A 48,360-nucleotide genomic window follows, 5' to 3' on the forward strand; every position below is an offset into this window, starting at 1 on the left:
AAGTTAGTTTGTCTAGCATCTAAAAATAAAAATTGACGTTTCACGTTGTTTGTTTCGTTCAGTTTTCAAAGAACTACGTTGTCGCTCACAAGCGACTTTATCAATATAACATTTTGTTATATTTTCGTCAACAACTTTTTTCAATAAGTTGTTTTTCGTTTGTTTTGCTTGTTACCTTTCGTGGCAACGGATATAAATATACCAGTTTAATTATTAAAATGCAATAGTTTTTCTAATAAAATTTTTAACTTAGTAAAAAAGTATAAAAACAGCACATTTCTTCTATATAAATATAATTTCTCGCACCATCAAGATCTATTATACCCACGCAACTCATACTCAAATAAAAAAAGCTTTGGAGAAATCTCCAAAGCTTAGTCTTGTTTATGACGCATAGCAGGGAATAATAATACATCACGAATAGATGGTGCATTTGTTAATAACATAACTAGACGATCAATACCGATTCCTAATCCACCCGTAGGAGGCATACCGTACTCAAGAGCTTCGATATAATCATCATCCATCATGTGAGCTTCGTCATTACCTTGCTCACGCTCTTTTAATTGAGCTTCAAAACGTTCTTTTTGATCAATCGGATCGTTTAACTCAGTGAATGCATTTGCATGTTCACGTGCAACGATAAATAACTCGAAACGATCTGTGAATCGTGGATCTTCGTCATTCTTTTTCGCAAGTGGCGAAATTTCTACCGGATGACCGTAAATAAATGTTGGTTGAATTAATTTATCTTCTACTTTTTGCTCGAAGAACTCATTAATGATATGACCAACTTCCATTGTATCCTTAATTTCTACATTATGTTCTTTTGCAAGCTCACGCGCTTCTTCTACACTCATCGGAGTCCAGAAATCCGCTCCAGAGTGTTGCTTAATTGCATCTACCATATGAAGACGTGTCCATTCTGGTTCTAGATTAATTTCATAATCACCATATTGGATCGTTGTTGTACCCAATACTTTTTTCGCAATATGAGCAACCATATTTTCTGTTAGTTTCATAATATCATTATAATCAGCGTACGCTTCATATAATTCAATCATCGTAAACTCAGGATTATGACGAGTTGATACACCCTCATTACGGAATACACGGCCGATCTCATAAACTTTTTCTAATCCGCCCACAATAAGACGTTTTAAATGAAGTTCAATTGCGATACGCATATATAATTCCATATCTAACGCATTATGATGCGTAGTGAAAGGACGAGCAGATGCTCCACCCGCAATCGCGTGCATCATAGGCGTTTCTACTTCAAGATAACCGTTGTCATCTAAATATCTTCTCATTTCACGAATGATTTTACTACGAGTAACAAATGTTTCACGACTTTCCATACTTGTAATTAAGTCTAAGTAACGTTGACGGTATCGTTGTTCAACATCTTTTAATCCATGGTATTTATCCGGTAATGGACGAAGAGATTTCGTTAAAAGCGTAAATCCTGTTGCTTTTACTGAAAGTTCTCCAACGTTTGTTTTGAACACTTTACCTTCAATACCTACTAAGTCACCTAAATCTGCTGTCGTAAATAACTCGTACTCTTCATCTCCAACAGTATCTTTACGAACGTAAATTTGAACTTGTCCGTGTAAATCTTGAATGTGTGCGAATCCAGCTTTTCCTTTACCGCGTTTTGTCATAATACGACCAGCGATAGAAACCGTGATTTCCTTCTCTTCTAATTCTTCTTTAGAGAATTCTCCATATAGACTTACTAAGTCGGTTGTTGAATTTGTGCGTTCAAATCGTTTACCGAACGGATCGATTCCTTGCTCACGTAAATTATGTAGCTTTTCACGACGAACAAGCAATTGGTCGTTTAATTCTTCGTGGTTCATGTTATCCATGATATTGATATCACTCCAGCTCTATTAATTTTTACAATATATACAGTATAGCATTTTCTACTCAACTAGAAAAACTGCCAGCAACTAACTGGCAGTTCTTCTTTCTTTCACGTAATTATAGGAAGTGTGTAGAAGAATGTCAATCTTCTCCGTCCTCCTTATTAACCAACGTAAATTGTTTGTTGTTTCGCCTCTACTTCTTCTACAAATGCACCTAATACATTCGCAAGGTCTTCACGCGTGTTGCAAGTATTGATACCATTACGCACACTCGCATTACCACGAACACCTTTTAAATACCAAGCCGCATGCTTTCTCATCTCTCTTACAGCAACATTTTCGTTCTTTAAATCGATAAGACGATCTAGATGCAACATACATACATCAATTTTCTCACGGACTGTTGGTTCCGGCATTAATTCACCTGTCTCTAAATACTTTACCGTACGATAAATCATCCATGGATCCCCAAGAGCTGCACGACCAATCATAACACCATCTACACCAATCTCATCAAGCATACGCTTCGCATCTTGCGGTGTTTCGACATCACCATTTCCGATAACCGGGATATTCACAGCTTGCTTTACTTGTTTAATGATATCCCAATCTGCTTTCCCTTCATACATTTGCACTCGCGTACGTCCGTGAACCGCCACAGCTTGTCCGCCAGCACGCTCAACAGCTCTAGCATTTTCTATTGCGAAAATATGTTCTTCATCCCAACCGATACGCATTTTAACCGTAACCGGCTTTTCAACAGCATCTACAACCGCTGCTACCATTTCGTATATTTTATTTGGATCTAGAAGCCACCTTGCCCCCGCATCACATTTAACGATTTTCGGTACTGGGCAACCCATATTAATATCAATAATGTCTGCTGTCGTATATTTATCTACGTATTTCGCAGCATCTACAAGCGTTTCTTTCTCTCCACCGAAAATTTGTAAACTTAATGGTTTTTCTCTCTCATCAATATATAACATATCTAATGTTCTTTTGTTATTCAGTAATATTGCCTTATCACTTACCATTTCAGCACAAACTAAACCTGCACCAAATTCTTTAACTGTTAAACGGAATGCAGAGTTACACACTCCCGCCATCGGTGCTAATACAACCGGATTTTTCATCTCAATATTTGCAATCTTTAACAATCAACCTACTCCTTCCTGCACAGTCACTTTGGCATTAATTCATCTATCGAAACATTTAACGCCTTAGCAACTTCTACTACAAAATCTTGAGAAGGCGATCGATTCCCTCTCTCAACTTCACCTAAAACAGATACTGATACCCCTAATTCTTTAGCAAAACCTTCTTGCGTGTAGCCTTTTAGCTTTCGAAAAGCACGAATGCGTCTTCCCCATTTTTCTGCTTCCATACCGTTACTCCCTCTCGCCTTTTCATTTCTTCTACTTGTGAACGTGAAATGTTTTGTTTTATATCTTGATTAATCTCTAACAACGGAACGATAACAAAAGCTCTTTCGAACATCCGCGGATGCGGAACAATAAGATTCTCTGCTTCAATATTCTCTTGATTATAAAGTAAAATGTCAAGGTCGATAGTCCTCGGCCCCCACCTAATTTCCCTTTTTCTTCCTAGGTCATTTTCTACTTTTTGTGTTACTTTCAATAATTCTTGCGGTGATAAATTGGTAGAAATTTTTATAACTAAATTTAAAAAACAACTTTGGTCAGTATAGCCAACTGGATCAGTTTCATACACTGACGAAACATCATCAACTTGAATATACGGACTTTTATTTAAAAACTGAATGGCTTCAGTTAAATAGGTATAACGCTCTCCAATATTTGACCCTAATGCAATGTACGCTATATTATTCATGGACGTTCTCTCGTAATTTCTACTGCTACAGCGCGATAATGGCCCGGTATCGGCGGATCTGGTTTAATCACCTTAATTGTACACCGTGAAATCCTTTTATATTGCTTTAATATATCTGCAGCAATATTTTCAGCGATACTCTCCACAAGCTTATACTTTCTATCCTCAACAACTTTTCTACATAATTCGAAAAGCTCTCCATAATTGACAGAATGCTCTAAGTCATCACTTTCCCCTGCACGCTTTAAATCCAACTCCACCGTTAAGTCAACTTTAAATCTCTGACCTAATCTATTCTCCTCTGGAAACACACCATGATAACCATAAAATTCCATATCATGGATATAAATTTTATCCAATTACCTTACCCCCTTACCAATCATCGCATCCATCATTTTAGCCATACGCGCCATTTCTTTCACATCATGGACACGAACAAACTCACAGCCCTTTTCAATACCAAGACAAACAGTAGCTCCCGTTCCCTCAAGGCGTTCCTCTACTGGCAAATCTAATACGTGCCCAATAAAGGACTTTCTCGAAGTACCTAAGAGAACCGGATAACCTAGCACATTTAACTGTTCTAAATTACGCATCGCCTCTAAGTTCTGCTCCGGTGTTTTAGCAAAACCGATACCTGGATCTAAAATAATATTCTCATCTCGCACACCAGCATTTTTAGCAATTTTAATACTGTCATATAAATCAGCAATCATATCCGCCATTAAATTACGATAATTCATATTATCACGGTTATGCATTAAAATGATGGGTACATCATAATGGGCTGCGACTTCAGCAATTTTCGGCTCCGCCTTCGCCCCCCAAATATCATTAATAATATGAGCACCAGCCTCAATTGCTTGTTTTGCAACTTCAGCTTTATATGTATCGATAGATATAGGTAATTTTACTTCTTTTGAAACTGCTTGAATCATCGGGACGACTCGCTTTATTTCTTCTTCTACTGATACTTTAGCAAAACCTGGGCGAGTAGATTCGCCACCAATATCAATAATATGAGCACCTTCACCTTGCATTTCTTTTGCGTGACGTACCGCAGCATCTACCTCGTTGTAACTCCCACCATCAGAAAACGAATCTGGTGTTACATTTAAAATCCCCATAATTAATGTCTTTTCATTTAAATTCAATGTATATTCGCCGCAGCGTAAATCATAATCCCACTTCAAACTACACATCTCCTCTTCGTAATTCATTTCTGCTCCATAATTTCTCTCTTTGCATTCCATAAAGGTACATTAAACTTTTTGTAACCACTCCTACTTTACCCGGGAAATCCTGCGCTTCTATACGATAAAGCGGAACAATTTCTTGAATGGAGTTTGTTACGAAGACTTCATCCGCTGAAAGTAGCTCATCTTTTGTAAAGAAACCTTCCTTTACTTCTATATTTAATTCTTCAGCACTCTTTATAATAAACGCACGAGTGATACCATTTAAAATACCTGTCTCTAACGAAGGTGTATATAAAACATCACCTTTCACAAAAAATAGATTCGAAACAATACCCTCTGCAACATAACCTGCTTCAGTAAGGAAAATACCTTCCTTGCTCACAACATTTCCAATTTCACGCTTACCTAAAATATTATTTAAATAGTGATGAGACTTCAGGCGAAATGTCCCTTCCGGTGTATTTCGCACTTGTTTTAAAATAACACCTTCTTTTTCTACTACATCTCCTGGAGCTGTTAAAGGTTTTATAAAAACAATAACCGAAGGCTCTTCGTATATTTCCGTTTGTAATCCTATTTCATCTATACCTGCCGATACATTAAAACGTACATATGCATGCTTCAATTCATTCTTAGCGAGTAAATCTTTCAAAATAAGCATCACATCATTTTTTGTCATTGTCCATTTAATTTGCAATGTATCCAGCGCCTCTATTAAACGGTCATAATGATCATCCAATAAGAAAGGATGACCATTATAAATACGAAACGTTTCAAAAACTCCAAGACCATATAAATAACCATGATCATAAGGAGAAATTCTCGCTTCACTTGCTTCTACATACTGACCATTTACGTAAATTAACATAATGTCGCACTTGGACTGTATTTACGAATGAAATTCTGCAATAACTCTTTCCCATGAGAAGTCATAATAGATTCCGGATGGAATTGCACACCCTCTATCGGCAATGTCTTATGACGAAGTGCCATAATTTCCCCTTCCTCCGTCCAAGATGTTACCTCTAAGCAATCTGGTAACGTCTCTTTCTTAACAATAAGGGAATGATAGCGCGTCGCAGTAAACGGATTAGGAATATCCGAAAAAATCGTCTTTCCATCATGATGCATAAGCGAAGTTTTCCCATGCATTAATCGTTCTGCACGAACAACCTCTCCACCAAACACTTGTGCAATAGATTGATGCCCTAAACAAACTCCAAAAATCGGAATCTTCCCCGCGAAGTATTTAATAACTTCCATACTAATCCCCGCTTCATTAGGACTACATGGACCTGGAGAAATCATTAGAAAATCTGGTTTCATATTCTCGATATCTGAAATCGTCACTTCATCGTTACGTTTAACAACGAGCTCTTGTCCAAGTTCTCCAAGAAACTGCACTAAATTAAATGTAAAAGAATCATAATTATCAATCATTAATATCATTTCTCTCACCTAACCGTTTCTTCGCTACGTTCTTTTGCACGCCATAAAGCAATCGCCTTTTTTAACGACTCTTTATATTCGTTTTCCGGATTTGAATCAATTACAATTCCCGCCCCCGCTTGTACATGAGCTTTTCCATCTTTAGCAAGAAGTGTTCTAATTACAATATTCAATTCTGTATCTCCAGAATAACCAATCCAACCGATTGAACCTGTATAAATCCCTCGGCGAACAGGTTCTAATTCCTCAATAATTTCCATTGTACGTATTTTCGGGGCACCAGTAATTGTTCCACCAGGGAATACAGCCTTCACTAAATCAAAAGCATCTTTATCTTCTTCCACCTCACCACGCACATTAGAAACAATATGCATAACATGTGAGTATTTCTCAATTACCATAAATTCATCTACTTCTACAGTGCCATATTTACAAACACGCCCTAAATCATTTCTTTCTAAATCCACAAGCATTACATGCTCTGCTCTTTCTTTTTCGTTCTCAATTAATTCTCTTGCTAATTCTTCATCCTCTTGCTCATCCGCGCCTCTAGATCTCGTTCCAGCAATTGGTCTTGTACTTACTTCAGTTCCTTGTTTCTTAATTAACAACTCTGGCGATCCACTAACAATTTGAAAATCCCCAAGCTCCAGGTAACCCATATATGGAGATGGATTAATTTCACGAAGACTTGTATAAATTTCTAGTGGATGCGTTTGTAAAGTTCTTTCTTGTCTAGTCGACAAGTTTACTTGGAACACATCACCCGCTCCAATATATTCTTGAATACATTCAACTGCCTTCATAAAGCCTGTTTCTGTAAAGGCAACCGCTTCATTTTTCTTTTTAGGACGTTCAAACGGCATAGTCACTTCAGGCACTTCTGCCACCCAAAGATCCTTCCATTCATTTAAACGTTCTTCTGCTTCTGCATGCTTATCTACATAATGTGTAATAATCCACAATAGCTTTTCTTTTTGATCATAGACAAACACATCGTCAAATAATAAAAAGTATATATCGGGTATATTCAGATCATCCTCTGCAAGAGAAGGGAGTTTTTCGATATAACGGATACAATCATAACTAAAGTAGCCAATTGCACCACCTTGAAAAGGCGGGTACTCTGGATTGTAGTCTGTTTTCCATTTCTCCATATATTCTTGCATTAAATCTAATGGATTCCCTCTTTTTATTGTTTCCTTACCGCTTTCACTTATATGTAACTTTTCACCCTTCCCTTGGATTACCGCTACCGGGTTTAAACCCACTATGTTATAACGACCGCCACGTCCACTTTCCAGCAAAATATGTTGCGGCTTATCCTGAGAAAGAAATTTATATTGCTTAAAGAAATCTAACTGATATGGAATAGAAAGCGCTAAAGATTTTCTTCGTTGCATATCAACACCCCGTCTTCTTTTATCCCACCCTCTTAGATGAACCAGCTCCAACTACATAAGTTATTTATATAGAGATTGATTATACTCGAAGGCTAGTGAAAATAATTTAATTATACTACCTCTTATTTTACATGAAGTTTTCTAGTCATTCACTCTTTTCCTATTTCCAATCCAAAAAGAAAAAGCATCCTTTTTCAAGGATGCTTTTTCAATCGCATTTAATTATGATTCAAATTGATAAAGTGGTGTACTTAAATAACGTTCACCGTTACTCGGGATAATAACAAGTACCTTTTTCCCTTTACCTAACTTTTTCGCAACTTCTGTTGCTGCATAAATAACTGCGCCTGAAGAGATACCAACTAAAATACCTTCCTCTTTAGCCACTCTTCTCGCATATTCAAATGCTTGCTCTGTTTTCACTTGAATAATTTCATCATATACTTCTACATCCAACGTCTCCGGAACAAATCCCGCCCCAATTCCTTGGATTTTATGTGGACCTGGTTTCCCACCAGATAATACTGGTGAATCTGCAGGTTCTACTGCATAAATTTTAATATCTTTATACGCTTCCTTCAGCACTTCACCAGCACCAGTAATCGTTCCACCTGTACCAATACCTGCAATAAACGCATCTAATTGGTCGCCCATTTGTTCAATAATTTCTGGACCTGTTGTTAAACGGTGAATTTCTGGATTTGATTGGTTTTTGAACTGTTGTGGTATAAAGTAGCCATGCTCTTTCGCTAATTCAGTCGCTTTACGAATTGCTCCACCCATCCCTTCAGGACCTGGAGTCAATACTAATTCAGCACCGTAAGCACGTAATAAATTACGACGCTCAATACTCATTGTTTCTGGCATTACTAAAATTGCATTATATCCTTTAGCAGCCGCTACCATCGCTAAACCAATCCCTGTGTTACCACTTGTTGGCTCAATGATTGTATCGCCCTCTTTTAACAATCCCTTTTTTTCAGCATCTTCAATCATAGCTAGTGCAATACGATCTTTAACGCTACTCCCTGGATTCATAAATTCTAGTTTTAAGTATATATCTGCGCTGTCTGATTCTACGATGCGGTTCAACTTAACGATCGGCGTTTTCCCGATTAATTCTGAAACTGATTGTGCCACTCGCATTCCTGTCACTCCTAACACCGAGTATTTTTATTGGTTTTATCTATATTTAGATTTTGTCAGAAAATTCCCTGTTTGTCAATCTATTCGGAGGGTTAATACCCTTATTACAAATTCTCAATTAAATTTGTAATATCTTCTTTAGAGAACTTGTATCGTTCATTACAGAAATGACAATGAACTTCTGTTTCTTCTTCTTCTTCACGAATTTGCTCTAACTCTGTTTTACCTAAACTAATTAACACACTCTCAATACGTTCACGTGAGCACGTACAATTAAATTGAACATCCATTGTTTCTAATACTTTTACTTTATCTTCTCCAAGGACTGCATATAGTAGCTCTTCTGGAGAAAGACCTTGTTCGATCAATGTTGATACAGGCGGGATTTTTTGCAAACGATCTTCAATGAATGAAATTGTTTCTTCCTGTGCGCCCGGCATAATTTGAAGGATAAATCCACCCGCCGCTAATACGCTGTCATCTCCATTTACAAGTACACCCACACCAACAGAAGAAGGCGTCTGCTCAGAAACTGCGAAATAATACGTGAAATCTTCCCCTAGTTCTCCCGAAACGATTGGAGATTGACCGATAAACGGCTCACGCATACCAATATCTTTAATTACTGTTACAAACCCTTCTGTACCTACCGCTTGATATACACGTAATTTCCCTTGTTCCGTTCCTTCAAAATCAACATGTGGATTCGTTACGTAGCCACGTACATCCCCATTTGCATGAGCATCTACTAAGATAGGGCCAATCGGACCATTACCTTCTACCTTAATCGTTAACTTTTGATCACCTTTTAACATCGCACCCATCATTGTACCTGCAGTTAAAGAACGACCAAGTGCCGCCGAAGCTGTTCTCCATGTATCATGACGTCTTTGTGCCTCACTTACTGTATTCGTTGTACGTACACTATACGCACGTACTTCTCCATCAAACGCTAACGCTTTTACTAAATAATCTTTCATACTTATTTATTCACCTTTCTCATGCTGTAAATTTGCATTACGCTCATATAACATATACAAGCCTTTTAACGTTAAAAATGGATCTACAATATCAATTACATTCGATTCTTCTGAAATTAATTTCGCCAATCCACCTGTTGCAATAACTTTCGGTTCTTGTTTAGCTTCTTCTTTCATACGCTTAACAATACCTTCCACTTGTCCTACATAACCATAAAGAATACCTGATTGCATCGCACTTACTGTATTCTTCCCAACAACACTGCTCGGTTTTGTAATTTCAATACGAGGAAGTTTTGCTGCCCTACTATATAAAGCCTCTGCTGAAATCATAATTCCTGGCGTAATAACTCCACCCATATAATGCTTTTCTTCATTAATATAACAATATGTAGTAGCCGTACCAAAATCAACAATAATAAGTGGACTTCCATACAATTGGATTCCCGCTACTGCATTTACAATTCGATCTGCGCCTACTTCACGTGGATTTTCATATTTAATATTTAGCCCCGTTTTTATTCCAGGCCCTACTACAAGCGGTTTAATTTTAAAATATTTTTCACACATACGTTCTAAAGCGAACATAATTGGTGGTACGACTGAAGACACAATAATACCTTTCACATCTTCAAACGAAAGACCCTCATGATCAAGTAACTGTTTTACAAGCATTCCATATTCATCTTCTGTCTTATGACGATCTGTTTCCATGCGCCAATGCTGACGAAGTTCCCCCTCTTCAAACACGCCTAGTACAGCATTTGTGTTCCCTACATCCAATACAAAAATCATATTCTCACCACTTATCTTATTTAATCTATATTTGTGTAGTATGTATAAAACTTATAAAAACATCATATCACACATACTTATATAATCAGCTTTCCTATCCTCATCATTTTACAAAAAGATTGCTCTCTATTTCAATTTTTAATACTAGTTTTACTTAAATTACTTTATCCACTAAGCCCTTAATAGTAATTAACAAAAATCTTAACAAACAAAAAAGGAGTGACGATTGTCACTCCTTCATTTCTTACTTATCTTCTTTATCTTCATCGTCTTTCTTCATATTGATGTTTACTTTCACATCATCTGAAGATGTTGGACGCTCAGGTAATCTGCCATAATCATATAAATGATTAATTTGCTCTGCGTCTAATGTTTCTACTTCAAGTAACGTTTTCGCGATAATATCAAGCTTATCTCGTTTTTCAGTAAGAATATGTTTCGCACGAGCATAACATTCTTTAATAATTGTTTGCATTTCCACATCAATTTCATGTGCGATTGCATCACTGTAGTTTTGTTCTGAATGGAAGTCTCTTCCTAAGAATACCTGACCACCTTGTGAGCTACCAAATTGCATCGGTCCAAGCTTATCACTCATACCGAATTCCGTAACCATACGTCTTGCAATACCAGTTGCACGTTGGAAATCGTTGTGAGCACCTGTACTTGCTTCACCAAATACAATCTCCTCAGCTACTCGACCACCAAGTAAACCAGTGATTTTATCAAGTAACTCTGGCTTTGTCATGAAGTAACGATCTTCCTTCGGAAGCATTACCGCATATCCACCAGCCTGACCACGAGGGACAATTGTTACTTTATGAACGACATCAGCTTCATCAAGAACAACACCAATTACAGTATGGCCTGCTTCATGGAAAGCAACGATATTACGTTCTTTTTCAGAGATAACACGACTTTTCTTAGCTGGACCTGCAATAACACGATCCGTTGCTTCATCGATATCACTCATATCAATCTTCTTCTTATCTCGACGTGCAGCTACTAAAGCAGCTTCGTTTAATAAGTTTTCAAGATCCGCACCAGAGAATCCTGGTGTACGAGTCGCAATTGCTCTTAAATTAATATGCTCATCAAGCGGTTTATTACGCGCATGTACTTTCAGTACAGCTTCACGGCCATTTACATCTGGACGATCTACTGTAATTTGACGGTCAAAACGACCTGGACGTAATAACGCTGGGTCAAGAATGTCTGGACGGTTTGTCGCAGCAATGATAATAATACCTTCGTTTGCACCGAATCCATCCATTTCAACAAGTAACTGGTTCAATGTTTGCTCACGCTCATCATGACCACCACCAAGACCTGCGCCACGTTGACGACCTACTGCATCAATTTCATCAATGAAAATGATACAAGGAGCATTTTTCTTTGCATTTTCAAATAAATCACGTACACGTGATGCACCGACACCGACAAACATCTCTACAAAGTCAGAACCACTGATAGAGAAGAATGGAACGCCAGCCTCACCTGCAACAGCACGTGCTAATAAAGTTTTACCTGTACCTGGAGGTCCAACTAATAGGACACCCTTTGGAATACGGGCACCAACTTCAGAAAACTTACGAGGGTCTTTTAAGAATTCAACTACCTCGACAAGTTCTTGTTTCTCTTCATCCGCCCCAGCAACATCTCTGAAACGAACTTTTTTCTTTTCATCATTATATAACTTCGCCTTACTTTTCCCGAAGTTCATAACACGGCTACCGCCGCCTTGAGCCTGGTTTAATAAGAAGAAGAATAAAATGAAGATGATGACAAACGGAATGATTGAAGTAAAGAATGTTACCCAAGCACTTGTTTCTTCTGCTGGTTGATACTTAACTTCGGCACCTTTCGCTTTATCATTGATTTTCTTTTGTAATTCCTCAGTATTTGGTGCATAAGTAACAAATTGTTCTCCTTGGCTAGAGTTATTGAATTGTCCTTTTACCTCAAATACACCATTTTTCGGTTGAAGTTGCACATTACGCACTTCACCGCTTTCTAGTTTAGTAATGAATTTGTCGTAGCTAACTGATGTCGTTTTTTGTGTCGAACCATTAAAATAGCTCACGATTCCAATTACTACTAAGAATATCAGTAAATAAAAGATGGTATTACGGAAGATACGATTCATTCCTAACCTCCTCTCACGGCATAAACACTATAGTAAATCGTAACATAGAAAAACTTTCCTATACAATTGTAAAGCCTGTATTTAATTAATTTGAGTAAACGCTTGGTTTTAATACGCCTACATAAGGAAGATTACGGTACTGCTCTTTATAATCTAATCCATATCCTACTACAAATTCATGTGGAACAGTAAATCCAACATAATCCGCTTTCAGATCAACCTTACGGCCTGTTGGCTTATCTAATAATGTAACAATTTTTACAGACTTCGCTTTACGATATTTGAATAAGTCTACTAAGTAGCTTAGTGTAAGACCACTATCAATAATATCTTCGACGATTAAAATATCGCGACCTTCTACAGAAGTATCAAGATCTTTTAAAATTTTCACTTCGCCTGTTGAAACTGTAGAGTGACCATAACTAGATACAGCCATAAAATCCATTTCAAGATATGTATCTGTTCTCTTTAATAAATCTGCCATAAATGGCATTGCACCTTTTAATACACCAATTGCAAGAGGTACTGTGTTTTTATAATCCTCTGCAATAACTGCACCTAGTTCGCGCACCTTTTCTTGTATTTGTTCTTCAGAAATTAATACTTTTTCGATATCTTGATTCATCATTTCATTATCCTCCCGGAAGACTCCTTGCTTTTGTAGTGAATAATCATATATTTACCCTTCTTTGCCATCTCTTTCGAAATTGCAAATGCAGATCGCTTCAACAAGGGTACCCAAATAATGTTCCCACTTGCATCACAAACGACCGGCCATTCTTCTCTTTTTTCTTTTGGTACTTTCGCTTCGATAAAAATAGCTTTTATCTTTTTCGTGCCATCCATACCTTGTATTGACATGCGATCTCCATTTTCCCTAGAACGAATACGAAGTGGATATGATATATCATTATACTTAGCAACAAATACTGTTTCATTCATGTTACTTGGTATATCTTCGCTCACCTCTGTTACAAATTCATCCCCGTTCAATAGTGTAATGGTCCCGGGTACTGATAAATCTTGCAAAAAAGGAGAGACAATTTCTTGTTTAAATCTAAAGCTACACTCCTCGTATGTGCGAACAATTTTCAAATCACCTGGAAAATCAAGTGAACCTGAAGGTTGTGTCCGCTTAAAAAACTCAATCACCTTGTCAATATGTATAGAAGAAAGAGAAGATGGAATCTTATATTCATAAAGATAGTTTAATATTAGTTGAATCCCTCTTCTTTGTAAAGGCATAGACATGGATTCAAAGGCAGGAATTGATAAGCTAATTTGTTTATCACTTTTTTTTGTAATTACTTTATTCATTTTCTCAAAAGCTAATTCCTGCAAATAAGCCTCATCCTCTTGCATCTGCACGCTAAATTTTTGGAATTTCTCATGCATTTGTGGATTTTCTTCTTTTAAGTGAGGAAGGACATATTTACGTAATCGATTCCTTGTATATACTTCCTTTTTATTACTTGGATCTATACGTGGAATTAAATTTAGCTTATTACAGTAATCAACAATTTCTTCCTTCGTTACCCCAAGTAACGGCCTAATTAAATATCCATTATGAAAAGGACGCTTCACTGCAATTCCTGCATATCCTTTCGGAGTACTCCCTCTTACAAGACGCATTAAAATTGTCTCGACTTGATCATCTCCATGATGTCCAAGAGCAACATATCTTGCATCATATTTCTTCATTATTCTTTCCAAAAATGCATATCTGCATTCTCTAGCAGCAACCTGTGCATTCATTCCGTATTGCTGTTGATATTGTGATACATTAATCCTTATCGTTTCACAAATAATTCCCAGTTCTTCACAAAGGTCCTGCACAAACTGTAAATCCTCATGAGATTCATCACCTCTAAACATATGATCTACATGAGCTACTACAATTTCCAACTGTTTTTCCGCTCTTTTTTCTAATAAATAATATAAAAGGGCTAACGAGTCAGGACCACCAGAAACTCCCACAACAATTGTTGAATCATTCTTTAATACATCATGCTGCTTTACAAAGTCATCTACTTTTTCAACAAATGTATCTTTCAACTTCGCAATCACCTTTCATTAAACAAGAACAGCAACGTTAGTTACCTTGTCTATAATGGTACAACTTTTACAAACATTGTGCAAAAAAAAGATATACAAAAATTACATTTTTATCTTACATCCTCCGTGTATATTCATAAAATCAATAACATTACCTTTTCCTACAAAAAAACCTAGGTATTCACCTAGGTTTTTAAAGTCAAATTATAGATAAACATTCCACTTATATTTTACTGCGCCTGCATTCCTACAATCGGAATCGTAGCCCACTTCGGCATATTTTTCTTCACTTTTGCCACCACAATAGTCATATCATCATTTATATAACCATCACAAGAGCGAATCACTTCTTCCATAATGATATCAGCAATTTCTTGCGGGTCTTCGGTTTGCAATTCTTTAATTTTCCGCTTCATCCATAATTCATGATTCTCTACATGCTGCGCGCCCTCAAAAATACCATCGCTCATCATAATAAGGATATCGCCCGTTTTTAATTGTTCACCCACCACATCAACTTCAACATCTTCGATGATTCCCATCGGCAAATTACTTGCTTCAATTTTCAAAATATTATTCGCGCGTTTAACAAAACTCGGCGTTGATCCAATCTTTAAAAACCTAGCACTCGCATCCCGCAAATCTACCATAGCTAAATCTAATGTTGTAAACATCTCTTCTGTCGTTCTCAAAGAAAGAATTGAATTGATAGACTTAATAGCTATTTCTTCATCAATACCCGATTGGAGTATTTTTTGTAATAATTTCACCGTTTCCTTACTTTCCATATGAGCTCTTTGCCCATTACCCATACCATCACTAATCGCAAGTGCGTATTTACCAACACTTAAATCCATCATCGCATAAGAGTCACCTGAAACAAATCCACCGCCTTTTGCGGCTGTAGCCAATCCTGTATCAAGAGAATACGTCTTCGCCGAACCAAATGATATTAAACTGTGGCCATTCGGATAAGAAGACTTTTCTTCATGTTTAACGACAATATTTTCTTTAAGGATATCCGAAAGCATCGGTGCAACTAACTTTTCACATTCACCATGTTCATTAGATGCAACTGGAATCAACATTTCAATATCAATACTTCCTCTATCTAAACAATAAATATCAACATGCTCTACTTCGACACCAAAATCACGGAACGCTTGCATAATCTGCTCTTCCTGCACTTGATGATTTTCACGCTCTCGTTGTATCTCCTTAGCAAAATCTTCCATAACCTTTGATACACCTAATAGTTGCTCCGCTACTATTCTACGATTTTCCTTCATTTGTTTTCGCAATTTTTGTCCCTCATAGAAGTGATCTAATTCACCCGCTACTAAATCCGTCACTTTTTTCCCTCTCACACAATGCTTGTCCCACTCACGAACTAATTTACGATTATGTTGCAGGGTTCCTTCTTCCGTTTCATTCATTATTTGTTTCATATAATCGTACGTTTTATCGAAATTCACTACCCAGCATTGATCCTTTTTAAAGCACGTTTGACATGTTTTCGCAGTAATTGTACTCAAAAACAAATCTGCTTCTGTCTCTTTATCTTCTTCCTCTACATACCCATATACAGAAAAACTATTAGATAAAGCAGCAAATACATTTGCGAATTGGTTGATTTTGTTCGCTGTAACATCACGCATCCTTCTTAAATATTGTTGTTGATCTTGCGAATGCTCTTGTGTACCTGGCATAAATTTAGCAATACGATCCAAAACAAGCTTTGGCGTTAATAAGAAGATAGCAATCGCTACACCTGACTCAATTAAAGTTGTTACAATATTTGTCTGCTTGTCTACATATAATGTAATTAAGCTTGTCCCTATTAATAAACCTAAACTAACACCTAAACGCTTCCCTTCTTTTAACAACCCACCAAGTAATCCAGAAAAAGCGAGAAGGCTAAGCTGAGACAAACTAGACACATTTGCTAAACTTAATATCAATCCTGTTACGACCCCCACTGTAGATCCTGTAGCAGCACCCGCAATAAATGCAAATACTAGTACTAAATACCTTGTAAAAATATGTTGAATAGAAGCATCATATACAAACCAATCTGTTGTACCCGTTAAAACAGATGCTAGTAATATAATCAAACAAACAATTTCTTCCGTCTCTAACGCCTGTTGCTTTCCTTTCCTTTCCACTAAAAGCGGGACACTTTGTAAAAATATCATAGTTAATACGAAACTAAGCCCAGCCTCAATGGTACTAACGAGTAAATCGTACATGGTGACAGTTTGTTGCGCAAAATATACAACAACTAAGTGTGCGGTTAATGCGGAGATAAATACTTGAAATGGAACAAGCCCAACGGTTTTACGTGTAAATCTACTAAAGAAGATATTATAAATGAAGAAAGTAAAGATAGATGCAAAAGTAAAAAACAAATTATCTATCGAGACTGAAAGAGCTCCTCCCATTAGAGCTAAAAATGCTAGCGGCATCTTATCCCGCTTCATAACATAAACAGCAGCAAAAAACGGTAGTGCAAACGGTAAAATATTTGTTAATATATATGCTCTTCCCAAAAGAAAACCAATAACAACAATAATAAATCCCCATCTAAAGAAAACTTGTTCGAATTTCATTCGCAACTTACTCGTCCACTTTATTCCTCCAAGCTGACTCTCATTCATTGCCAATGCACTTGTATTCATAGTATTCCTTCCTGCTTTAGGCATATTTTTAACACCACCTGCATAGTTTAATTACTGTCATTATAAAAGATGATTGTTGGGATTTTTGTCAAAACAACAGTTTTCACTTTTATAATCGTTCGACTTTTTATTCGAAATAACTCTACAGATATACACGGTATGTAAGTTATCCTTGATTTTTTAATTAAATATTCAGAAAATATAGGGTGATTTTGTAGAAGTGTTGTATGTCTTAATCCATTTAACAAAAAAAGATCATGCAAATTTGCATGATCTTTTTAGATGACCCGTACGGGATTCGAACCCGTGTTACCGCCGTGAAAGGGCGGTGTCTTAACCACTTGACCAACGGGCCGTTAAAATAAATATAGCGGCGGAGGGGATCGAACCCCCGACCTCACGGGTATGAACCGTACGCTCTAGCCAGCTGAGCTACACCGCCATGTCGTCGTATTTAACGGACAATTAGTATCTTACATCAGATATTATTTAAAGTCAACACATCTTGAAAACTTTTTTAAAATATATTTTCACATATAAAAAAGCACCCTGAGCCATCACTCTGGGTACCTCTCTATATGTTAAAAACTAAACGGCCTTATTATCCGCGACGTGCGCCACGGCCACCACGTTTAGACTCTGTGTTACGCTTTAAAGAAGTTAAACGATCTTCGCTATCCTTTAAGAAGCGTGCCATCTTTTGCTCAAATGTTTCTTTTGGAGCTCGGTCGTTACCGCCACCACGATTATCTCTGTTGAAAGAGCGATTATTACGTTGTGGACGTCCAGAACGTTGTTGATCACCACCGCGTTGGTATTCACCGCGTGGACGATCTCCTTCTGTTTTTTCACGTTCTTTCGCTTTTTTGATAGATAAACCAATCTTTCCATCTTTTTCAACATTAATAACTTTTACTTCTACTTGGTCGCCCACTTTTAAGTGATCGTTAATATCTTTTACATAGTTATCAGCAACCTCACTAATATGAACAAGACCAGTTAAGCCTTCTGGCAGCTCCACAAAAGCCCCAAAATTTGTAATACCTGTTACTTTACCCTGTAACTTGCTGCCTACCTCGATTGACATAAAAAAAATGCTCCTCCTTAGTGGTTAAAAAGTCAAATTTTACTTTATTATATATAATCCTAAAATATAGTGTCAATAAGACATACTCTACTTCGAAACAGGAAAAATTATCTCCCCTTTACCAGAGAAGAAATAATCCCTTCTAGCAATCTTTAATACGTACTCTTCATCATTTAACTTTTGAACTTCGTCTTTTAGACTTTTTTCTTTATTCGTTAATGAATCAAGTTCTTTTTTCATGTCCTTAACTTTTGCTTCTTTTGCTTTAATGGAACTGTTTTGTTGATAAAACGTTACACTAATACTCGCAATAATTGTAAAAGTAAAGACAAGAAAAACCGCTAAACGGCGATAAAGTCGCTTCCTGTTCTCATCCGTTTGTATTATATGCTCTTTAACAGGATTTGGACTCTGTTTTTCGATTGTTCTTTGTCTCAGTTCCCTCATTTCCGAGGTCCCCCTAACTTCTTTTTTATACGCTCCCATATTTGGAAGATATGTCCCTTCAATTTTGCTATATATTGCAGGAACCCTATATGTTTCACTATAAAAAGTTTAACACGATTAGGGAGAAGTTTCCATATGAGCGAAGCAATAAATCGAACAGGCCAGAAAAAAACTTTCCATATGAAAAGTAATATCCAAATCACAATTTTCCATAACACATGTCCAATTGAAAGCAGTATACGAAATAAGAATAATATAAATGCAATAAATAGCTGCGCTATAATAATAACAGGTTTTATCATGAGTAGCTGTATAATTCGAACAAAAAAATATGTTGTTTGCATAAAAATATAGATGAGAAAATTTAACAGCTTCATGTATAGTGCTTTCAGTAAGCTTTGATATGCCGCAAAACCACATAACAATGCCAAAAACACATATATACGTAGTTCAGCTTCATTTACGAGAAGCAATACATAAAAGACGAATAATGCTTGGACAATCCAAAATAATATATCTTGTATAAATACAAGCCAACGTTTACGTTCTTGGCGCTTTAAAAAACGTTGATATGTATCTAAAGACGCCCCAATCCAAGCACCCATTCCAATCATTGAAAGCATTGTATACAACTGAATTGTTAGACTCATTTAAACAACTTACTAAAGAAACCTTTAGTTTTTTCCCCTTGATTTTCATCAATATACAGCATCTCATTAACTTTCCCTTTAATCGACACAATACCTTTTTCTACATCTAAATTTTTCATTTGTAAATTTTGACCACGAATCGTTAAAAAACCCATTACGGTCTCTAGCAAAAACTCTTCGCTATCAAAACTCTCTACCTGCTTCACACCGGTAATATCAATTATACGCCTACCACGCATAATAATATCATGTTCTACAGAAACATTTTGTTGATTAGAAGACGTAGGTGAGTAACCATTATTCACGTAAATCCCCCCATAGGTTTTTACTAGCTAATAGTAATGTATGAGAGGATACATGATTTTAGAACAAGCCTTCTTCCGCTTTTACTTTTTCTTCACGAACTAAGCTATACATATTTGCTGCATCTTCTTTTTTAGTTGTTTCTTTCAATTCATTTATTTTTACAGTCACTATTTTTTGACCAAAACGAATTGTTAATTCATCAGCTACTTTCACATCAGAACTCGCTTTTGCCACTTGACCATTAATAGATATTCTTCCTTGATCAGCTACTTCTTTCGCTAATGTTCTTCTTTTAATTAAACGTGACACTTTTAAAAACTTATCTAGACGCATATCAAATCCCCCTATTAACGCTCTGTTTGTTTCGCTTCTTCCCATAAAACATCTAACTGTTCTAATGATAAATCTTCCATCTCTTTATTCATTTCAGCTACTTTTGCCTCCATGTATAAAAAACGACCAGTAAATTTCTCATTAGTTGAACGTAACGCCTCTTCTGGATCTATTTTGTAATGACGGGCTATATTAACAAATGCAAATAGTAAATCACCAAACTCACCTAGCATCTTTTCCTCATCCATGTTTGTAACTTCTTGTTGGAACTCTTGCCATTCTTCCAAAGCTTTCTCTATCATCGGCTGCACATCAACCCAATCAAATCCAACCTTACCAGCTTTCTTCTGAATTTCAAAGGCGCGTAGTAACTGCGGCAAACTTTTAGGAACGCCATTTAAAACAGATTCTTTCACGAATCCTTTTTCTTGTTTTTTAATTTCTTCCCAATTGGCAATCACTTCATCCGCATTGTTTACATCCGTATTTCCAAATACATGTGGATGACGACGAACCATTTTTTCAGATAGAGTTCGAATGATATCATCTATAGAGAACCAACCTTCATCTTCTCCGATTTGAGCATGAAGCATAACTTGTAATAATATATCACCTAATTCTTCTACTAAGTGATCATCATCCTCTTCATCAATTGCTTCCAACACCTCATAAGCTTCCTCAATTAAATATTTCTTTAATGATTGATGCGTTTGCTTTTTATCCCACGGACAACCATTTGGACCACGCAGGTCTGCAATAATTTCTCTAAGAACATCAAACTGTTGATACAAGGACGCACGCTCCTGAACAGGTGGCACGTACACACTTGTTAAATTATTCAATTCCGTTTCATGATCTAACATGTACAACGGTACCTTCTTTACTTGTTCAAATGAAGTTCCTGCAGCTGTTACGATATACACTTCATAATCATCTGGCAACATCTCCATTAATGTTAATTTCACATCAGATGCAACGAATGCATCATATACTTGGCAAAAGATTAAATGTTGACGTAATTCTAATTGCCCTCTTTCAAATGATGTAGCATCAAGTAATTGAAATCCTTCAATCGGATCAATTTTTAGGCTTGCAAACATAGGATCAAGGAAACTTTGTCCACCCTCAATTCGCACTTCAACATTTGAAACGTCTCCTTTTTCCAACAATAGCTGAACTGTTCTTTCTGCTACAAGTGGATGCCCCGGAACCGCATAGATAATTTCTGTACCTTCAGCTTGTTCTAGCAATTTATTCGCAATTGTTTCATATACAATTTCAAACGTATCATGTGCTTCATATACAGCATCAAAAGCCGTATATTGTATGCCTTCTTTCTCCAATTCTTCTATAACTGGATGTTCCTTCGTTCTAACAAACAGATGATCTGCTTCTTTTATTTTTCGATATACACCCATCGTTAGCTGATCTAATTCACCAGCACCTAAACCTAAAACAGTAATGATTCCACTCACAACCTGTCACCTCTATCCACTCTTCTTCAATGAACCTTCTTTTTTCTCTTGTTTCATAACAGTTCCTAATTCTTTTTTTGTAAATACACGTAATTTTAAAATAAAAAACATATATGTCAATCCGCCGATGGCTACACCTAACAACGCTTCAAGCGTCGCGCTCGCTCTATGTTCCGTATCAATTACTAATCCAGACATCTGCAACACACGCGTGAACATCATTAATACAAACCCCATACAGATACCACTAATTACTACACCTAACATATTTCGCTTATTGATAAGTGACCCTGATACAGCTCTCATAAGCAACAAACTATTTAGTCCAGAAATTATGATTAACGCACATAAAGTCGCTAAGGCTGCCCCTTTCACACCAAAATAAGGCATGAATATATAATTTAACGCTAACTTTAAGCAACCTCCAAATACAACAAATAATGCTGGCTTAAATGTTTGTCCCAACCCTTGTAAAATAGAAGCCGTCGTAATTGACAATGAACTAAATAAAATAGATAAAGATAAAATAGATAAAACATCTGATCCATCACTATTTTCAAACAACATAATATTCGTAGGTTGAATAATACAAGTTAGTCCAATAGCTGCTGCAAATCCAATAACAAATGTTATTTTCATTGCTAACTTTACCTTTTCTTGAATAAAGGAAAGATCTCCTCTTTCTTTCGCCGCTGTAATAATTGGAATAAGTGATAACGAGAAAGAAGTCGTCACAACAGTACCTAATTGCATTAGCGGAATACTTCTATCATAAACACCCTTTAATACTTTTGCACTTTCAGTCTGTTCTCCCGCACCAATAAGTAAAGTGTACAAGGACATTGAATCAGCCATCTGTATAAAAATAAGCACTAAATTACTAACACAAATCGCTAACCCCTGCCAAAAAAGGATTTTAATTATCTTCCTTTTACCCTTAATTCTCGCTACACGTTTAAAAAATATGGAACGAAAATCTCGACGCATATACAACATAAGTACAATAATCCCAATAAGTCCACCCGCAATTGAGCCTAACATAGCCCCTGCACCAACTGTATATAAATCAAATCCGTGAGCAATTAGGAATAGCGATAAAAATACAATAATAGAAACTCGAATTGTTTGTTCTATTACTTGCGAAACAGCCGTTGGCATCATATTATTGAACCCTTGAAAATACCCTCTTGCTACAGACAAAAACGGCATCAATAAGAACGAAAATGAAATAACACGTAGCAACTTATCTAAGTGCATATCGCCCATAGCTATCGCGATTGTTTCGGCCCCAAAAAACAATGTAAAGAAACCTATAAAACCAATTCCTAATAAAAACCAAAAAGATACACAAATAATTTCTTCTGCTTCTCTCTGTTTTCCCCACTCTAGTCGTTCTGCAACCATTTTTGAAATGATAACAGGAAACCCATAAGTAGCTAAAATTAAACAAAATCCATAAAACGGGTAAATTTGTTGGTAAATATAAAAACCAATATCCCCTGCTATATTTTGATATGGAATACGGTAAAAAGCGCTTAATACTTTTGTAACAAAACTTGCAATCGTTAATATAATAGCCCCATGCCAAAAGGCTTGATACTTCTTCGCTTCCATACAAGAAAACTCCTTTTTCTATTCTCACCTCTCGTATTATATCATAAAGAAAAGTACAAAATCCCTTACCACCACGGGTAATACTAGGTCCCTACACGTTAAAAATATTCAACGAAAAAAGGTAGCAAAGCGCTACCTTCATTCAATATACATATATCTCCAAATAATTGATTTCTCAAAAAGAAAGATCATAATTAGGAAAGATTGCTACTTCTAAAATCAATATACCCTTACTGTTCCATTTGTTTCGCTAAGAAACTGGCAGCAGTATTAACCGCTTTATGCTCGATTTCGCTTATAATAGCTTCTTTTGAAAAAATAATGACGGCTCCAATTGGGTCTCCGTTTGCAACAATCGGTCCAACTGTATAAGAATGAACCTTTTCTGTTACACCATCGATAATGGAAATATCACTTTCGTCCGTCATAATAACAGACTTTCTTTCTTCCATCGTTTTTTCGATTAGATCGCCAACACTTTTATTTAAGTATTCTTTTTTCGATACGCCTGATACTGCGATGATAGAATCTCGGTCACAGACAAGCACATTATGTCCTAAGCTGTCATATAAAGCCTCAGCATATTCCTTTGCAAAATCACCTAGTTCACTAATTGGAGAATACTTCTTTAAAATTACTTCTCCATCGCGATCAACAAATATTTCTAGTGGGTCTCCTTCTCGAATACGTAAAGTTCTACGAATTTCCTTTGGGATTACTACCCTGCCTAAATCATCAATTCGACGTACGATTCCAGTTGCTTTCATTCTAATGCTGCCTCACTTTCTACTGATGATCAAAGTGGTGAATTTACCTGTTCATGTAAAAATCACCAACTGTTAGACATAGTATTTTACACATTAGTTCTTCTATGCACGTCGAATTGTATTTTTTTATCTTATTTTAGGCATTTATTACTTCTTTTTTCACATCTGGTAAGCCTTTTAATAAATTTTCAGCAATTGTTAACCACTTCGATGTCTCTAAGCCATTTGTTTTCATAACAATTTTCAATTGTGATCCTTCCATTCCTAGACCGATCATACGCCCAAAACTATTTCCGAGCATGAATAATTTTCCACCATCAATATTTTGACTTGCTTGTTCAGAAAACAGGAATGTTACTTCAAATTTATTCTGCTTAATTAACTCAATTTGTTCTTTCATTGCCAACACTTTAATATTTGCAATTTGTAATAAATAACCAACTTCTTGTGGGTAATCACCGAATCTATCGATCATTTCTTCCTGCAATTCTTCAATATCCTCAATTGCAGAAACACCTCTAAATTGTTTATACATCATAATTTTTTGCTTACTATCTGAAATATAAGCATCTGGTAAGTATGCATCTACCTCTAAGTCAATTTCAACATTAACTGTATTTTCAGCTCCATCTGTTCCTCTTCGCTGTTCAATTGCATCTTTTAACATTTGAGAATATAGATCAAATCCGACAGAATCAATAAACCCATGCTGTTCTGCTCCTAACAAATTACCTGCTCCACGAATAGATAAATCTCTCATCGCAATTTTGAAACCAGATCCAAGTTCTGTGAACTCTTTAATTGCTTGCAGACGCTTCTCTGCAACTTCTGACAGCACTTTGTCACGTTTATAGGCAAAGTATGCATATGCAACACGATTAGAACGTCCAACACGCCCACGAAGCTGGTACAACTGTGATAACCCCATACGATCTGCATCAAATACAATTAACGTATTTACGTTCGGAATATCTACACCCGTCTCAATAATTGTTGTACTTACAAGAACATCATGCTGTCCTTCTAAAAATGATAGCATAACAGACTCTAATTCACTTTCGTTCATTTTCCCATGTGCGTACGTTACGCGAGCATCTGGAACTAACATCGAAATTTCATCTGCTTTTCTTTCAATATCCTCTACACGGTTATATAGGAAGTAAATTTGACCGCCTCTTGCAAGCTCTCGCTCTATCGCCTCTCGCATTAATGCTGGATTATACTCTACTACATACGTTTGGACTGGGAAACGATTTTCTGGCGGTGTCTCAATAACAGATAAGTCGCGCACACCAAGCATAGACATATGAAGCGTCCGCGGAATCGGAGTTGCCGTTAATGTTAATACGTCAACATTCGCCTTCAATTGTTTAATTTTTTCTTTATGCGTTACACCAAATCTTTGTTCTTCATCAATAATAAGAAGCCCTAAATCTTTATAAGTGACATCTTTAGATAAAATACGATGTGTTCCGATTACAATATCTATTGTGCCATCCTTTAAGCCCTTAATCGTTTCATTTTGTTGTTTTCTCGTACGGAATCTACTTAATAATCCTATATTGATTGGATAATCTTGAAAACGCTCTCGAATTGTTTCATAGTGTTGCTGCGCAAGAATCGTTGTCGGTACTAAAATTGCAACTTGTTTTTCATCCATAATTGCTTTAAATGCCGCACGAATAGCCACTTCCGTCTTTCCATACCCTACATCACCACAAAGGAGCCTATCCATCGGGCGTCCGCGTTCCATATCTTTTTTAATCTCGTCAATAGAACGTAACTGATCCTCTGTCTCTTGATATGGGAAAGATGATTCGAACTCTTGTTGTTCTGCCGTATCTGGCGTATATGCATAGCCTTTTGAAGCTTCGCGCTCAGCATATAGTTTAATTAGGTCATCCGCAATGTCTTGTACAGATTTTTCAACTTTCGTTTTAACCTTTTTCCAATCATTTCCACCTAATTTGTAAACTTTCGGATCCTTACCTTCAGACCCTACATATTTTTGGACTTGATCAATTTGTTCAATTGGAACGTATAACTTATCATTACCTTGATATTTAATATTTAAATAATCTTTATGAACACCATTAATCTCTAATGTCTCAATACCTAAAAATTTACCTATACCATGATTTACGTGAACTACATAATCTCCAACTTTTAATTCCGAATAACTTTTAATACGTTCAGCATTCGATAACTTTTGTTTACGTTGTGATTTTTTAACTTTCTTATGAAAAAGCTCCTTTTCAGTAATGACAACAAGCTTTTGCATCGGCATTTCAAACCCTGCATGTAAATCACCTACAGCAATTTGTAGCCTTCCAGGCAATAAGATATCTGTGCCTTCTACAATATCTGCCTCAATATCATAATCACTTAAAATATGTTGTAATTTCTTCACACGTTCATCATCTGTTCCAAGTACAACAGTCGTAAAATGCCCTTCATTCCATCTATCAATTTCTGTTTTTAACAAATTCATCTGTCCATGGAAATCTTGCATTGTTTTACATGTTACATTTACAATATTTTGCGGATGTGTGTGTGCGATATGACGCAAGAATAACGTTAAATATACAAAACTTCTTTTTTTATGATGAAGAAACCCCTCAAATGCGTGAGAGAAAGATAAATCTTGAATAATTGTTCCTTCACCAAGAAGTGATATATACCATTCCGCCTCTTCTGTTTCAAGATGTGATGCTGTTTCTTGAATACGGGAAATCTCATCTAAAATTACAACACCATCTTCTGGTAAATAATCTATCAGACTAGCAGGTTCTTTATAGAAAATAGATAAGTATTTAAACATCTGTTCTATACTTTGCCCGTTTTTCAACATCTCAATTTCATGACTTACCGTCTCAAGCACTGTAGTCTTTAGTTTATCATCAGAAAGTTTTTGCATCGTCTTAGTCAAACCTTCTTCAAGATGCTGAATTCCTGATTTTAATTCTTCCTGTGAAAATAAAAACTCTGTTGCCGGACCAAACCTAACGCTTTCTTTTTTACCTTGAGAACGCTGTTCATCCACATCAAATAATCGAATAGAATCGACTTCTGTATCAAAAAATTCAATACGAAATGGTAGTTCTTCAGTTAAAGGATAAATATCTAATATTCCCCCGCGCAAACTGAACTCCCCTGGAGCTTCTACCATCGACTTACGTTCATAGCCAATATGATGTAAAGTATGCAAGAGCGCATCTAAATCAATCTCTTGCCCTAGATTGATTTCAACTTGCTTTTGCTTCCACAATTCTTTTATTGGTAAAAATCTACGCAATCCTGCCACTGGCGCTACAATGATTCCATTCTCTCCCGCAGCCAAGCGATTTAACACTTCTATACGTTGCGCCTTCAATTCTGGACTTGCAACCCCAATTTCCGATGCTATCAGTTCATTCACTGGATATAGCCACACATCTTTTTCACCAAGTAACGCCACTAAATCTTCATGTACTTTTTGTGCTTGGTATAAGTTATGTGTAACGATTAATTGTGATTTTTTTGTTTTTTTATATAAAGCCGCCATTAATAATGAACGAGAAGACGTTGCCATCCCTGATATAAGTTGTTCTTTTAACCCATCTTCTAATCCATTAATAACCGATTGTATCTCTTCATTTTTATAAAATTGCTCTAATAAACCTATCATTTTTAAAACTCCTCTCAACATAAAGAGCAAGTCATTCTATTTTATGCAAATATTTTGGAAAAGGAAAACAGAAAAATGCTTTGGACATGCCAAAGCGACAACATTTTATTGCAGAAATTTTTCATACTCATAATACTCAGGATAAGATGCGAGCGTTTCTTGACACGATTCACAAATTGTTTTTATATATATATTTCCATTCTCATGAAAATGAATCATCTCTACTACTTCTTGCTCTGTTAGTTGAAATAAAACGTCGCTATATACTTTTTCTGCGTTAATGGAGCCTACATTACCTCCGCAGTGTCTGCAATAATAATACCCTTCCATACTAGCCTCCTAAAAATTCAATTACTACTAGTATGGGTAAAACAAAAGAGAAATATTCCCAATCTCATTTTTAACTATTGAAAGTATTCATGATTTGGAGAAAAGGCTTATTTAGCCACTCTTCACATGCATCCGCTGCTTTTTCAATAGAATGGTTAACATCCGGAATCTCTTCAGATGTAAAGCGTCCTAATACATAATCGACTACCTTCATTCCATTTTTCGGGCGATCGATTCCCATACGGATACGTTGAAATTCTTGTGTTCCTAGGTGCGAAATCGTTGACTTTACACCATTATGTCCACCAGCACTACCTTTCATGCGAAGACGCAATTTACCTACAGGAATGTCTAAATCGTCGTACATAACAACGAAGTCCTCAACATCAATTTTATAATAATCCATGAGTGGACGAATACTTTCCCCAGATAAATTCATATATGTTAGCGGCTTTAATAAGATTACCTTTTCTCCATTAACAAACCCTGCACCAAATACACCTTTAAATTTTTGTTCATTCAAAGAAATGTTCCAACGCTTCGCAAGTTCATCAATGGCCATAAATCCAATATTATGCCTTGTTAATTCATATTCTCTACCTGGGTTCCCAAGTCCTACTATCAATTTCATTCTTGTACCACTACTTTCTTTTTTCGATACGAAAAGACGTAACCAAAATTGGTTACGTCTCATTCTATCCAATTAATTGAATAATACACTCACAGATTCTTCTTCGTATACACGAATGATTGCTTCTCCAATTAATGGAGCAACTGAAAGTTCATGTACTTTGTCGATTTTCTTCTCTTCTGGTAATACGATAGAGTTCGTTACAACTAACTCTTTAATATTTGAATTTTGAATACGCTCAATTGCTGGGCCAGATAATACTGGGTGTGTACAGCAAGCATATACTTCAGAAGCACCGTTCTCAACAAGAGCGTTTGCTGCTAATGTAATTGTACCAGCTGTATCAATGATGTCATCAATTAAAATCGCTGTTTTGCCTTCAATATTACCGATAATGTTCATTACCTCTGATACGTTCGGGCGAGGACGACGCTTATCAATAATAGCGATTGGCGCTTTTAGACGATCTGCCATTTTTCTTGCACGAGTTACACCACCATGATCAGGAGACACGATTACGATATCTTTAAGACCTTTTGTTTCAAAGTAATCAGAAAGAATCGGTACACCCATTAAGTGGTCGATTGGGATATCAAAGAACCCTTGAATTTGTGGAGCATGTAAATCTAGAGTGATTACACGAGTTGCACCTGCTGTTTCAAGCAAGTTTGCTACAAGTTTCGATGTAATTGGTTCACGAGAACGCGCTTTACGGTCTTGACGCGCATAACCATAATAAGGAATAACAATATTAATTGTTTTCGCAGATGCACGTTTTAATGCATCGATCATAATAAGTAATTCCATGATATGTTCGTTTACTGGGAAGCTTGTAGATTGAATAATGAATACATCGCAACCACGGATACTTTCTTCAATGTTAATTTGAACTTCTCCATCACTAAAACGATCAACAGAACATTTTCCTAGTCCTACTCCAATATGCTTTGCAATCTGCTCAGCAAGTTCCTTATTAGAGTTTAAAGAGAATACTTTCAAATTAGAATTTAGATATTGAGTCGACATCTAGATTAACCCTCCACATTATGATTTTTTCTTATTCAGCAATTGATCAACATAGTCTTCTTTGTTAACTTGACGTGCACGTGCTACCGATAATGCTTTTGATGGAACATTCTCTGTAATTGTAGAGCCTGCTGCCACATAAGCACCATCTTCAACTGTTACTGGAGCAACAAGGTTTGAATTACATCCAATAAATACCCCATTACCAATCACAGTTTTGAATTTATTCTTACCGTCATAGTTCACCGTAATTGAACCACAACCAAGATTCACGTCTTCTCCAACTTGTGCATCCCCGATATAACTCAAGTGTGAAGCTTTACTTCTATTACCAAAGACAGTTTTTTTGATTTCCACGAAGTTTCCAACGCGTACTTCGTCTCCAATAACTGAATCTGGGCGAATGTGTGCAAATGGACCAACCGATACTTCTGTACCAAGTTTACTATCATGTACAGTAGATTGACGAATTGTCGTACGATCTCCAATTTCACTATCACGAATTACTGTATGTGGTCCAATTTCACAATCAGAACCAATTACAGTGTTCCCCTCAATAATTGTTCCTGGATGAAGAACTGTATCACTACCGATAATTGCATCAGCAGAAATATAAGTGTTACTTGGATCAATAATTGTAACACCATTTACCATGTTCTTTCGGTTGATACGGTTTTTCATAATAATTTCCGCTTGCGATAGAGCGACTCTGTCGTTAACACCTAACGTTTCATCGAACTGCTCTGTTTGATAAGCTGATACGATATGACCTTCATTTTTTAAAATCTCAATAACATCTGGAAGGTAATATTCACCTTGTACGTTATCATTTGAAACTTTAGAAAGTGAAGCAAATAAAGCCTTATTATCAAAACAATACGTACCTGTATTGATTTCTTTAATAGCTAATTCTTTCTCATTTGCATCTTTATGCTCAACAATCTTTTCAACATGACCATTCTCATTACGAACAATACGGCCATATCCAGCAGGTTCTTCTATGTACGCTGTTAGCACCGTCGCCATTGCTCCCGCTTCTTTATGTTGCTGAAGTAATGCTTCCATCGTTTCAGCAGTTATTAGCGGCGTATCCCCACAAATAACTAAAGTTGTTCCTTCTTCATTTGCAAGTACACTTGCAGCTTGATCTACAGCATGTGCTGTACCAAGTTGTTCTGCTTGTAATGCAAACTCACTTACGTTTCCTAGCTGTTCTTGTACCATTTCAGCACCATGTCCAACAACCGTTACAAGTTTCTGCAATCCTAATTGAGATACTTGATCGACTACGTGTTGTACCATAGGTTTTCCACATACAGGATGCAGCACTTTGTATAGCTTAGACTTCATACGTGTGCCTTTACCTGCAGCTAGAATCACTGCAAATCTGTTTGACATATAGACCCTCCATCGCAACCTATTTATCCATTAAAGATATTATCCTAAATCATCATATATTTCAAGAAACACATTTTAACTATTAAATTTTACCATAATTCTTATAAGATGTTTTACTCTTTAGTATCTTTTTTAAGAAATAAGCTATACTATTTAAAATGATTTTGAAAAAATTAGTAGTTTCTTCTTTTTATGTTAATGAATTATGAAATTTTCAAATATAAAGCAAAAAAAACAAACTCCTGTAAATGCTTACAGGAGTTTGCTACAAAATTATAAGGCTTTTCGTCAAAGCCCTTTTCATTCGAATTTTACGAAGCACCTGCTTCTTCAAACTCAACCTCTTCTAACTCGCCTAAACGATGATACTCTGTTAAAACCGCATCTTGAATTTTAGAGCGTGTACCAGAATTAATCGGATGTGCAATGTCACGGAACTCTCCATCTGGAGTACGTTTACTTGGCATTGCTACAAATAATCCATTATTACCATCAATTACACGAATATCATGAACAACAAATTCATGGTCCAAAGTAATAGAGGCAATTGCTCTCATGCGGCCTTCTGTGTTTACGCGGCGTAATCTTACGTCAGTCACTTCCATCTTGTGTTCACCACCCTTTTCTAAATAAGCGATATATTTGTATAAATTCCACAAATTTTCTATTTTCCCTTTAATTTTTTAAAAATTTTTAAGATAAAAATTTTTAATGTAGTTGAATATAGAGATTAGTGGAGGTTATCGCTTACAAAAGGTTACTTAACTAGGGCGATTACTTCAATTTCAACGGAAACATCTTTCGGTAATTTTGCTACTTGCACACAAGATCGAGCTGGTTTATGAGTAGAGAAATAAGAGCTATATACTTCATTCACAGCATTAAAATCATCCATGTCCTTTAAAAATACTGTTGTTTTTACGACTGTATCAAATGAAGCACCCGCTTCCTCTAATACCGCTTGTAAATTTTGAAATACTTGTTCTGTTTGTACTGTTACATCTCCTGTTACAAGCTCCCCATTTTCCGTTAATGGAATTTGTCCTGAGCTATAAAACATATTATTTACAATAATCCCTTGTGAGTAAGGTCCAATCGCTTGTGGTGCCTTGCTTGTTTGAACAACTTTCATACTTTTCACCCTTTTATTATTTATTTTACTCTTTAAAAATAGTGTACGAAAGGCAGTTTGTCCATCTATTTTATAATCTATAAATAAAATAAAATAAAAAAAGATAAAATAAAAAAAGATAGAGCTATCTGCTCTACCTTTTATTCAGCCTCTACAAGCCCTTCATCAAATGGTGCAAGAGAATAATTCCCTTTTTCCACTTGAATTGTTTTTTCTTTCACATCAACTTCCGATAGACGAATTAATGATACAAAATTATTAATTAGTCGTTCTTCAATATCTGTGGATTCTACTAATACACCAATACCAACAACATTAGCCTTGAACTCTTCTAACATACTCATCATACCTTGAATCGTTCCACCAGCTTTCATGAAGTCATCAATAATTAAAACATTCGATCCTTCTGGAAGGCTGCGTTTTGCTAACGTCATTGTTTGAATTCGTTTAGAAGAACCCGACACATAGTTAATACTAACAGTCGGACCTTCTGTTACCTTATTATCTTTCCTTGCAATTACAACTGGTACATCTAAGTAATTTGCCACTGCATAAGCAAGTGGAATCCCTTTCGTTGCCACTGTCATAACCGCATCAATTGATTGCCTAGCAAAAACAGAAGCAAACAAACGACCTGCGCCATTAATATGGCGAGGATTACTCAATAAATCTGTCATGTATAAGTAACCGCCAGGCAAAATACGATCTGGGTTTTCAAATAAGCCACAAAGCTCATCAATAATTAGATCTGCCTCTTCTTCACTTATATACGGTATATATTTCACTCCTCCTGCTGCTCCTGGTATCGTTTGCAATGTGCCGACCCCTTGTTGCTCAAACGTTTGCTTAATAATAACTAAATCCTCACTAATGGAAGACTTAGCCGATTGATACCTTTCAGCAAAAAAAGTGAGAGATACTAGCTGACGAGGGTTTTGTAGCAAGTAATAAGTCATATCGACTAATCTTGTACTTCTTCTAATTTTCATACTCTCACCTCAAATCACGAATATTCTAAACAAATCATAACGTATTATACGTCTTTATTCAAGCGTTTCTCGCTCCCCTAGTAAACGTACCGCATAGACCTGTTCACAAAATCCTTTTAATCCGTTATAAATGCGATGCATTCGAGAATCATGGTGTACAAGTCCAAATACAGTTGGACCACTTCCACTCATCAATACAGCATCCGCTCCGAATCGCTTCATCTGTGATTTAATACGTGCAACTTCAGGATGCATTCCAAATGTTACATCTTCTAAAACGTTACCAACAGTATCACAAATCCCTTTATAATCTCCAGAATTTATGACATCAACCATTTTATCTACATTTGGATGTGTAACTCGATTTAACTTTAAATTTCCATACACATCAGCAGTAGATACACCTATATGTGGTTTCGCTAAAATAACCCAACAAGAAGGCGGAGTCTTTATATGCTCAATTTTCTCTCCTCTTCCAGTGGCAATTGCTGTGCCGCCGTATACACAGAAAGATACATCTGATCCAATTTCTGCGCCAAGCTCTGCTAACTCATCAATTGTAAGCCCTAAATTCCATAATTTATTAAGACCACGTAATGTCGCTGCTGCATCACTACTTCCACCTGCTAATCCAGCTGCTACTGGAATCGTTTTTTCAATAGTAATAGATACACCTTTGTTTACATTAAACTTCTCTTTTAATAATTTCGCTGCCTGATAAGCTAAATTTCGTTGGTCGTCTGGGACATACCGATTATGGGATAAAATTTCAATACGGTCTTCTGCTAATTCCGTTAGTTCTAGACGATCTGCTAAATCAATGGTTGTCATAATCATTTTCACTTCATGATATCCGTCTTGTCTTTTTCCCAGTACATCTAACGACAGATTAATCTTTGCTGGTGCTTTCACTAGTAGCTTCAATCTATTCACCCACTCTATGTACTCAATCTTTTATCGTTTATTTTACCATAAATTTATAGTAAGACGATGACACTTCCCTAATTATAACGAAAAGCATTCAGAATGAAACTACTTATGTAAAATGATGGCACCTTTTAGAGTACAAAAAGCCGAGGAATGTCTCCTCGGCTACCGTAGCATAGAAAGTATCTTACAACTACTGGTTTCGTTTCATTAATTGCTGTTCTGCAATTTCTATAGCACGTTTCACCATGTTACCAGCATCTTTCGCACGAATTCCGCCCCATCCTTCTTTCTGAACAACATCATAAAAGCCAAGCTCTTTTGCTAGCTCTTCTTTAAATTGGTTTGACATGACACCTCTTCGTCTACTCAATGCAGAGTCCCTCCTTATTTTGCTACGGTATAGTTAGTATGCAAAATAATATAGCTTTTCATTTGTGGAAATATATGTAATGATATGCGGATTATAAAATGACCTCATCATGAGGGTCTCCATAAAATGTTAACTCTACTGTCTCTGTTAAAACATCTGCATAACTATAAGATACACGTTGCAACGCATCTTCTTGTTGATCCAATTGTACAACAAAAACAGAACGGTATGTTTCTGCTAGTACACCTGATTGCTCCACAGTTTTTCTTCTTCCACTATTTGCTTTTAACATAAGTCGCTGTCCAAGATGGTGATCTAATTCGCTTTTAATTTCATCTAAACGTTTTGACATATACTTCGCTACACCTCGCTGTAATTTAGATTGAACACTTAAAACACGATATATCTATCCTAATTATTAACCTCGATTCACAGCTAATATCATCTTGCGTTTGAATAGATAGAAGAAATACTATATTGTAAAAGTATCATTACGTAGTCTGTACGTTCTTGTCTCTTTTTATCCAAATTCATTTAAATCCTTCCATACAAAAAAGCAAGATACATATGTACCCTGCTTACTCTTCGTAATGTTGAAAAGGTAATCCCGTCCGTAAAATCCCTCTCGTTTCAATTCCACCTAGTCCCTTTTCACCAGTAATTGTATTACGTACGACATCCCATACATTGACTCTCTCCATAAATGAAGTAAAACTAATTTTACCAACTACATATACAGGATCTAGTGCATGAATATTAATTCTAGATGGTGAACTAGCGAAATTGGCCCCTGCACGAATTAGTGCCTCAAAGTGCGATTGACATGCCCCAGCAAAAATAACAAGTTGATCCAATGATGGATATTTTTTTCGCACTTCTCGAACAGCCTGTACAAAATGCCTTGAATGCCTATATGCCGCTAAATCTCCCTTCACTCCTTTCGATTTTGTATATGCATCATGCCCCGTAATAACGAGAATGTCTGGGCGAAAGTGATCTATTAAGTCTACTACTTTTTCATGCATCTCCGTTTCTTTACAATGAATACCTTGTACAGGAACGCCAATTTTGTTATATAAGTCTAAGCACTTGCGCAAATATAAAGGGTCTCCATCTATATGCAATACACGTCCCGGCATTTGAAAATAATTCACCTCACTTGTGTATCCACCAGTTGAAGTATGTTCATGCCTTTGTTTCATTAACACATAATCTTGTTGAAACAAACGATACGTGCGCTCCATTGTTTCTTTCTCACGCTTCACCCTTTTTTTATGTTCTCGTTGATCTATACTAATTAAATCTTCAAGTGGCGCATCCGCCACCAGTCTAATTTCCTCTCCAAACAATATAGCTATCTCGCCTTTTATTTCTATAATACGAAAAAGAATATCCCTCTTATGAGAATATCGTTCCACTAATTCTCCAACATGTAAAGCCATTCTCCTACCTCCAAACTCATTAGGCCATCTTACCTGTTTTTAAAATATGAATTTAGAGGGAGAAAGGTGACAAAAGGGACAGTTCAAGTTGAACTGTCCCTTTCATATTCTTATGATAATTTATGAAGAACCAATGCATTACTTAATGTTGCAAACTCTTCAATAGATAGCGTTTCGCCTCTTCGCTTTGGATCAATTCCTACTTCTGTTAAAATTCGATCCAATAATTCCTTATCTTTCGGGAAACCATTTAAATTATTTGATAAATTATTCATCAAAGTTTTACGGCGCTGTGCGAAACTTGCTCGTACTACTTCAAAGAAGAATGTTTCATCTGTCACCTCTACAACCGGTTTCGGACGCTTTAGAAGGCGAATAATTGCAGAATCAACATTTGGCTGTGGTACAAACACTGTACGCGGTACAGTCATAACTGTTTCAACTTCTGTATAATACTGAATAGCAATCGATAAAGAACCATACTCTTTCGTTCCAGGTTTAGCAGCTAAACGATCTCCAACTTCTTTTTGCATCATAACAACAAATCCACGAACTGGTAACTTTTCTTCAAGCAATTTAAATAAAATTGGCGTTGTAATATAGTATGGCAAGTTAGCTACTACCATTACATCTTGCCCTTCTTCAAATTGCTCATTAAATACTTCATGTACATCCGCTTTTAGTACGTCTTTATTAATAACTGTAACGTTACCATATGGTGCTAACGTCTCATCTAAAATTGGTAATAGTCTTTGATCAATTTCAAAAGCCACTACTTTTTTAGCACGCTTCGCTAATTGCTCTGTTAATGCACCGATACCTGGTCCAATTTCAATTGCACCACTTTCTGAACCAATTTCTGCATGATCGACAATACGATTTAATACATTTGTATCAATTAAAAAGTTTTGTCCTAAACTTTTTTTGAATGAAAATCCATACTTTTCAACAATGTCTTTTGTACGATTTGGCGTTGCGATATCCTTCATTTTTTTTCCTCCTGTATTACTTGCTTATAAGCTTCTCCAAATGATTCCTTTGAAACTTGAAACATCTGTAATCGTTTATGTAACTGTTTTGCATTTGTATAACCAATCTTTAATAGCTTACCCATTCTTTCTCTGCGGCTCTTTGCCATTTCTCCGCCCACTAAGCCTGCATCGACTAAATCACTCCAACTAATTTCACTTGTATAAGCTTCCATTTCTTCATGTATATTCTCTAGAGCACGGCGAATCGACTCATTAGAAGCATGTTCGATCCCAACTCCCTTTTTCCTTTTAGCAAGCGCTTCTTCCTTCGGTAAAAAGGCATGCTTACAGCCGGGAACCTTGTCAGAAATAATTTTTCGAATACGCTCTCCAGGATAATCTGGATCTGTGAAAATAATAACGCCCCTTTTTTGCTGCGCTAATTTAACTTGCTCAATAACATGATCACCGATTGCTGAACCGTTCGTTTCAATTGTATCCGCATCAACAGCACGCTTAATCGCAACTGTATCATCTTTACCTTCTACAACGATAATCTCTTTTATTTTCATGCTTGCCTCCACACTCGTTTCGTCTCTACTTAGTAAAACAAAAAAATGACGACTTTTCCATTATTATTTTCCTCATTCTTATATTTTAAAAAATAGAATAGAAAAATCTTTGTTCTCTGTCCTTATTGTAACACTTCATCATTCACATTTATTTTCTTCATCACTTCTACTAGTGTTTTTTCAAAATAAAAAAGAACAGGTTTCCCCATTCTTTTTTATTCAACACCAAATAAAGCTTTTGCATTTTTGGTTGTCATTTCTGCTACTTCTTCATAAGAAACACCTTTTAAATTCGCAATTTCTTCTGCTACGAGTTTTACATAACTCGGTTCATTTCGTTTCCCTCGAAATGGATGCGGCGTTAGATATGGACAATCCGTCTCTATTAACAATTTCTCTAATGGAATCTCCGTAGCAACCTCTTTCGGCTTTTTAGCGTTTTTAAATGTAACTGGTCCGCCTAACGAAATTAGAAAGTTCATATCAACACATCGCTCTGCTACTTCTACGCTGCCGCTAAAACAATGCATAATGCCTCCTACTTCAGCTGCATTCTCTTCTTCTAGAATATCAACAATATCTTGAGTTGCATCGCGATTATGTATAATAATCGGCAATTTCACTTTTTTCGCTAATGCAATTTGTTTACGAAATACTTCTTTCTGTATTTCTTTTGGAGACTTATCCCAATGATAATCTAAACCCATTTCTCCAAGTGCAACGACTTTAGGATGAGAAGCAAGTTCTTCTAACCAAGCTAAATGTTCTTCTGTCATGTCAATTGCATCAACTGGATGCCATCCAACCGCAGCGTAAATAAAATCATAAGCTTCAGCTAATTCCATCGCCTTTTTTATCGTTACTTCATCAAAACCAACAACAACTGTATAAGTAACTCCCGCTTCTTTCATTCGGGCAATAACTTCTTGCAAATCTTCTTCAAATTGCTCTGCATTCAAATGCGAATGTGTATCAAACAACATAATACATAACTCCTTTTATATTGAAATCAAGTTTATTCTACAAAAATAAGTTCTTTAATAACTTAACGATAACAATACTACAATCTTAATGCAAAAATAGAGAATGTAAAAAGAAAAAAGACGCTTCACACATGTTACACGTGAAACATCTCTTTTCTTGTCTTAATTACTTGATTTTTGTACCATTTGGTAGATTTTGGTCAATTGATGCTAATGACAATACGCCATTCTCTTCACCCGCTAAAATCATACCTTGCGATAATTCACCGCGTAATTTTACAGGTTTTAAGTTTGTTACACAAATAACCTTTTTACCTTTTAGGTCTTCTGGCGAATAGAATTTTGCAATTCCAGAAACAACTTGACGCTTTTCTGTGCCTAAGTCTAGTTGAATTTTTAACAACTTGTCTGCTTTTTTCACAGGTTCAGCAGATAGTACTTCAGCTACGCGTAATTCTACTTTAAAGAAATCATCAATTGTAATTTCTTCTGCCTTCGGCTCTTCTTCTTTTTTCTCTTCTACTTTAGGGGCAGAGCTTTTCATTTGTTCTTTAATGTACTCTACTTCCACTTCTATTTCTAAACGAGGGAAAATTGGGTTTCCTTTTTCTACTTTTGTTCCAGCTGGAATACAGCCAATTGTAGATAAACTTTCCCAAGATTTATGAGCCTCATCAGTAAGGCCAAGCTGAGCAAACATCTTGCTTGGTGCTACTGTTAAGAATGGCATAAGCATAATACCTGTTTGACGAAGTACTTCTGCTAAATGAGCCATTACAGAAGCTAACTTTTCACGATCATTCTCATCTTTTGCTAATACCCATGGTTGTGTTTCATCAATATATTTATTCGTACGACTAACCAATTGCCAAATAGATCCTAACGCTACAGAGAACTCCATATTCTCCATTGCTTCTTCTACTTTTTTCAAAGTATCTTGTGCAAACGCTACTAACGTTTCATCAAATTCTGTTACATTTGCTTTAAATGCAGGGATTTCTCCGTTAAAGTACTTATCAATCATAGCTACTGTACGATTTAATAAATTACCTAAGTCATTTGCTAAGTCGAAATTAATACGCTCCACAAATCCTTCTGGTGTAAATACGCCATCAGATCCAAATGGAACTTCACGAAGTAAGTAATAACGTAATGCATCCAATCCATAACGATCGATTAATGTAACTGGATCTACTACGTTTCCTTTTGACTTACTCATCTTTCCATCCTTCATTAAAATCCAGCCATGAGCAAAGACTTTCTTTGGAAGAGGTAAATCTAATGCCATTAAAATTATCGGCCAATAAATTGTATGGAAACGAACGATTTCTTTCCCAACTAAATGCACATCTGCAGGCCAGAATTTTTTATATTTCTCTTCATTTGCTGTTCCATAACCTAACGCCGTAATATAGTTAGATAATGCGTCAACCCATACGTAAATAACGTGTTTTGGGTTACCAGGAACACGAACTCCCCAGTCAAATGAAGTACGAGAAACTGCTAAATCTTCTAATCCTGGTTTAATAAAATTATTAATCATTTCATTTTTACGAGACTCCGGCTGAATGAAATGTGGATTATCTTCATAGAACTTTAATAGTCTGTCGACATATTTACCCATTCTAAAGAAATAAGATTCTTCACGAACAAGTTCTACATCATGACCACTATCTGGGCTTTTTCCTCCAACTACTTTGTCACCTTCCATAATTGGATCTACTAATTGGTGCTCTGTATAGAACGTCTCATCTTGTACAGAATACCAACCTTCATATTCATCAAGATAAATGTCACCTTGATCTACTAATTGCTTAAAGATTTTTTCGACAACATCTTTATGACGATCTTCAGTTGTACGAATAAAATCATCATAAGAAATATCCATCTTCTCCCAAAGCTCTTTAATTCCTGCAACAATATTATCAACATATGCCTGTGGCGTAATATTTAACTCTTCTGCTTTCTTTTGGATCTTCTGTCCATGCTCATCAGTTCCTGTTAAATAATGCACATTATATCCTTGCATACGCTTATATCGTGCCATTGCATCTCCTGCTACTGTCGTATAAGCATGTCCAATGTGTAATTTTCCACTTGGATAATAAATTGGGGTAGTAATATAAAAGGACTTATTTTCCTCTGTCATTGTTTTGGACCTCCCGAATAACCTCATATGTATTTATAAACAGTATATCAAAAACTCATATATAAAGTGAAACTTTAATCAGTGGGGTTTTTCTTCATCCCCACTGATTATTAGCCCACATCAATCGGGCTTTTACGAGCAGCCCGAATCTCACTTATCTTCTTTAAGCCAACCTAATTTTGAATTCTGGGTCTTAATGCTCGATATCTTTATCATCTATTGCTCATATTTCAAAAAAATATACAATCTCCACTTGAAATTTGTTATTTTTTTCTGAAAATATTGTAAATAATTGTGGAATTTCCTCTCAATCTATTATATATAAGAAATAAGAAATCTATAAATCTTTTTAAAAAATATAGAATTTAAGAATTGACGGAAATGTAAATGATTGGTATCATATGTCCATAGGGTATTTTGTCGAAAAATGACGAATCTAAAAATAGACTCGAAACTTATAAACTATTTATTTAGGAGGAAAAAAATTATGAAATCTACTGGTATTGTTCGTAAAGTTGATGAATTAGGTCGTGTAGTAATTCCAATCGAATTACGCCGTACTTTAGGTATTGCAGAAAAGGACGCTCTTGAAATCTATGTTGATGACGAAAAAATCATCTTAAAGAAATATAAACCAAACATGACTTGCCAAGTAACTGGTGAAGTATCTGACGGTAACCTTTCTTTAGCTGAAGGTAAAATCATCTTAAGCAAAGAAGGCGCTGAGCAAATCTTAAACGAACTTCAAGATTATATCGAAACAGCAAAATAAGCTTCTCAATTATGAGAAGCTTATTTTTTATCGACATGATAGATTTGATATACATCTCTTTTCGACAAATCTCGATCTTTAGCGACTGTTTTAATCGCTTCTTTTGAATTCATACCTTTTTCATTTATATAGTGTTCAATATGATCATATACTGAAAGAGATTCCCACCATTGTTCTTCTGGAGCAGGTTCTTCTGTTGAACCAGCTACTAAAATACAAAACTCACCACGTACTTCATTTTGCTTCGTCCACTCAATTGCTTCTTGAATTGTCCCTCGAATAAATTCCTCAAATTTTTTCGTTAACTCTCGACACAATACAATCTCTCTATTTCCCAACACTTCCTGCATCGAAATTAAAGTATCATCTAAACGATGAGGCGCTTCATAAAACATCATTGTAGTTTGTACATAACGAAGCTTTTCTAACTCCATCTTCCGTTCCTTTTTGTTTCTCTGCAAGAAACCATAGAAATAAAACTGCTTTGTTTCAAGACCGGATGCAATTAATGCTGTAAGGGCTGCATTTGCTCCAGGAAGCGGAATTACATGATATTGCTCAGCTACTGCCTCAACAACAATATCGTAACCCGGATCAGAAATACACGGCATACCAGCGTCACTAACAAGTGCTACATTCTTTCCATCCTCTAACTTCTCTAATATTCTCTTTCCACTTACTTCTTTATTATGCTCATGATAACTCGTGACAGGTGTTTCAATTTCAAAATAATTACAAAGTTTTTTCGTTTGTCTCGTATCTTCAGCAGCAATTAAATCCACTTCTTTTAAAATTCGGATTGCACGAAATGTCATATCTTCTAAATTTCCAATAGGAGTTGGTACTAAATATAAAACTCCCTTTTCATTTTGTTGAAAGCTTTTTTGTTGCCACATAGCGTTCTCCTTTTTGCATATATGCCTCTTTTTGTTTTCTCGTTAATTGCTTAAAGTAATACTCCGCTTGCATAGCTGTACGTTTATCATCATGGGTCTCTACATATTTTAAAACGACAGGAAGCCTGACGCGTGTATACTTAGCTCCTTTGCCGCTATTATGAGTCTGTATTCGTTTTTCTATATGGTTTGTATATCCAGCATAATAACTTCCATCAGAGCACTCTACCACATAAAAAAAATGCTTATTCTTCTCCATATAAAATTGAACGTATCTCCTTTGTATATTCGTTATTGTTCTCATATACAACGAGAGGTGGTAAAATTTTTAAATCTGCATTTCCATCCTTAATTCCTTCAATTAACAATGTATTTGCTTCTTTTCCAACCTTAGGATAAACAAATCGCACACGCTTTGGTTCAATTTTATATTTACGCATTAATGTGACAATGTCGAGTAATCGCCCTGGACGATGTACAAACGCCACTTTCCCACCTTGTTTTACTAACTGACTACTTGCAGATACAACATCTTCTAATGTACACATAATTTCATGACGAGCTATCGCTAAATGTTCATTCATATTTTTCTCTGAAGTTTGAGGTGTTTGAAAATATGGTGGATTACATGTAACAACATCATATTGATGACGTCCGAGTTTCTCTGGCATATCTTTCAAATCTCCATGTATGAGGTGAATTCTTTCTTCCAGCCCATTATATTGAACACTTCTTACTCCCATATCATATAAGCGTTCTTGAATTTCCACACCAGTAATCTTTCCTTTTGTTCTTGTACTTAATAGAAGGGGGACAACTGCGTTACCTGTACACAAATCAAGTAAATTCCCCTTTTGAATTGGTACCCATGCAAAATCTGCCAGTAAAACAGCATCTAAAGAAAAATTAAATACTGATGGGCTTTGTATAATCTTCATGTCTTGCGCTAATAAGTAATCTAAACGTTCATCTTCATATAAATTCATATACTGCTCCTTTTCTTACCCTTAACCTACCCTATTTCATGTATAAAAAATTACCTTTCCAATTATAATTGGAAAGGTAATTTCACTTTTTATTTAAGAATGACAGACAGAACAAACAATCTCCCTCTTTACGTACACTTCCATAATGTAGATTGCAAATATGAAAACCTTCTTGATACAGTCTCGCTAAATTGTCATAGCCTTCACCAATATCTGTCTTCGGCTTCACTTCTTTACGCTTTTGAGTTTTTTGTTTTTCTTTATTCTGCACTTCTTCAAAACGGTGTCGCAAATTGTTATTTTCCATTTTTATATGCTGGTTTTCTTCCAACAACTCTGCAAGATGCTGTTTTAACTCTCCCAACTGTTTGTATAAATGTCCAATTTGCTCTTCCATACTAGAAACCGATTCAAAAATATCTTTTTTCTCCACAAGCACCCACCTCATTAATCTGTGGTTTGACTCGAAACGACCCCTTTATTCACTAACTCATCTAACGTATATTCTACTATCCGTTCCTTGTCTACTAGTTCCACTTGAATTAATCTTTCTAAAATATTTAATCCGATCACACGGCCAGTACCATGCGGGGTTTGTATACGTTGATCTAAATCAGGAAGTTGTTCCTTTGCTGCCTCATATTCATCATTCTCATATTTTAAGCAACACATTAAGCGACCACATAAACCAGAGATTTTTGCAGGATTTAATGATAAATTTTGATCCTTTGCCATTTTAATGGATACAGGTTCAAAATCTCCTAAAAAAGTAGAACAACAAAGCATACGACCACATGGACCAATACCACCTAGCATCTTCGCTTCATCACGAACACCAATTTGTCTTAGTTCAATTCTTGTTCTAAAAATTGCCGCTAAGTCCTTCACTAGTTCGCGGAAATCAATCCGACCATCCGCAGTAAAATAGAAAATAATCTTATTACGATCGAATGTATACTCTACATCTACAAGTTTCATATCAAGATTATGCTCTACTACCTTTTGCTGACAGACTTGATATGCTTCTTTTGCAGCATGTTTGTTCTCTTCAACAATGGTACGATCATTTTCATTTGCAATACGAATAACCTTTTTTAGCGGTAATACAACGTCGTTTTCATCAACTTGCTTTTTGGTAATAACTACTTTTCCGTATTCAATACCTCTTACCGTTTCTACAATAACAAACTCATTTTCAGAGATATCGAACTGATTTGGATCAAAGTAATATACCTTTCCGGCCTTCTTAAAGCGAACACCTACTACATCATACAAAACGGTCATCCCTCCTGCAACCGCAACACTAACTGTTCGAACACAAGCTGCGCATTTACATTAGCGTTGATTCTATTTTTTGCCTCTAATATATTAAAGAGAGCTGATACAATGCGCTTCTGAGCATAGGAAAACGATTCAAACATCTCTTTCTGCTCATGAAAAACAAGACGATCTTCTTCTCCAAGTTGAACATATAGTAAATCCTTATAAATAAGGAGTAACATATCTAACCCTTGCTGTAATTGTTCTTTCTCTCCAAAGTGTTTTCCCCATTTTTCTTGTACAAAAAAAATAGAGGTTTTATCTTTTTCGAGCGCTTCACATAATTTTATCACTAAAGCTCGTGCTTGTGCAAACCATTCATCACTACATAAAGCTAAAGCTTCATCAAAACTATTTGTGAGTTGAGCAGCAAGTGTCGATAAAGATGCTGTAATATCTTCTTCCTGTAATCTTCTAATTAAAGATTCTGTAGGTAACGGTCTAAACGTAACAACTTGGCAACGAGATAAAATCGTATTTAAAATTTGATGACTTTGTTCAGTAAGTAAAATAGCGGTTGTATCACTACTTGGTTCTTCTAAAAATTTCAAAAGTGTATTTGCCGCATTTGCCGTCATACGATCTGCGTGCTCAATAATATATAATTTTTTATTTGCCTCTAATCCTGTTTTTGAAAACTCTTCTTGTAAATCATGAATTTGCTGCTTCTTAATAGATAATCCGTCTGGTTTTACAATATGTAAGTTAGGGTGGTTACCTGAATCAATTCGCTTACAATTTGTGCATACATGACAGGGCTCTACTCCATTCCGCTGAGAACAGAGGAAACTCTTTGCCATTTGAATTGCTGTCGCAAACTTTCCCGTACCTTTCCCTCCCTCTAACAAGTAAGCGTGGGATATACGCTCTTTTGCAATGCTATTCATCAACATTTTTACACCGATGGGTTGTATAGCAGAAAGCTGCTCCCACGTCTTCATCATAATGCATACCTCACTTATTTCATTCTTTCCTTCTATTATAACAATTTATCTTCTATAATCTGAACAACTTCTTCTATAAGTTTTTCCATCGGCTGATCAGCATTTACCAATACAATACGCTCCGAGAAACGTTCTACAACTTGTAAATACCCTTCGCGCACACGTTTATGGAAAGAGATATCTTCCATATCTAGTCGATTTACTTCACGTCCTGCATCTTTTTCAATCCGAGCCAAGCCAACCTCAGGCTCAATGTCTAGATAAATTGTTAAACTAGGCATACAGTCCTCTGTTGCGAAACGATTTATTTCAAATACCTTATCCATACCCAATCCTCTTGCATAGCCTTGATATGCTAAAGAACTATCTATAAAACGATCACATAACACGAGATAGTTCTCATTAAGTGCTGGCATAACTTTTTCTACTAAATGTTGTCTGCGCGCAGCAGCATAAAGAAGCGCTTCTGTACGTGCTTCCATCATCGTATATTCTTGTTTATGTAAAATCGTCCTAATGTCCTCAGAAATTGCAATACCACCTGGTTCCCTTGTCGCCATTACCTTTTGTGCTTTTTGTTCAAAATATGGCAATAAGCTTTTAATTAACGTTGTTTTACCTGAACCTTCTGGGCCTTCAATTGTTACAAATAATCCCTTCATCCTAAAACCTACTTTCTATATCATACACTTTCATATATTTCGTATTACCTTGAAAACGAGCTCCTGCTCTCTCTAAATACATAATTTGCTCTTTATGCTCTGAAGTAATTCTCTCTCCATACATAACCAATGGAATCCCAGGTGGATACGGAATCACCATTTCCGCCGCTATCATTCCAACAGCCTCTTCTATAGATACTATCCTTGTTCCATATCTTTCTAGTTGTTTATACGTATACGGCAACGGAGAGAATTCACCTTTATAAGTATAACGAATAGATTCCCTCTTGTCTTTCACGTCATAATGTTGCAATGCTACTCGGATCATCTCTATAACCTTCATATACCCCTCATTTGCTTGCAGGGGTAAAATAAATAGGACATTGTACGGATCAGCCATCTCTGTATATATACCGACCTTTTCAAATACGGACTGTAATTCGTACCCTGATAACTGACAACGAGTTTGTACCGTAACCTTTAACTCGTCTTGCAACGGATATTCTAAAATGGCGATTTGGGGAATAGAACGTAACCGTTCCTTAAATCTCCGTAAAAACTCAACAATTTCACCATGACCTTCTTCTTTTATACGCGCCATTGTAAAGCGTGCTATATCCAAGGAAGCCATAATTGGATACGATGGACTACTAGATTGTAGCATACTTAAATAAGTAGTAACCTTCTCTTCGTCTACTAAGTGACTATTTATATGTAAATAGGAACCCATTGTCATTGCGGGTAATGTCTTATGTGCAGAATGCACTACAATATCTGCACCATATGTTAACGCTGATTTCGGGAATGGTTCTCCTAAACAAAGATGTGCCCCATGTGCCTCATCTATCAAAACAGGGATTTCATGTGCATGTGCAAAAGCGATGCTTGCCTCTAAATCCATCCCCATACCATAATAATTAGGATGCGTTAGAATGAGTGCTTTCGCATTTGGATATTTTCCAATTGCTTTCTTAATAATTTCATTACGAACTCCCACTGGTACATTATAAGTTTCATCAATCCATGGATCTAAAAAAATGGGATTTGCTCCCGCTAGTTTTAAACCATTAATAATTGATTTATGACAATTTCTTTGTACAAGAACAATATCATGTTCCCCACAACAAGACAAAATCATCGCTAAGTTCCCGACTGTTGAACCATTAATTAAAAAATAACTTTTCTTTGTATCATACACTTCAGCCAATAATTGTTGTGCCTCATCTATACATTCAAACGGACTATGCAAATCATCTAGTCCTGCTAACTCAGTTACATCAATAGATAGAATATCTTTAAACTCTCTTATTGCCTTCTGAGGGAAGTTTAAACCATTCTTATGACCTGGGACATGAAAGGATAACGGCCCTCTTTCTTTAAACTCGATTAACGCCTCATATAAAGGCATATGATTTTGATTCATCTACATCTCTTCCTTATTATTCATTCTCCATCTATTATACAGAACAAAAAAAATAATAGGCATATGCCTATTTAAAAATATGATACTTCTAATTTTCGAAGTTGCTTTAAATAATGTATATATTTCGGATCATCTGTCTCTGTATTCACCATATCCTTTTCACATTCATAACATATTAAATTATTATAAACATATATACCTTCTTTTCTTTTTGTCTCACAAACAATACAAACTTCACTTTGTAATTTCATAACCTTCCCTCCCTATTTAAGTGAACCTATTTTATACTTCTAATCCTTAACAATTTCCAGAAAAATATACACCCATCTCTTATATAATATGATTAACTCTTGGGCAACGTGTTTGTATTACCATTACTTCTTTCCCATTCTTTTTAACAATACAAAAAAACACAAGTCAAAAGACTTGTGTTTTTAGTTGCTTGGCGACGTCCTACTCTCACAGGGACAAGGTCCCAACTACCATCGGCGCTAGAGAGCTTAACTTCC

General features: G+C 36.0%; 50 protein-coding genes and 2 tRNA genes. 1 reads left to right on the forward strand and 51 read right to left on the reverse strand.

What is annotated here, in order from left to right; all coding sequences use genetic code 11:
- Window positions 1–374 precede the first annotated feature (374 nt).
- From lysS to metG, 42 genes are all read right to left on the reverse strand, one after another.
- Complete coding sequence (gene lysS, locus AC1Q8M_RS27255; RefSeq protein WP_000369686.1) at window positions 375–1,874, reverse strand: lysine--tRNA ligase; 1,500 nt, start codon at window positions 1,872–1,874, stop codon at window positions 375–377.
- 161 nt (window positions 1,875–2,035) lie between these two features.
- Window positions 2,036–3,034, reverse strand: a complete 999-nt coding sequence (gene dusB, locus AC1Q8M_RS27260; RefSeq protein ID WP_000912249.1) for a tRNA dihydrouridine synthase DusB — start codon at window positions 3,032–3,034, stop codon at window positions 2,036–2,038.
- Between the two features lie 23 nt (window positions 3,035–3,057).
- Window positions 3,058–3,261 (reverse strand): helix-turn-helix domain-containing protein, encoded by a 204-nt coding sequence (locus tag AC1Q8M_RS27265; protein WP_000387030.1) that lies wholly within the window; start codon window positions 3,259–3,261, stop codon window positions 3,058–3,060.
- On the reverse strand, window positions 3,213–3,728 hold the full coding sequence (gene folK, locus AC1Q8M_RS27270; protein ID WP_001059456.1) for a 2-amino-4-hydroxy-6-hydroxymethyldihydropteridine diphosphokinase: 516 nt from the start codon (window positions 3,726–3,728) through the stop codon (window positions 3,213–3,215). Before folK ends, AC1Q8M_RS27265 begins: the two co-directional genes overlap by 49 nt.
- Window positions 3,725–4,087, reverse strand: a complete 363-nt coding sequence (gene folB, locus AC1Q8M_RS27275) for a dihydroneopterin aldolase (RefSeq protein WP_000358069.1) — start codon at window positions 4,085–4,087, stop codon at window positions 3,725–3,727. Before folB ends, folK begins: the two co-directional genes overlap by 4 nt.
- The gene (gene folP / locus AC1Q8M_RS27280; RefSeq protein WP_002103948.1) at window positions 4,088–4,948 is read right to left on the reverse strand and encodes a dihydropteroate synthase; all 861 of its coding nucleotides are present in this window, start codon (window positions 4,946–4,948) and stop codon (window positions 4,088–4,090) included.
- Window positions 4,923–5,795, reverse strand: coding sequence for an aminodeoxychorismate lyase (gene pabC, locus AC1Q8M_RS27285; protein ID WP_016513295.1), 873 nt, complete (start codon window positions 5,793–5,795; stop codon window positions 4,923–4,925). The genes folP and pabC overlap by 26 nt, the downstream gene beginning before the upstream one ends.
- Window positions 5,789–6,376, reverse strand: a complete 588-nt coding sequence (gene pabA / locus AC1Q8M_RS27290) for an aminodeoxychorismate/anthranilate synthase component II (protein WP_000602297.1) — start codon at window positions 6,374–6,376, stop codon at window positions 5,789–5,791. Before pabA ends, pabC begins: the two co-directional genes overlap by 7 nt.
- A gap of 5 nt (window positions 6,377–6,381) precedes the next feature.
- Window positions 6,382–7,779: an aminodeoxychorismate synthase component I gene (gene pabB / locus AC1Q8M_RS27295; protein ID WP_016513294.1), complete on the reverse strand. Its 1,398-nt coding sequence runs from the start codon at window positions 7,777–7,779 to the stop codon at window positions 6,382–6,384.
- A gap of 222 nt (window positions 7,780–8,001) precedes the next feature.
- On the reverse strand, window positions 8,002–8,925 hold the full coding sequence (gene cysK, locus AC1Q8M_RS27300; protein WP_001261712.1) for a cysteine synthase A: 924 nt from the start codon (window positions 8,923–8,925) through the stop codon (window positions 8,002–8,004).
- A 104-nt stretch (window positions 8,926–9,029) separates the two neighbouring features.
- Window positions 9,030–9,905, reverse strand: a complete 876-nt coding sequence (gene hslO / locus AC1Q8M_RS27305) for a redox-regulated molecular chaperone HslO (RefSeq protein WP_000656367.1) — start codon at window positions 9,903–9,905, stop codon at window positions 9,030–9,032.
- A 6-nt stretch (window positions 9,906–9,911) separates the two neighbouring features.
- Window positions 9,912–10,700, reverse strand: coding sequence for a type III pantothenate kinase (locus AC1Q8M_RS27310; RefSeq protein WP_000578365.1), 789 nt, complete (start codon window positions 10,698–10,700; stop codon window positions 9,912–9,914).
- A gap of 244 nt (window positions 10,701–10,944) precedes the next feature.
- Window positions 10,945–12,846, reverse strand: coding sequence for an ATP-dependent zinc metalloprotease FtsH (gene ftsH / locus AC1Q8M_RS27315; protein ID WP_001079669.1), 1,902 nt, complete (start codon window positions 12,844–12,846; stop codon window positions 10,945–10,947).
- 85 nt (window positions 12,847–12,931) lie between these two features.
- The gene (hpt, locus tag AC1Q8M_RS27320; protein ID WP_000981846.1) at window positions 12,932–13,474 is read right to left on the reverse strand and encodes a hypoxanthine phosphoribosyltransferase; all 543 of its coding nucleotides are present in this window, start codon (window positions 13,472–13,474) and stop codon (window positions 12,932–12,934) included.
- A complete protein-coding gene (tilS, locus tag AC1Q8M_RS27325) occupies window positions 13,471–14,901 on the reverse strand; it encodes a tRNA lysidine(34) synthetase TilS (protein WP_000655457.1) in 1,431 nt (476 codons plus the stop codon). The genes hpt and tilS overlap by 4 nt, the downstream gene beginning before the upstream one ends.
- A 230-nt stretch (window positions 14,902–15,131) precedes the next feature.
- Window positions 15,132–17,603, reverse strand: a complete 2,472-nt coding sequence (gene spoIIE, locus AC1Q8M_RS27330) for a stage II sporulation protein E (protein ID WP_001123550.1) — start codon at window positions 17,601–17,603, stop codon at window positions 15,132–15,134.
- 259 nt (window positions 17,604–17,862) lie between these two features.
- Window positions 17,863–17,934 (reverse strand) — tRNA-Glu (locus AC1Q8M_RS27335).
- Between the two features lie 13 nt (window positions 17,935–17,947).
- Window positions 17,948–18,021, reverse strand: a tRNA-Met gene (locus AC1Q8M_RS27340).
- A 159-nt stretch (window positions 18,022–18,180) separates the two neighbouring features.
- Window positions 18,181–18,666, reverse strand: coding sequence for a S1 domain-containing RNA-binding protein (locus AC1Q8M_RS27345; RefSeq protein ID WP_000021451.1), 486 nt, complete (start codon window positions 18,664–18,666; stop codon window positions 18,181–18,183).
- Between the two features lie 87 nt (window positions 18,667–18,753).
- Window positions 18,754–19,113, reverse strand: coding sequence for a cell division protein DivIC (divIC, locus tag AC1Q8M_RS27350; protein WP_001208739.1), 360 nt, complete (start codon window positions 19,111–19,113; stop codon window positions 18,754–18,756).
- Window positions 19,110–19,763 (reverse strand): spore cortex biosynthesis protein YabQ, encoded by a 654-nt coding sequence (gene yabQ / locus AC1Q8M_RS27355; protein ID WP_000059781.1) that lies wholly within the window; start codon window positions 19,761–19,763, stop codon window positions 19,110–19,112. The genes divIC and yabQ overlap by 4 nt, the downstream gene beginning before the upstream one ends.
- Window positions 19,760–20,068, reverse strand: a complete 309-nt coding sequence (yabP, locus tag AC1Q8M_RS27360; protein ID WP_001059104.1) for a sporulation protein YabP — start codon at window positions 20,066–20,068, stop codon at window positions 19,760–19,762. The genes yabQ and yabP overlap by 4 nt, the downstream gene beginning before the upstream one ends.
- A gap of 58 nt (window positions 20,069–20,126) precedes the next feature.
- Window positions 20,127–20,402, reverse strand: a complete 276-nt coding sequence (locus tag AC1Q8M_RS27365; protein WP_001234876.1) for an RNA-binding S4 domain-containing protein — start codon at window positions 20,400–20,402, stop codon at window positions 20,127–20,129.
- A gap of 14 nt (window positions 20,403–20,416) precedes the next feature.
- The gene (gene yabN, locus AC1Q8M_RS27370; RefSeq protein ID WP_000014278.1) at window positions 20,417–21,877 is read right to left on the reverse strand and encodes a bifunctional methyltransferase/pyrophosphohydrolase YabN; all 1,461 of its coding nucleotides are present in this window, start codon (window positions 21,875–21,877) and stop codon (window positions 20,417–20,419) included.
- Between the two features lie 12 nt (window positions 21,878–21,889).
- Window positions 21,890–23,491 (reverse strand): putative polysaccharide biosynthesis protein, encoded by a 1,602-nt coding sequence (locus AC1Q8M_RS27375; protein ID WP_098366150.1) that lies wholly within the window; start codon window positions 23,489–23,491, stop codon window positions 21,890–21,892.
- A gap of 230 nt (window positions 23,492–23,721) precedes the next feature.
- Window positions 23,722–24,258: a stage V sporulation protein T gene (spoVT, locus tag AC1Q8M_RS27380; protein WP_000648306.1), complete on the reverse strand. Its 537-nt coding sequence runs from the start codon at window positions 24,256–24,258 to the stop codon at window positions 23,722–23,724.
- Between the two features lie 136 nt (window positions 24,259–24,394).
- Window positions 24,395–27,925 carry a transcription-repair coupling factor gene (mfd, locus tag AC1Q8M_RS27385; RefSeq protein WP_000579684.1) on the reverse strand — a complete coding sequence of 1,177 codons (3,531 nt, stop codon included), beginning with the start codon at window positions 27,923–27,925 and terminating at the stop codon, window positions 24,395–24,397.
- 105 nt (window positions 27,926–28,030) lie between these two features.
- Window positions 28,031–28,255, reverse strand: a complete 225-nt coding sequence (locus tag AC1Q8M_RS27390) for an anti-sigma-F factor Fin family protein (protein ID WP_000399438.1) — start codon at window positions 28,253–28,255, stop codon at window positions 28,031–28,033.
- Window positions 28,256–28,325: 70 nt separating this feature from the next.
- Entirely contained in the window at window positions 28,326–28,886 is a 561-nt protein-coding gene (gene pth, locus AC1Q8M_RS27395) for an aminoacyl-tRNA hydrolase (protein ID WP_000767702.1), read from the reverse strand.
- 72 nt (window positions 28,887–28,958) lie between these two features.
- Window positions 28,959–29,912, reverse strand: a complete 954-nt coding sequence (locus tag AC1Q8M_RS27400) for a ribose-phosphate diphosphokinase (RefSeq protein ID WP_000107420.1) — start codon at window positions 29,910–29,912, stop codon at window positions 28,959–28,961.
- Between the two features lie 18 nt (window positions 29,913–29,930).
- On the reverse strand, window positions 29,931–31,310 hold the full coding sequence (gene glmU / locus AC1Q8M_RS27405; protein ID WP_000071039.1) for a bifunctional UDP-N-acetylglucosamine diphosphorylase/glucosamine-1-phosphate N-acetyltransferase GlmU: 1,380 nt from the start codon (window positions 31,308–31,310) through the stop codon (window positions 29,931–29,933).
- A 311-nt stretch (window positions 31,311–31,621) separates the two neighbouring features.
- Window positions 31,622–31,915, reverse strand: a complete 294-nt coding sequence (gene spoVG / locus AC1Q8M_RS27410; RefSeq protein ID WP_000454041.1) for a septation regulator SpoVG — start codon at window positions 31,913–31,915, stop codon at window positions 31,622–31,624.
- A gap of 152 nt (window positions 31,916–32,067) precedes the next feature.
- Complete coding sequence (locus AC1Q8M_RS27415) at window positions 32,068–32,442, reverse strand: RidA family protein (RefSeq protein ID WP_000869823.1); 375 nt, start codon at window positions 32,440–32,442, stop codon at window positions 32,068–32,070.
- A gap of 140 nt (window positions 32,443–32,582) precedes the next feature.
- Window positions 32,583–33,431 carry a pur operon repressor gene (gene purR / locus AC1Q8M_RS27420; protein ID WP_000702467.1) on the reverse strand — a complete coding sequence of 283 codons (849 nt, stop codon included), beginning with the start codon at window positions 33,429–33,431 and terminating at the stop codon, window positions 32,583–32,585.
- Between the two features lie 54 nt (window positions 33,432–33,485).
- Window positions 33,486–34,355: a 4-(cytidine 5'-diphospho)-2-C-methyl-D-erythritol kinase gene (gene ispE, locus AC1Q8M_RS27425; RefSeq protein ID WP_141532531.1), complete on the reverse strand. Its 870-nt coding sequence runs from the start codon at window positions 34,353–34,355 to the stop codon at window positions 33,486–33,488.
- 196 nt (window positions 34,356–34,551) lie between these two features.
- Entirely contained in the window at window positions 34,552–34,731 is a 180-nt protein-coding gene (gene sspF, locus AC1Q8M_RS27430; protein WP_002094215.1) for an acid-soluble spore protein SspF, read from the reverse strand.
- Window positions 34,732–34,822: 91 nt separating this feature from the next.
- Window positions 34,823–35,083 carry a biofilm formation stimulator Veg gene (gene veg / locus AC1Q8M_RS27435; RefSeq protein ID WP_000044346.1) on the reverse strand — a complete coding sequence of 87 codons (261 nt, stop codon included), beginning with the start codon at window positions 35,081–35,083 and terminating at the stop codon, window positions 34,823–34,825.
- Window positions 35,084–35,309: 226 nt separating this feature from the next.
- A complete protein-coding gene (yabG, locus tag AC1Q8M_RS27440) occupies window positions 35,310–36,173 on the reverse strand; it encodes a sporulation peptidase YabG (RefSeq protein WP_001173734.1) in 864 nt (287 codons plus the stop codon).
- 110 nt (window positions 36,174–36,283) lie between these two features.
- The gene (gene rsmA, locus AC1Q8M_RS27445) at window positions 36,284–37,162 is read right to left on the reverse strand and encodes a 16S rRNA (adenine(1518)-N(6)/adenine(1519)-N(6))-dimethyltransferase RsmA (RefSeq protein WP_000651548.1); all 879 of its coding nucleotides are present in this window, start codon (window positions 37,160–37,162) and stop codon (window positions 36,284–36,286) included.
- On the reverse strand, window positions 37,159–37,716 hold the full coding sequence (rnmV, locus tag AC1Q8M_RS27450) for a ribonuclease M5 (RefSeq protein WP_000692837.1): 558 nt from the start codon (window positions 37,714–37,716) through the stop codon (window positions 37,159–37,161). Before rnmV ends, rsmA begins: the two co-directional genes overlap by 4 nt.
- A 215-nt stretch (window positions 37,717–37,931) precedes the next feature.
- Complete coding sequence (locus AC1Q8M_RS27455; RefSeq protein WP_000895840.1) at window positions 37,932–38,699, reverse strand: TatD family hydrolase; 768 nt, start codon at window positions 38,697–38,699, stop codon at window positions 37,932–37,934.
- A gap of 166 nt (window positions 38,700–38,865) precedes the next feature.
- On the reverse strand, window positions 38,866–40,848 hold the full coding sequence (gene metG, locus AC1Q8M_RS27460) for a methionine--tRNA ligase (protein WP_000134131.1): 1,983 nt from the start codon (window positions 40,846–40,848) through the stop codon (window positions 38,866–38,868).
- Window positions 40,849–41,335: 487 nt separating this feature from the next.
- Between metG and abrB the strand changes: the two genes are divergently transcribed.
- Window positions 41,336–41,620, forward strand: a complete 285-nt coding sequence (gene abrB, locus AC1Q8M_RS27465) for a transition state genes transcriptional regulator AbrB (protein ID WP_000843036.1) — start codon at window positions 41,336–41,338, stop codon at window positions 41,618–41,620.
- Between the two features lie 20 nt (window positions 41,621–41,640).
- On the opposite strand, the gene rsmI is transcribed toward abrB, so the two are convergent.
- The 9 genes from rsmI to AC1Q8M_RS27510 all read right to left on the reverse strand — a co-directional run bounded on the left by rsmI (window position 41,641) and on the right by AC1Q8M_RS27510 (window position 48,102).
- On the reverse strand, window positions 41,641–42,516 hold the full coding sequence (gene rsmI / locus AC1Q8M_RS27470) for a 16S rRNA (cytidine(1402)-2'-O)-methyltransferase (RefSeq protein WP_000267824.1): 876 nt from the start codon (window positions 42,514–42,516) through the stop codon (window positions 41,641–41,643).
- Window positions 42,485–42,775: a GIY-YIG nuclease family protein gene (locus tag AC1Q8M_RS27475; protein ID WP_000414350.1), complete on the reverse strand. Its 291-nt coding sequence runs from the start codon at window positions 42,773–42,775 to the stop codon at window positions 42,485–42,487. The genes rsmI and AC1Q8M_RS27475 overlap by 32 nt, the downstream gene beginning before the upstream one ends.
- A complete protein-coding gene (locus AC1Q8M_RS27480; RefSeq protein WP_001055355.1) occupies window positions 42,762–43,502 on the reverse strand; it encodes a tRNA1(Val) (adenine(37)-N6)-methyltransferase in 741 nt (246 codons plus the stop codon). The genes AC1Q8M_RS27475 and AC1Q8M_RS27480 overlap by 14 nt, the downstream gene beginning before the upstream one ends.
- An 82-nt stretch (window positions 43,503–43,584) precedes the next feature.
- Complete coding sequence (gene yabA, locus AC1Q8M_RS27485) at window positions 43,585–43,935, reverse strand: DNA replication initiation control protein YabA (protein WP_000412063.1); 351 nt, start codon at window positions 43,933–43,935, stop codon at window positions 43,585–43,587.
- A 14-nt stretch (window positions 43,936–43,949) separates the two neighbouring features.
- Complete coding sequence (locus AC1Q8M_RS27490; RefSeq protein ID WP_000272429.1) at window positions 43,950–44,777, reverse strand: PSP1 domain-containing protein; 828 nt, start codon at window positions 44,775–44,777, stop codon at window positions 43,950–43,952.
- A 5-nt stretch (window positions 44,778–44,782) separates the two neighbouring features.
- Window positions 44,783–45,766, reverse strand: coding sequence for a DNA polymerase III subunit delta' (gene holB, locus AC1Q8M_RS27495; RefSeq protein WP_098361594.1), 984 nt, complete (start codon window positions 45,764–45,766; stop codon window positions 44,783–44,785).
- Window positions 45,767–45,801: 35 nt separating this feature from the next.
- Window positions 45,802–46,428 carry a dTMP kinase gene (tmk, locus tag AC1Q8M_RS27500; RefSeq protein ID WP_000677220.1) on the reverse strand — a complete coding sequence of 209 codons (627 nt, stop codon included), beginning with the start codon at window positions 46,426–46,428 and terminating at the stop codon, window positions 45,802–45,804.
- A gap of 1 nt (window position 46,429) precedes the next feature.
- Window positions 46,430–47,851, reverse strand: coding sequence for an aminotransferase class I/II-fold pyridoxal phosphate-dependent enzyme (locus AC1Q8M_RS27505; RefSeq protein ID WP_001073004.1), 1,422 nt, complete (start codon window positions 47,849–47,851; stop codon window positions 46,430–46,432).
- A 71-nt stretch (window positions 47,852–47,922) separates the two neighbouring features.
- Window positions 47,923–48,102 (reverse strand): sigma factor G inhibitor Gin, encoded by a 180-nt coding sequence (locus tag AC1Q8M_RS27510; protein ID WP_000776279.1) that lies wholly within the window; start codon window positions 48,100–48,102, stop codon window positions 47,923–47,925.
- Window positions 48,103–48,360: the final 258 nt, after the last annotated feature.

The sequence above is a fragment of the Bacillus sp. GW823-FHT06A10 genome, from assembly GCF_058795375.1.

Bases quoted from the DNA above. Each gene is read 5' to 3' on its own strand.
- lysS (WP_000369686.1), bottom strand. From the start codon at position 1,874: ATGGATAACATGAACCACGAAGAATTAAACGACCAATTGCTTGTTCGT.
- AC1Q8M_RS27265 (WP_000387030.1), bottom strand. From the start codon at position 3,261: ATGGAAGCAGAAAAATGGGGAAGACGCATTCGTGCTTTTCGAAAGCTA.
- folK (WP_001059456.1), bottom strand. From the start codon at position 3,728: ATGAATAATATAGCGTACATTGCATTAGGGTCAAATATTGGAGAGCGT.
- folP (WP_002103948.1), bottom strand. From the start codon at position 4,948: ATGAATTACGAAGAGGAGATGTGTAGTTTGAAGTGGGATTATGATTTA.
- pabC (WP_016513295.1), bottom strand. From the start codon at position 5,795: ATGTTAATTTACGTAAATGGTCAGTATGTAGAAGCAAGTGAAGCGAGA.
- pabA (WP_000602297.1), bottom strand. From the start codon at position 6,376: ATGATATTAATGATTGATAATTATGATTCTTTTACATTTAATTTAGTG.
- pabB (WP_016513294.1), bottom strand. From the start codon at position 7,779: ATGCAACGAAGAAAATCTTTAGCGCTTTCTATTCCATATCAGTTAGAT.
- cysK (WP_001261712.1), bottom strand. From the start codon at position 8,925: ATGCGAGTGGCACAATCAGTTTCAGAATTAATCGGGAAAACGCCGATC.
- hslO (WP_000656367.1), bottom strand. From the start codon at position 9,905: ATGAAAGATTATTTAGTAAAAGCGTTAGCGTTTGATGGAGAAGTACGT.
- AC1Q8M_RS27310 (WP_000578365.1), bottom strand. From the start codon at position 10,700: ATGATTTTTGTATTGGATGTAGGGAACACAAATGCTGTACTAGGCGTG.
- ftsH (WP_001079669.1), bottom strand. From the start codon at position 12,846: ATGAATCGTATCTTCCGTAATACCATCTTTTATTTACTGATATTCTTA.
- hpt (WP_000981846.1), bottom strand. From the start codon at position 13,474: ATGATGAATCAAGATATCGAAAAAGTATTAATTTCTGAAGAACAAATA.
- spoIIE (WP_001123550.1), bottom strand. From the start codon at position 17,603: ATGCCTAAAGCAGGAAGGAATACTATGAATACAAGTGCATTGGCAATG.
- AC1Q8M_RS27345 (WP_000021451.1), bottom strand. From the start codon at position 18,666: ATGTCAATCGAGGTAGGCAGCAAGTTACAGGGTAAAGTAACAGGTATT.
- divIC (WP_001208739.1), bottom strand. From the start codon at position 19,113: ATGAGGGAACTGAGACAAAGAACAATCGAAAAACAGAGTCCAAATCCT.
- yabQ (WP_000059781.1), bottom strand. From the start codon at position 19,763: ATGAGTCTAACAATTCAGTTGTATACAATGCTTTCAATGATTGGAATG.
- AC1Q8M_RS27365 (WP_001234876.1), bottom strand. From the start codon at position 20,402: ATGCGTCTAGATAAGTTTTTAAAAGTGTCACGTTTAATTAAAAGAAGA.
- AC1Q8M_RS27375 (WP_098366150.1), bottom strand. From the start codon at position 23,491: ATGGAAGCGAAGAAGTATCAAGCCTTTTGGCATGGGGCTATTATATTA.
- spoVT (WP_000648306.1), bottom strand. From the start codon at position 24,258: ATGAAAGCAACTGGAATCGTACGTCGAATTGATGATTTAGGCAGGGTA.
- mfd (WP_000579684.1), bottom strand. From the start codon at position 27,925: ATGATAGGTTTATTAGAGCAATTTTATAAAAATGAAGAGATACAATCG.
- AC1Q8M_RS27390 (WP_000399438.1), bottom strand. From the start codon at position 28,255: ATGGAAGGGTATTATTATTGCAGACACTGCGGAGGTAATGTAGGCTCC.
- pth (WP_000767702.1), bottom strand. From the start codon at position 28,886: ATGAAATTGATAGTAGGACTTGGGAACCCAGGTAGAGAATATGAATTA.
- AC1Q8M_RS27400 (WP_000107420.1), bottom strand. From the start codon at position 29,912: ATGTCGACTCAATATCTAAATTCTAATTTGAAAGTATTCTCTTTAAAC.
- glmU (WP_000071039.1), bottom strand. From the start codon at position 31,310: ATGTCAAACAGATTTGCAGTGATTCTAGCTGCAGGTAAAGGCACACGT.
- spoVG (WP_000454041.1), bottom strand. From the start codon at position 31,915: ATGGAAGTGACTGACGTAAGATTACGCCGCGTAAACACAGAAGGCCGC.
- AC1Q8M_RS27415 (WP_000869823.1), bottom strand. From the start codon at position 32,442: ATGAAAGTTGTTCAAACAAGCAAGGCACCACAAGCGATTGGACCTTAC.
- purR (WP_000702467.1), bottom strand. From the start codon at position 33,431: ATGAAAATTAGAAGAAGTACAAGATTAGTCGATATGACTTATTACTTG.
- veg (WP_000044346.1), bottom strand. From the start codon at position 35,083: ATGTCAAAACGTTTAGATGAAATTAAAAGCGAATTAGATCACCATCTT.
- yabG (WP_001173734.1), bottom strand. From the start codon at position 36,173: ATGGCTTTACATGTTGGAGAATTAGTGGAACGATATTCTCATAAGAGG.
- rsmA (WP_000651548.1), bottom strand. From the start codon at position 37,162: ATGAAGGATATCGCAACGCCAAATCGTACAAAAGACATTGTTGAAAAG.
- rnmV (WP_000692837.1), bottom strand. From the start codon at position 37,716: ATGAAAATAAAAGAGATTATCGTTGTAGAAGGTAAAGATGATACAGTT.
- AC1Q8M_RS27455 (WP_000895840.1), bottom strand. From the start codon at position 38,699: ATGTTGTTTGATACACATTCGCATTTGAATGCAGAGCAATTTGAAGAA.
- metG (WP_000134131.1), bottom strand. From the start codon at position 40,848: ATGACAGAGGAAAATAAGTCCTTTTATATTACTACCCCAATTTATTAT.
- abrB (WP_000843036.1), top strand. From the start codon at position 41,336: ATGAAATCTACTGGTATTGTTCGTAAAGTTGATGAATTAGGTCGTGTA.
- rsmI (WP_000267824.1), bottom strand. From the start codon at position 42,516: ATGTGGCAACAAAAAAGCTTTCAACAAAATGAAAAGGGAGTTTTATAT.
- AC1Q8M_RS27475 (WP_000414350.1), bottom strand. From the start codon at position 42,775: ATGGAGAAGAATAAGCATTTTTTTTATGTGGTAGAGTGCTCTGATGGA.
- AC1Q8M_RS27480 (WP_001055355.1), bottom strand. From the start codon at position 43,502: ATGAATTTATATGAAGATGAACGTTTAGATTACTTATTAGCGCAAGAC.
- holB (WP_098361594.1), bottom strand. From the start codon at position 45,766: ATGATGAAGACGTGGGAGCAGCTTTCTGCTATACAACCCATCGGTGTA.
- tmk (WP_000677220.1), bottom strand. From the start codon at position 46,428: ATGAAGGGATTATTTGTAACAATTGAAGGCCCAGAAGGTTCAGGTAAA.
- AC1Q8M_RS27505 (WP_001073004.1), bottom strand. From the start codon at position 47,851: ATGAATCAAAATCATATGCCTTTATATGAGGCGTTAATCGAGTTTAAA.
- AC1Q8M_RS27510 (WP_000776279.1), bottom strand. From the start codon at position 48,102: ATGAAATTACAAAGTGAAGTTTGTATTGTTTGTGAGACAAAAAGAAAA.